Below are 56,097 nucleotides of genomic sequence, written 5' to 3' on the forward strand. Positions count from 1 at the left end.
CGTGGCTATCGCCTGTTCGACGCCAACAGCTACTCCCTGAGCCTGCCGGCACCGGTGCTGCACGCCGAAATGCCGCTGGACGACGCATTTGCTGCCGTCATGTGGCATCTGTTGGGCAGCAGCCAGCGCCTGGCCGAGCAATACCGTTTCAACGGCCACTGGCGTCTGCTGCAGGACTGGGTGGAAAACCTCGGCGAACTGCGGGCCCTGCTCGGCAGCCTCGGCCAGGCCGCACCGCGTCAGTCCACCAGCGAATTGCGCGCCGCACTGGACGCCTTGCTGGAAGACTGGCGTCCGCTGGTCCAGGCCGGTGACGACGATGAAGACATCCGCAAGGCCGCGCCGGAGCAGTTCGCCGAAGAACTGGAAGACGTGCGCTGGGGTTTGTTCTCCCTGACCACTTCCCGCTGGCTGCTGGCCCGCACCTGGGCCGCGGATCGCAACGTGCGTGGTAATCGCCAGGGCGCTGCACAGCTGGCCAACTGGCTGCCGCGCCTGCTGGCCGATGACGCCGTTGCCCTGCAACTGCCGCGCTACCAGCAACAGCCGGAAGACCTGGCCGAGCAACTGCCGCGTATCGAACGCATCCTGGCCTGGCTGCACCACGCACGCCAGGTGCTGGATATCGCCGAGCTGGACCGTTTGTATGGCGAGCTGAACAAGCTGGCGCACCTGGCCAACCAGCCGATCACCGATGAGTCGCTGGATGCGCGGATGCATCAGGCGATTGCGGTGTATCAGAATCGCGCCTGGAAAACCCTGCTGCGCCTGTAAAACCCTTGTGGCGAGGGAGCTTGCTCTCTCGCCACTAAAGTCAGGCCATGGCAACTATCAGCGCAACACCGGCAAACTCGTGGTGGACTTGATCTCCGACAAGGCCACTATCGAGTTGACCTCCTGAATCCCCGGCACCATCGACAGCTTCTCAAAGAAAAACCGCTCATACGCCTCGATGTCCGACGTGACGATCCGCAGTAAAAAGTCCACCGCCCCCATCAGCACATAACATTCCAGCACTTGCGGAAAACCGCGAATCGCCTCGGTGAATTCAGTGAAGTTGGAACGGCCGTGGGCGTTGAGTTTCACCTCGGCAAAAATCTGCGTATTAAGGCCGATTTTCTTGCGATCCAGCAGGGTGACCTGGCCGCGAATCACACCCTCCTCTTTCAGCCGCTGAATCCGGCGCCAGCACGGCGACTGCGACAGGCCGACCTGTTCGGCGATCTGCGCGCTGGAGAGCGAAGCGTCTTCCTGCAACAGCGCGAGAATGCGCCGGTCGTACACGTCCAGTTCAGCGTGCATAAAAATACCCATTAATCATGATTTAAAGAATTACATGATTCTCTTATAAGCCAATACAGGCTGTTTTAGATAAGAAATCTCCCGCGACGAATGCAAAAATTTCTCCAGTCGAATCCGGAGAATCATCATGCACGTCGTCGAAGCCTCCCACCCCGCCCAACGCGTTGACGCCTGGGCCGTCAGCAATGCCCACTGCCAGGCGCACTATCAAATCCTCGCCGAGGCTGAACCCGACGTGTTGTGCCGGGTGCTCAACTATTTTGCCCTGCAGTTCCTGGTGCCACGTCAGGTGAGCGTGCAGCGTGAAGACGACCTGCTGGCGATCGATATCGTGATGGATGGCCTGAGCTGGCACCGGGCCCAGGTGATCGGCGAAAAACTTCGTAACCTGATCAGTGTGTGCTCGCTGGAGCTGCGCCCGGCAGATGCTGCGCGGCCTCTGGCGGTCCAGGCGGCCGCTCAGTAAAAGCCTGCAATAAACCCCGGAGGCCGAGGCGCAAAGGGTGACTAGCCTGAGGACTACGCCTAATCGTTGCCCAGGAACGTCACCATGTCCGTTGCGCCAAATCCGCAGGATCGCTGGCTGGAAATCCATCAGTTGTTGCCTGCCCTGATCGACCAGGGCCTGGTGCCCGCCGACCTGGCCCTACCGGCGAACAGTGGTCTGCATCCCCTGGAATGCATTGCCCGCCAGGGGCCGTCTCTGGAAATGCTGACCGAATGGCTCGCCCGCCACTGCGGCCAGCCCTACCTGCGTATCGATCCGTTGAAAATCGACGTCGCGGCGGTGGTGCCGCTGATGTCCTATGCCTTTGCCCAGCGCCACAAGATCCTGGCCGTTGCGGTCGACGCCCACAGCGTTACCGTCGCCAGCGCCCAGCCTTTCGTGAGCAGTTGGGAAGCCGGCCTGGCTCAGGTGTTGAAGCGCTCCATCAAGCGGGTGCTGGCCAATCCCCAGGAGATCCAGCGCTGCACCGTGGAGTTTTACCGACTGGCGAAATCGGTCAGCGGCGCCATTGATCAAAAAACCTCCGGCGCGCCGAATATCGAACAACTGCTCCATCTCGGCGCCAACGACCAGGAGCCCGACGCCAACGACGCGCACATCGTCAACATCGTCGACTGGCTGTTGCAGTACGCCTTTGGCCAGCGGGCCAGTGATATCCATCTCGAACCCGGACGCGATCAGGGGAGCGTGCGTTTTCGCATCGACGGGCTGCTGCATGATGTCTATCAATTCCCATCCCAGGTGACGATGGCGGTGGTCAGCCGCCTGAAAAGCCTGGGCCGGATGAACGTGGCGGAAAAACGCAAACCCCAGGACGGCCGGGTGAAGACCAAAAGCCCCACGGGCGGGGAAGTGGAGGTGCGCCTGTCGACCTTGCCCATAGCCTTCGGCGAAAAGCTGGTGATGCGAATTTTTGACCCGCAGGTGCTGCACAAGGATTTCCAGCAACTGGGACTTTCCAGCGACGACCTGCAACGCTGGCAATCCATGACCGGCCAGGCCAACGGCATCATCCTGGTCACCGGCCCTACCGGTTCCGGCAAGACCAGCACGCTGTACACCACGCTCAAGCAATTGGCCACTCGCGAGGTCAACCTGTGCACCGTCGAAGACCCGATCGAGATGGTGGAGCCGGCCTTCAACCAGATGCAGGTGCAGCACAACATCGACCTGACCTTCGCCAGCGGCATCCGCGCCCTGATGCGCCAGGACCCTGACATCATCATGATCGGCGAGATTCGCGACCTGGAAACCGCAGAAATGGCGATCCAGGCCGCCCTGACCGGGCATCTGGTGCTGTCGACGCTGCACACCAACGATGCGCCCGGCGCCATAAGCCGCTTGCTGGAACTGGGCATTCCCCATTACCTGATCAATGCCACGCTGCTGGGGGTGATGGCCCAGCGCCTGGTCAGGCTGTTGTGCCCGCACTGCAAGCGGCAAGCCGGGCAGGTCCATCAGGCAGTGGGTTGCGGCGAGTGCCGGGAAAGTGGCTATCGGGGTCGAGCCGGGGTCTACGAGATCATGCTGATGAACGATCGCCTCAAGGCCCTGGTCAGCCCGGGCACCGACCTCCAGGCCCTGCGTCTGGCGGCCCTTGAACAGGGAATGTGCAGCTTGCGGTCCGCCGGTATGCGCAAGGTAATGGCAGGACTGACAACACTTGAAGAGGTACTGCGAGTGACGCCTGGGGATTCAGAAACAAATCCTTTGATCGATGGCGCGGTAATCCGTCCTTATCCGTGACAACACCGTTACAATCGGAAAAACCTCGCTTCACCGTCACCAGACAAGGAATCGTTATGCAGATCGGAACCGTACTGCTTCTTTTTGTAGGCTTGGCCGTCGCCATCCTTTTCATGGGTTTCAAGGTGGTCCCGCAGGGTTACCAGTGGACAGTCGAGCGCTTCGGCCGCTACACCAACACCCTCAAGCCCGGCCTGAACATCATCATTCCGGTCATGGACCGCATCGGTCGCAAGATCAACGTGATGGAAAGCGTGCTGGATATCCCACCCCAGGAAGTCATCACCGCTGACAACGCCACGGTGCAGATCGACGCCGTGTGCTTCTTCCAGGTGGTCAATACCGCCCAGGCTGCCTACGAGGTGAACAACCTCGAACACGCCATCCGCAACCTGTTGCAAACCAACATCCGTACCGTGCTCGGCTCCATGGAGCTGGATGCGATGCTCAGCCAGCGTGACGGCATCAACGAAAAACTGCTGCGCACCGTCGACGAAGCCACCGCACCGTGGGGCATCAAGATCACCCGGATCGAGATCAAGGACATCAGCCCGCCTGCCGACCTGATGGCCGCCATGTCCGGCCAGATGAAGGCCGAGCGGATCAAGCGTGCGCAGATCCTCGAGGCCGAAGGCCTGCGAGCCTCCGCGATCCTGACCGCCGAAGGCAAGAAGCAGGCGCAGATCCTGGAGGCCGAAGGTGGTCGTCAGGCCGCCTTCCTGGAATCCGAAGCCCGCGAACGTCAGGCCGAGGCCGAAGCCCGCGCCACTCAAGTGGTATCGGAAGCCATCGCCACCGGTAACGTGCAGGCCATCAACTACTTCGTCGCCCAGAAATACATCGACGCACTGGGCAAGCTGGCCTCGGCCAACAACAGCAAGGTGATCCTGATGCCGCTGGAAGCCAGCCAGGTGATTGGCGCAGTCGGCGGCATCGGCGAAATCGTCAAGGCAACCTTCGACAACAAGAAAGCCTGAGGCACGCACCATGTGGGAATTCCTGCAGCACCTGTCGTTTTGGGACTGGCTGGCACTGGGCACGGTGCTGTTGATCCTTGAAGTGTTCGGTGCCGGTGGTTATCTGCTGTGGATGGGCATCGCCGCGGCAGCCGTGGGCGTGATCAAGTTCCTGGTGCCGAGCCTGGGGCTGGAGTGGCAACTGCTGCTGTTCGCCGTGCTGTCGATCCTCACGGCGGTGTACTGGTGGCGACGCCAGCGCAGCAGCGCCAAGGTCAGCGACCAGCCGGGGCTGAACATGCGCGGCTCCGAGTTGATCGGTCGCACCTTTGTGGTGCATCAGGCCATCGTCGAGGGCCGTGGCAAGATCAAGGTGGGTGACGGTGTGTGGATGGCATCCGGGCCGGACGCGCCGGCTGGGGCACACGTACGTGTCATTGGTCAGGAAGGCGTGATTTTGCAGGTTGAAACTGTTTAGTCATCCATGGAACTCGACTGGGCTATCTACAATCAAACTGTTCAGATAACCCAGTCGGAGTCACCCATCATGCGTCTAAAATATGCTGTCGCAACCCTCGCTGTGCTTTCCCTTCCTGTCGGTTCAGCCATGGCCGACAGCTTCTGGCGTAATGTCATCTCATCGGGTGCCACGACCGGCTCGACGTACCTGACCTTCAAGGACCACAAAATGGTAGTCGCCGCCCAGGACGACGCCGGTAGCTTCGTCGCCAGTGACGGCAACATCCGTGGCCCATACCTGGAAGCTGCGATGCAGAAAGTCCGCGCCGATAACCCTGGCCTCAAGGCCACGGATATGGACCTGGCGAACGCAATCCTGGCAAAAAACGCCATTGCTTCCGAGTAATACCGCCGCATAAAAAATGCCGCTCCTCGAGAGCGGCATTTTTTTGCCCTGATTTCCTACGCCAGACGCTGGCGATTCCGCATCTGAACAGGAAAAGTCCTGTCGAGTTGCAGGCGCGCCCGGCAACAAGCTATCGATTCCCTTCAGACTGAGTGAATCGATGACCATGCAAAAACTCTCCTACGCCCTGCTGCTCGCCGCGGTTGCCACGCCTTATGCCCAGGCAGAAAGCTGGTACGGGTCGGCAAAGCTCAACAGCGCCCGGCAGAATCTCTCAAGCTCACTGCTGACCAGCCCACGTGTAACCCACCGGGTAGAAGCCCCCGACAGCAGCAAGACTTTCACCGGCTCATTCGCCGTGGGCTATGCCTTTGCCGATGGCTGGCGCCTGGAGGGGGAATACACGATGCCCAGCCACTCGACCTTCAAATCCCATTGGGCACCGTTCAATGCCAACGTCAACAGCCTGCGCACCGACAGCCAGCGCCTGATGCTCAACGGTTATAAAAACATCCCGATCAATGAATGGCTGTCGTTCTACGGTATGGCGGGAGTCGGCGTCGCCCAGGTTGACGCCGAGGGTTACCAGACCAACGACACCCGCCGTTTCGCCAGCAATCGCCAATACAACTTCGCCTACAGCGTTGGCCTGGGGCTGGATGCCAAGGTCAGCGAAACCCTGACCCTGGGTACCGGCTGGCGTTACGTGGACATGGGCGGGATCGAGACCGGCTACAACACGTTCGCCAATCGGATCAACGCCCGGGACGAACAGCTCAAAGGCAAGCTCAAAGAGCAGAACGTGTTTCTTGAGGCACGCGTTGCCTTCTGACACCGATGCTGAAATGCCGCTCCCGAGGCGGCATTTTTTGTTTCAGGCGGGACGATTCATTCACAGACGACAGGCTATATTCAGTCGAGCCGTGCAACCATGCCCGGCATTGATATGCTTTTTCTCATCGCCTTCTGAAACGGATGCCTTCAACGTCATGAGCCAACTGCCCTTTCTGCCGTTCTCCAAGCCCACCATTGATGAAGCCACCATCTCGGCGGTAGGCGACGTACTGCGCTCCGGCTGGATCACCAGCGGGCCGAAAGTGCAGGCGTTCGAGGCGCAGTTGTCGGAATATTTTGGGGGGCGCCCGGTGCGTACCTTCAACTCGGGCACCTGCACCATGGAGATTGCCTTGCGCATCGCCGGTATCGGGCCTGGTGACGAAGTCATCACCACCCCGATTTCGTGGGTAGCCACGGCCAACGTGATTCTGGAAGTCGGTGCCACACCGGTGTTCGCCGACATCGACCCGGTGACCCGCAATATCGACCTGGCCAAGGTGGAAGCCGCGATCACACCGCGCACCAAGGCAATCATCCCGGTATACCTGGCGGGCCTGCCGTTGGACATGCCATTGCTCTACGCGCTGGCCAACAAGTACAACCTGCGCATCGTCGAAGATGCAGCCCAGGCCCTGGGTTCCAGCTGGGATGGCCAACGCATTGGCGCTACCGGCGATTTCGTATCGTTCAGCTTCCAGGCGAACAAGAACATCACCTCGTCCGAAGGCGGCTGCCTGGTATTGAACAACGCTGAAGAAGCACGCCTGGCGGAAAAATATCGCCTGCAGGGCGTGACCCGCACCGGCTTCGATGGCCTCGACGTGGATGTGTTGGGCGGCAAGTTCAACATGACCGACATCGCAGCAGCCATCGGCCTGGGCCAGTTTGCCCATATCGAGAAGATCACTGCCCACCGCCAGGAACTGGCGCGTCACTATTTCGAATGCTTCGGCAGTGATTTTGAAGCGCAGTACGGTGCGCAATTGCCACCGGCAGACTTCGAAAACAGCAACTGGCACCTGTTCCAGCTGGTACTGCCGGAGCGCCAGGACGGCCTGCCCGCACGCGCCACGTTCATGGAGCAGATGCAGGCCCATGGCGTCGGCATTGGCTATCACTACCCACCGATCCACCTGCTGAGCTTGTACAAGGCGCAGGGATTCAAGGAAGGCATGTTCCCGGTAGCGGAAAAAGTGGGGCGTTTGATTGTGTCGTTGCCGATGTTCACGGCGATGACGAAGGCGGATGTAGAGCGTTCGGTAGCGGCGGTAAAAGCAGTATTGAAACGCGGATAAAACCTTTGCGGGAGCCGGTTGCCGGCTCCCGCAGCGGGATCACTCGCCGATGGCAGCCTTGTAACCGGCAGCGTCCAGCAGCTTGTCCAGCTCAGCCGGGTTGCTTGGCTTGAGCTTGAAGATCCAGGCGCCGTAAGGGTCGGAGTTCAACAGTTCTGGCTCGCCGCTCAAGGCGTCGTTCACCGCGATCACTTCGCCAGCAATTGGCGAGTAGATATCCGAAGCGGCCTTAACGGATTCAACTACACCCGCCTGCTGAGTCGCCTCAAATACGTTGCCGACTTCGGTCAACTCAACGAACACTACATCCCCCAATGCTTCCTGGGCATGGTCCGAGATCCCGACGGTCACGGTGCCGTCAGCTTCCAGACGGGCCCATTCGTGACTTTCGGCAAAACGCAGGTCGGCAGGGATATCGCTCATAGTCTGTGTCCTCAAGGAAAAATGTCAGCGGCCATTGGCCCGCCGGAAAAGTTAGATCAATGTTTTGCCATGGCGCACGAACGTCGGTTTGACCACCCGAACCGGGTACCACTTGCCGCGGATTTCCACCTCGGCCCGGTCAGCAGTCGCCGACGGCACACGCGCCAGGGCAATGGATTTGCTTAGCGTAGGAGAGAAACTACCACTGGTGATCTCTCCTTCGCCAACATTGGCGATACGAACCACCTGGTGAGCGCGTAAAACCCCGCGCTCTTCCAGCACCAGGCCGACCAGCTTGGACTTCACACCCGCAGCCTTTTCGGCTTCCAGGGCGGCGCGGCCGATGAAATCCCGCTCGGCCGGCTCCCAGGCGATGCTCCAGGCCATGTTGGCTGCCAGGGGCGAAACGTCCTGATGAATATCCTGACCGTAGAGGTTCATGCCGGCCTCGAGGCGCAGCGTGTCGCGGGCGCCGAGGCCGATGGGCGAAATGCCTGCGCCTACCAGGTCGTTGAAGAACGCCGGGGCCTGATCGGCCGGCAGGACAATTTCAAGACCGTCTTCGCCGGTGTAACCGGTGCGCGCGATAAACCAGTCGCCGTCAGCCAGGCCTTCAAAGGGCTTGAGCTGATGGATCAGGGTGGCGCGGGACTGGGTCACCAGTTCAGCGATCTTTTGCCGGGCATGGGGGCCTTGAATGGCGAGCATGGCCAATTCGGGCCGCTCGCGGAGCTGGGCCTGATAGCTGCCGAGCCGAGCCTGCATCCAGGCCATGTCCTGGTCACGGGTGGCGGCGTTGACCACCAGCCGGTAACCGCCCTCGGTACGGTAGACGATCATGTCGTCCACCACGCCGCCCTGCTCGTTGAGCATGGCGCTGTATAACGCGCGGCCGCAGCCGTGCAATCGGTCAACATCATTGGCCAGCAAATGCTGGAGCCATTCCTTGGCCTGGGGGCCTGTGATATCGATCACGGTCATATGGGATACATCAAACACCCCGCAGTCGCGTCGCACCTGATGGTGCTCCTCAACCTGCGAGCCGTAGTGCAAAGGCATATCCCAACCGCCAAAATCGACCATTTTCGCGCCAAGGGCGAGATGCAGGTCATACAGAGGCGTGCGCTGTCCCATGGGTTTCTCCTTCCGGGCGTGGCGAAGGTGCGGACGGTCGCCGTTCGGGCCGCACGCCTTGAAATACAAGGCCTGTAGCCGCGTTCAGCAACCCGATCTGAAAGATCGACCGCACCGAATGCCGCGCATTGTAGCCTCAAGCCGTAGGACTGGCACCTAACCGATTCGTCGCGCCGAACGTCGGATCAACCCGATGACCGGTAGCAGCCCCACCAATACCAGGGTCAGGGCCGGCAGCGAAGCCCGCGCCCACTCCCCTTCGCTGGTCATCTCGAAAATCCGCACCGCCAGCGTGTCCCAGCCGAACGGGCGCATCAGCAGGGTCGCCGGCATTTCCTTGAGCACATCGACAAACACCAGCAGCGCCGCGCTCAGGGTGCCCGGCAGCAAAAGTGGCAGATACACTTTGCAAAACAGTCGCGGCCCGCTGACCCCAAGACTGCGGGCGGCTTCCGGCAAGGACGGACGGATTCGCGCCAGGCTGTTTTCCAGCGGCCCGTAGGCCACCGCAATGAAGCGCACCAGATACGCCAGCAGCAAGGCCGACAAACTGCCCAGTAACAGCGGTTTGCCGGCGCCCCCCAGCCAGCCGGAGACCGGGATCACCAGTTCACGATCCAGGTAGCTGAACGCCAACATGATCGACACCGCCAGTACCGAGCCGGGCAGCGCGTAGCCTACGTTGGCCAGGCTGATGCCGGAGCGGATGGCCCGGGTGGGCGCCAGGCGATGGGCGAACGCCAGCACCAGGGCCACGCTGACGGTGATCAGGGCAGCCATACCGCCCAGGTACAGGGTATGGACGATCAAACCGGCGTAGCGCTCGTCCAGGTCGAAACGGCCACGCTGCCAGAACCAGGCCACCAGTTGCAGCATCGGGATCACGAACGCGCAGGCGAACACCAATCCGCACCAACCGCTGGCCAACGCCGCCTTGAACCCGCGCAGATGGTAAAGCGCCTTGCCGCGAGGTCGCTCGTTGCTCGGCCGGCTGGCGCCCCGGGCACGGCGTTCGCCGTACAGCACCAGCATCACCACCAACAGCAACAGACTGGCCAGTTGCGCGGCACTGGAGAGGCTGAAAAAGCCGTACCAGGTCTTGTAGATGGCGGTGGTAAAGGTGTCGAAGTTGAACACCGAGACGGCACCGAAATCCGCCAGGGTTTCCATCAACGCGAGGGCCACGCCCGCACCGATGGCGGGACGCGCCATGGGCAGGGCCACCCGCCAGAACGCTTGCCACGGCGACTGCCCCAAGACACGCGCCGCTTCCATCAGGCCTTTGCCCTGGGCGAGGAACGCGGTGCGTGCCAGCAGATAAACATAGGGGTAGAACACCAGCACCAGCACGATGATCACACCGCTGGTCGAGCGCACACGCGGCAGGCGCAAGCCTGTACCAAACCATTCGCGCAGCAGGGTTTGCACCGGGCCGGAGAAGTCCAGCAGGCCGACGAAGACGAAGGCGAGCACATAGGCGGGAATCGCGAAGGGCAGCATCAACGCCCAGTCCAGCCAGCGCCGGCCGGGAAACTCGCAGAGGCTGGTCAGCCAGGCCAGGCTGACGCCCAGCAGCGTAACGCCCACACCGACGCCCAGCACCAGGGTCAAGGTGTTGCCCAGCAGACGTGGCATCTGGGTTTCCCACAGGTGGGACCAGATTTGATGGTCGATGGTCTGCCACGACAGCAACAGCACGCTCAACGGCAGCAGCACCAGGGCGGCGACGGTGAAGACCGGCAGGTACCAGCGGCGTTGGGCGGGATGGGCCAAAGGTTAATTCTCAGAGAATGAATAGCTTGAAGCCAGCGCTAACCAATGTGGGAGCGGGCTTGTGTGGGAGCGGGCTTGCTCGCGAAAGCGGCGTGTCAGTCAACGCCTATGTGACTGATACACCGTCTTCGCGAGCAAGCCCGCTCCCACACAAACCCGCCCCCACATTTAGATCGGCGGCGCCTTGCAAATTGTATCTAGTTCCAGCCAGCGCGATCCATCAAGCGAATAGCCTCAGCCTGGCGCTTGCCCGCCACTTCCACCGGCAATGTATCAGCCACAAACTTGCCCCAGGTCGCGACTTCCGCCGACGGCGGCACGGCCGGGTTGGCCGGGAATTCCTGGTTCACATCCGCAAAGATCTTCTGCGCTTCCGGCGTGGTCATCCACTCCACCAGCGCCTTGGCTGCTTCCGGGTGCGGCGCGTGCTTGGTCAGGCCGATGCCCGACAGATTGACGTGCACCCCACGGTCGCCCTGGTTCGGCCAGAACAGCTTCACCGCCAGGTCCGGCTTCTGCTTGTGCAGGCGGCCGTAGTAGTAGGTGTTCACGATGCCCACGTCACACTGCCCGGCGTTGATCGCTTCCAGCACGGCAATGTCATCGGAGAACACGTCGGTGGACAGGTTGTTGACCCAGCCCTTGACGATTTCCTCGGTCTTGGCCGCGCCGTGGGTTTCGATCAGGGTGGCGGTCAGCGACTGGTTGTAGACCTTCTTCGCGGTGCGCAGGCACAGGCGGCCTTCCCACTGTTTGTCGGCCAGGGCTTCGTAGGTGGTCAGGTCGCCCGGTTTCACGCGATCGGTGGAGTAGGCGATGGTCCGCGCTCGCAGGCTCAGGCCGGTCCAGGCATGGGCCGAAGAACGGTATTGAAGGGGAATATTCTTGTCGATCACCGCAGAGGTGAACGGCTGCAGGATGCCCATCTGCTCGGCCTGCCAGAGGTTGCCGGCGTCGACGGTGAGCAGCAGGTCGGCGGTGGCGTTTTCACCTTCGGCCTTGATGCGCTGCATCAGCGGCGCTTCCTTGTCGGTGATGAACTTCACCTGCACGCCGGTCTTCCTGGTGTAGGCGTCGAACACCGGCTTGATCAGTTCGTCGATGCGCGAGGAGTAGACCACGACCTCATCGGCCGCCTGCACGGTGGTGCTGCCGATAAGAGTGAGTGCCAGGGCAGTCAGGAGGCGCTTGGGTGCCAACATGGGTGCGGTCTCTCATTTGCAAAAAGAGCGCAAATGATAAGGACTCACATTTGGTAACGCTCAACGGAGCCGTTACCAGATGTTGCACAGCACCCTCAGGCCTTGGCCAGCTCCGGCAAATCCCCGGTCAAACCCAATGCCTGACGCACAAACAACGCCTTGGCCTCCGGCATCTGCTCAACCACCTTCAGCCCTGCATTACGCAGCCAGCGCAACGGCAGTTGATCGGCCTGGAACAACCGCTCAAAGCCTTCCATCGCCGCCATCAGCGCCAGGTTGTGCGGCATGCGCCGACGCTCGTAACGGCTGAGCACCTTCACATCCGCCAGGCGCTCGCCGCGCTCGTTGGCCGCCAGCAGCACCTCGGCGAGCACCGCCGCATCGAGGAAGCCCAGGTTCACGCCCTGCCCCGCCAGCGGATGAATGACGTGGGCCGCGTCGCCAATCAATGCCAGGCCTTCGGCCACGTAACGTTTGGCGTGGCGCTGACGCAACGGCACGCACAGCCGTGGATCGGCGCTTATCACGCTGCCCAGGCGGCCTTCGAAGGCATTTTCCAGTTCACGGCAGAAGCTTTCATCGTCCAGCGCCATCAAGCGCTCGGACTCACTCGGGGTGGTCGACCAGACGATCGAACACCAGTCTTCCTGCCCGTCCCGCACCAGCGGCAGGAATGCCAGCGGGCCATTGTCGGTAAAACGCTGCCAGGCCGTCTTTTGATGCACCTGGCTGCTGCGCACACTGGTGACGATGGCGTTGTGCAAATAATCCCACTCACGGGTAGCGGTGCCGGTCAGGCGACGTACTGCCGAGTTGGCACCGTCCGCCGCGACCACCAGTGGCGCGCGCAAGGTGCGGCCATCGGCCAGGGTCAGCAGCCAGTCATCGCCGGAGCGGCGCATCTGTTCCAGGCGCGCATTGGCCAGCAGGCCGAGGTCGCAGTCGTGCAGGCGGTCGAGCAAGGCGTCCTGGACCACACGGTTTTCGACGATATGCCCCAGCACCTCGGCATGCACGCTGGCCGCCGAGAAGTGGATCTGCCCGGTGCCGCTGCCGTCCCACACCTGCATCTCGCCGTACGGGCTGGCACGTCGCTCGACAATGCCTCCCCACACGCCAAGGCGCTCGAGGATGCGCTGGCTGGCGGCCGACAAGGCGCTCACCCGCGGTTCGAACGCAGCATGAGGGTCGAACGGCTTGACACTCAGCGGGCTGCCGTCGAGCAGCAGCACCTGCAGGCCACTGCCCTGCAACGCCAGCGCCAGGGCGCTTCCGACCATTCCGGCCCCGACAATCAGCACATCTGCGCGCATGTCCATGCTTTAAGCCTGTCTCGATTGCAGCTTGCGCCGCACGTAAAGGGTTTTGTCGACCCGCGCCACCAGGGTGCCGGAGCCGTCATGAATCTGTACCTTGAGCTGCGGTAAATACTTGTCGCCGCTGGCGGTGTGCTGGCGAATCTCGTCCAGCAACGCTTGGTCGATGGAAAATTCGGCGAACACCGGGCCTTTGCCCGGCGAGATAAAGTCGATAGCGGCAGCCTTGTCCCAGACAATGTAGTCGCGGCCCAGGTTCTCCATCAGCATCAGCATGTAGAACGGGTCGACCATCGAATACAGGCTGCCGCCAAACTGCGTGCCGACGTAGTTGCGGTTGTACCAGCCCAGGCCCATGCGCACCTTGACCTCGCGGAAATCGCTGCCGATGTGCAACACCCGAACTCCGGCCCCGAGGTACGGCGGGTACAGGGTCATGATCCAGCGCAACAGCCGCGCCTTGCCCAGGCGTCGGGTCAGCCACTCACGCATCGGGACGGGTGCCCAGGCCCATGGCCTGGCGCGCGAACCAGCGCTTGGCCGGCGGCAGCAAGTCGAGGCCCAGCAAGCCCATGTTGCGGCCCAGCGCGACCAACGGTTGCGCACTGCCAAACAGGCGGGTGACTTGATCGGAGAAGCCGACGGTGAGCTTCTGGTCCATGCGCTGACGCTCGCGGTACGCCTGCAGTGTCGCCAGGTCGCCCGGAATCGCCGGCCCGGCCAGCAGCGCCTCGGCCAACGCGTAGGCATCCCGCAGGGACAGGTTGAAGCCCTGACCGGCAATCGGGTGCAGGCTGTGGGCGGCATTGCCAAGTACGGCCAGATGAGAGCGCACTTGTTCTTCCGCTTCCACGAGCGTCAGCGGGTACAGGTGGCGCGCACCGACTTGCTTGAGGGTGCCCAGGCGGTAGCCGAACACGCCCTGCAGTTCACTCAGGAAGCTGCGTTCGTCCAGCTCGGCCAGGCGCTTGGCGTCCATGCCGACGCGGGTCCAGACCAGCGCGCAGCGGTTGTCCGGCAACGGCAGCAAGGCCATCGGGCCTTCGTCGGTGAACCGCTCGAACGCCTCGCCGTTGTGGGCCTCGCTTGGGGTGATGTTGGCGATCAGCGCGCTCTGGTTGTACGGCCGCTTTTTAACGCCGATGCCCAGTTGCTCGCGCAAACCTGAGCGACCGCCATCGGCCAGCACCGCGAGGTCGCACTCCAGCACGGTTTCGTCATTGAGGGTCAGGCGGTAGCCATCGGCAAGCGGCTCCATGCGCGTAACTTCCGCCGGGCAACGCCAACTGACCACGTCCTTGTCCAGCCCTTGCCACAGGCATTGGCCCAGCCAGGCGTTTTCCACCACGTAGCCAAGCGCCGGCACACCCTCTTCCATGGCCGACAGGCGCGCGGTAGAGAAGCGGCCACGGTCCGACACATGAATCTGTTTGATCGGCTCGGCGCGGCGAGAGATTTCCTGCCACACGCCCAACCGTTGATAGATCTGCCGCGCGCCAAAGGACAGCGCTGAAGAACGCGCGTCATAGCTCGGCTGGTAGCTGTCGCCGGGGGCAAACGGCTCGATCAGCACGATCTTCCAGCCCCGGGCCTTGGCCCCGGCCTGCAAGGCCAATGCGAGGCTGGCACCCACCAGGCCGCCGCCGATAATCGCCAGGTTGACCCGGCTCATCGGGCGCTCGCCATCAATGCTTCGATCTCGGCGACGGACTTGGGCACGCCACCGGTCAGAATTTCACAGCCTTGCTTGGTCACCACCACGTCGTCCTCGATGCGTACGCCAATGCCACGCCATTTCTTCGCCACGTTCTGGTTGTCCGGCGAGATGTAAATCCCCGGCTCCACGGTCAGTGCCATGCCAACTTCCAGCACCCGCCACTCGCCGCCGACCTTGTATTCGCCCACATCGTGCACATCCATCCCCAGCCAGTGGCCGGCGCGGTGCATGTAGAAGGCTTTATAGGCTTCACTGGCGATCAGTTCGTCGACATCACCCTGCAACAATCCCAGCTTCACCAGCCCGGCAGTGATCACTTGCACCGTCGCCTCGTGGGCCTGGTTCCAATGCTTGTTCGGGGCGATTTCGGCAAAGGCGGCTTCCTGGGAAGCCAGCACGATTTCATAAATCGCCTTCTGCTCGGCGGAAAACTTGCCGCTCACCGGCCAGGTGCGGGTGATGTCGCTGGCGTAGCAGTCGATCTCGCAGCCGGCGTCGATCAGCACCAGGTCGCCGTCCTTGAGCACCGCGTCATTCTGCTGGTAATGCAGGATGCAGCTGTTGCGCCCCGAGGCGACGATGGAACCATAGGCCGGCATCTTCGCCCCGCCCTTGCGAAACTCGTAGTCGAGCTCCGCTTCCAGGCTGAACTCATGCAACCCGGCGCGGCTGGCCTGCATCGCCCGTACATGGGCCGCGCAGGAAATCCGTGCCGCCTCGCGCATCACCTTCACTTCTGCCGCCGATTTATACAGGCGCATGTCGTGAAGCAGATGATCCAGGGCAACAAATTCGTTCGGTGGCTGGGCGCCGAGGTGCGCTTTAGAGCGGATCACGTTGATCCACTCCATCAGGTGCCGGTCGAATTCGGCATTGCTGCCCATGGCCGAATACACCCGGTCACGGCCTTCGATCAGGCCGGGCAGGATGTCGTCGATATCGGTAATCGGGAAGGCGTCATCGGCGCCAAAATCGCGAATCGCGCCTTCGGTGCCGGCCCGCAGGCCGTCCCACAGTTCGCGCTCGGCATTGCGTTCGCGGCAGAACAGCACGTACTCGCCGTGTTGGCGGCCAGGCATCAGCACGATCACCGCTTCCGGTTCCGGGAAGCCGCTCAGGTACTGGAAGTCGCTGTCCTGGCGGTAGACGTGCTCGACGTCACGGTTGCGGATGGCTACCGCGGCCGCCGGCAGGATGGCGATGCTGTTGGGTTCCATCTGCGCCATGAGCGCCTTGCGGCGCCGGGTGTATTCCGCTTTGGGGATATGGATCATGGGCAGATGGGCTTCCTTTCTTAGTGCAGCGACGGCTTGGGTGCAGCGGGCTCAGCCGATTTACGGGTCTCGGTGAACAGCAGCAGCGGCGCGACGCGCAGGTATTCCATGACTTCCATGTAGTCGCTTTCGCCGTCTTCGGACTCTTCCAGGGCGTCTTGCACCTGAGAGATGGCGGCCAGGTCCTGCAGCACTTCCTGGGCATCGGTGCTCAGGTCGAGGCCGCCGGCGTTCACGCCGAAACCGTGGAGGAAGCCTTGGCACCATTGGCCCAACGCGGCGGCGCGCTCGGTGAGCGGCGCGTCATCGGTAGGCAGCAGCAAGACGACGGTGACGTCATCACCGGTCAGCTCGCCTTTAACCATCTCTTGCAGGCCGATGAGCGCATTGCGCACGTTTTCGGTAGGCTCGGTTTCCAGCAGCTCGGCGACGTCGGCCAGCCAGTTGTCGGCATCAAAGCCGACACCGGTGCAGCTGCGGCCCAGCAGCACGCCGTGCAGTTCGGCAGGCGAGCAAGGATGACCGCTGGAACTCAGCAGTTTGGAAAAAGCATCGTACGGGGAGTTCTGAATGGGCATGGTGAGCTAGGCGCCAGACGGCGCAATGTCTAGAATGAAGCGCTGTATCCTAGCATCGGCAGACGTACCAAGACTATCGAGGGCGTCAGATCGTTTATCCAGCAGTTGCCATTCATCAGACAAAATCCAGTGGAACCCAATGGAAGACACCGACCTGCAAGCGCTGATGGCCAGACTCGAGCTGCTAATTAACCGGGTCGAGCAACTTAAGAGCCAAAACGGACTCCTATTAGCTCAGGAAAAGACCTGGCGCGAGGAACGCGCTCACCTCATTGAAAAAAACGAAATCGCCCGGCGTAAGGTCGAATCGATGATTTCGCGCCTGAAGGCCCTGGAGCAAGACTCATGAGTTCAAGCAATAGCGTCACCGTGCAGATTCTCGACAAAGAATATTCGATCATCTGCCCCCAGGAAGAACGCAGCAACCTGGTGAGCGCTGCCCGCTACCTGGACGGCAAGATGCGCGAAATCCGCAGCAGCGGCAAAGTCATCGGCGCCGATCGCATCGCCGTGATGGCCGCACTGAACATTACCCACGATCTGCTGCATAAGCAGGAACGGCCTGACGTGCAGGCCAGCGGCTCGACGCGCGAGCAGGTGCGCGACCTGCTGGAGCGGGTCGATCTGGTACTTTCTACCGATCCAGAGCCACCCAAGGGCTGATTGCGGCGTCGGTTTCGGGTATACTCGCCCCACTCCCTGGCGTGCTTGCCAGTCGGCGATGTCCCTGAGCCGATTCGCACTACCCTGGAAGTTACACGTTGGGCTGGTGTGCATGTCCGCTAGACGGAAAGCCTTAAAGCCTACTGTTTCTTCCACCTTGAACTTTCGGGTTCAAGGGCTAAGTCGACAGCGGTTCTGTCGGGGAGCCTGATTCCCAAATCCAATGCCAGTCCCAGGACTGGCATTGTTTTATGAGCCGAAAACCATGACCGAACCTGCGCCGCTTTCACGCCCGCAACTTCGACGCATGCTGCGCAAAGCCCGCCGCGCCCTGACGCCAAGCGAGCAACGCCAGGCCGCCCTGGGCCTGTATCGGCAACTGGCACAGCACCCGCTGTTTCGCCGGGCCAAACACCTATCCTTATATCTACCGACGGACGGTGAAATCGATCCGCGCCTGCTGCTGCGCGCTGCACAGCGCCGGGGCAAGGCGACGTACCTGCCGGTGCTCAGTGCATGGCCGCGAACCAAGATGGTATTCCAGCGAGTGCGCCCCGGCGAAAAGCTGAGGCCCAACCGTTTTCACATCCTCGAGCCCCAGGTAAATGCCGGCCGGCAACGCAAGGTCTGGGCGCTGGACCTGGTGCTGCTGCCACTGGTTGGCTTTGATGATGTGGGCGGACGGTTGGGCATGGGCGGCGGGTTTTATGACCGCAGCCTGGCCTACATGGCCCGCCGGAAATCCTGGCGCAAGCCGACGCTGTTGGGCCTGGCCCATGAATGCCAGAAGGTCGAACGATTGGCACAGGCAAGCTGGGATGTACCGCTTGAGGGCACAGTCACCGATAAGGATTGGTATATAGCAGAGACGCTACTGGAATCAGCAGCGCCTTGAAGACGGGTCAGCGTTTGAACGGTTGCGGCTGTTGCTGTGCGAGTTCAATCGGTGCGTCAGTCTTGTTCGACCACAAGCTCTGCGCATAGCCGGTGGTCACAACGCCCAGGCCGAACAAAATAACCAAAATCCATAGTAAATCCGGTTTGCGTTTCATCGATTGCCCCCCTTCAGGCATCTTGCACACGATGACAGCAACGTTCCATTAGTAGTCCGTGCCAGCTGCGTCAAGCTCAAAACCCCGGCATTCTGCGTTAACGTGAACCAACACGCAAACCTTGACGCCAACCGACTGTCGGTTTGTCATAAAATTGCAGGACAACTTTCCCAATCGACTTTTGAGGAGCGAAAACATGGCCTATTGGCTGATGAAATCCGAGCCCGATGAACTGTCCATCAAGGGCCTGGAAAAGCTCGGCGAGGCCCGGTGGGACGGGGTGCGCAACTACCAGGCGCGGAACTTCCTGCGGGCGATGGCGGTGGGTGACCAGTTCTTCTTCTACCACTCCAGCTGCCCGGAACCGGGGATTGCCGGCATCGGTAAAATCGTCGAGGCAGCCTACCCGGACCCGACCGCGCTGGAGCCCGACAGTCATTATTTCGACGCCAAGGCCAGCCCTGAAAAAAACCCGTGGAGCGCGATCAATGTTGCCCACGTCGAGACCTTTGCGAAGGTCCTGGGGCTGGGCTACCTGAAACAGCAAACCGCCCTCGCCGAGTTGCCCCTGGTGCAAAAAGGCAGCCGCCTTTCGGTGATGCCGGTCACCGCCGAGCAATGGTCCGCCGTACTCGGCCTGCGCTGAAACAGCAGAACCCTGCGGTCACGCCCATGGCGCATGCATCTGCGCGCCAACCGGGTTAGGCTGGCGCTTCATTTGACCCGCATCAAGGGCCTCCGGGCAGGATCGGTCAAACTAGGACGCTAACGCCGCAGGATGCACCCATGTCGACGAACCACCGTACCTCCCATCTTTTCGCCATTCCATTGATTGTCTTGCTGCTGGCCGCCGGCGGCTTCGGCTATTGGCAATCCACCCAGGACCGCCTGCCCGAAGGCTTGAGCATGGGCAATGGCCGGCTGGAATCGACTGAAGTGCAGATCGCCGCCAAGATCCCCGGGCGCCTCGCCGAAGTGCGGGTGGACGAAGGCGACAAGGTGCTCAAGGGCCAACTGCTGGCGCGCATGGACACCCGCACCCTGGAAGCCCAGCGCGCCCAGGCCGAAGCCGAAGTGCTGCGGGCCAGGGAGAATTTCGCTGCTGCCGAAGCCAATGTGCAACTGCGCCGGAGCGAACAGCTGCTGGCCAGCCAGGAACTCAAGCGCACCCAGGAGCTGTACAAGCGCGGCTTCGCCAGCGGCCAGTTGATCGACCAGCAGCAGGCCCGGCAAAACACCGGCAACGCTGCCGTGGTCGCCGCCCAGGCCCAGGTCAATTCGGTAAAGGCCGCCATCGGCGCCGCCCAGGCCCAGGTCGCCCAGCTCACCAGCGAAATCGAAGACAGCAGCCTGCGGGCGCCTATCGACGGCATCATCCAGCTGCGCCTGGCCGAACCCGGCGAAGTGCTCGGCGCGGGTGGCCGCGTGTTACTGCTGATCGACCCCAACGACCAATACATGAACCTGTATCTGCCCGCTTCGGTAACCGGCGCCCTGACCGTCGGCAGTGAGGCGCGGATCGTCCTCGACGCCCTGCCGAAGCAACCGCTGCCGGCGAAAATCAGCTTCGTCGCCGCCAAGTCGCAGTTCACCCCCAAGGAAGTGGAAACCCGCGACGAACGCCAGAAGCTGGTGTTCCGGGTCAAGCTGCGCCTGACCCAACCAAGCGCCGTGCCCCAAGCCAAACCGGGCATGCCCGGCGCCGGCTATGTGCGCACCGCTGACCTGGACTGGCCGGCCAACCTGCAATGAACGGCCTGGCGCTGCACGCCACGGGGATCAACCATCGCTACGGCAAGCAACAGGCGCTGATCGACATCGCCTTCAGCCTGCCCGCCGGCACACGCTGCGGGTTGATCGGCCCGGACGGCGCCGGCAAGTCGAGCCTGCTGGGCTTGATCGCCGGGGTCAAAAAGCTTCAACAAGGCGAACTGCAAGTACTCGGCGGCTCCATCGAAGACCGCCGCCACCGCAACAGCCTGTACCCGCGTATCGCCTTCATGCCTCAAGGCCTGGGCGGCAACCTTTACCCCGAGCTGTCCATCAGCGAAAACATCCGGTTCTTTGCCACGCTGTTCGGCCTGTCAAAAGCCGATTGCGACCAGCGCATGCACAACCTGCTGCTGGCCACCGACCTCGCACGCTTCGCCGAGCGACCTGCCGGCAAGCTCTCCGGCGGCATGAAGCAGAAACTCGGCCTGTGCTGTGCACTGATCCACGACCCGGACCTGTTGATCCTCGACGAACCCACCACCGGCGTCGACCCGCTGTCCCGTCGACGCTTCTGGGAACTGGTGGAAACCGTACGCAGCGAACGCCCGCAGCTCACACTGCTAGTGGCCACCGCCTACATGGAAGAAGCCGAGCAGTTTGAACACTGCCTGATGCTCGACCGCGGCAAGCTGATCGCCGACGGCCTGAGCAGCGAACTCGCCGCCGCGACGCCCAGCGGCAAACTGGACGAAGCCTTCACCCATTTCCAGGGCGACAGTGCCCATAACAACGAACCGCTGGTGATTCCGCCCCGGCAAAGCGATAACACCGACATCGCCATCGAAGCCCACGACCTGACCCTGCGATTCGGCGACTTCACGGCAGTCAACAAGGTCAGCTTCGCCATTGGCCGGGGCGAGATCTTTGGTTTCCTCGGCTCCAACGGCTGCGGCAAGACCACCACCATGAAAGTCCTCACCGGGTTGATGCCCGCCACCGAGGGCACCGCCACGCTGCTGGGCAACCCGGTAAACGCCAAGGACCTGGCCACCCGCAAGCGCGTGGGTTTCATGTCGCAAAGCTTCTCGCTGTACGGCGAACTCAGCGTGCGCCAGAACCTGGTGCTGCATGCGCAGTTGTTCGACCTGCCCAAGGCCGAGAGCGGCCAGCGCATCGACGAGTTGATCAAGCGTTTTGACCTGGGCGACGTTGCCGAGCAGCCGTCCGGCGAGTTGCCGCTGGGCCTGCGCCAGCGCTTGTCCCTGGCGGTGGCGGTGCTGCACCGCCCGGAAGTGCTGATCCTCGATGAGCCGACCTCGGGCGTCGACCCGGCCGCGCGGGATGACTTCTGGCGGCTGCTGATCGAACTGTCCCGGGAACAGGGCGTGACGATCTTCCTGTCCACCCACTTCATGAACGAAGCCCAGCGCTGCGACCGCATCTCGCTGATGCACGCGGGCAGGGTGCTGGCCTGCGACACGCCGGACGCGCTGCAACAGCAGTTCCACGGCGAAACCCTGGAAGCAGCGTTCGTCACCTGCCTGGAACAGGCCCAAGGCGCGCCCGAAGCGGCCACCGCGCCCTCCGAAACCGTCAGCGAACCCATGGCCCCACCCGTCAGCAAACGCGGGTTCAGCGTCGCCCGCCTGTTGGCCGTCGCCAGCCGCGAAGGCAAGGAACTGCTGCGGGACAAAGTGCGCATGGCCTTCGCCCTGTTGGGGGCGATTTTCATGATGGTGATCTTCGGCTACGGCATTTCCCTGGACGTGGAAAAGCTCGCCTTCGCCGTCTACGACCAGGATCAGACGCCGCAAAGCCGCGCCTATCTGGAGGCCTTTCGCAGTTCGCGCTATTTCGCCGAACAGTCGCCGATCACTGACTCCAACGAACTGCACAAACGCCTGCAGCGCTCGGAGATCAAACTGGCGCTGGAGATTCCGCCAGGGTTCGGCCGCGATCTCTACGCCGGCCGCCAACCCGCCGTGGCCGCCTGGCTCGATGGCGGCATGCCGTTCCGTGCGGAAACCAGCCGCAATTATGTCGAGGCCGTGCACCAGGCCAACCTCCAACAACTGGCCGAACTGAACAGCACACCATTGAATCAGCAAGCCGCCGCCAAACTGGAAACCCGCTTTCGCTACAACCAGGACGTGGTCAGCGTGAACGCTATCGGCCCCGGCGTGATGGCGCTGATCCTCGCGTTTATCCCAGCGATGCTCACGGCCCTGGGGATCGTGCGCGAGAAGGAACTGGGCTCCATCACCAACTTCTACGCCACACCCCTGACCCGCCTGGAATTCCTGTTGGGCAAGCAGGCGCCGTACCTGGCCGTGAGCCTGATCAACCTGGGCCTGCTGGTGGCGATGAACCGCTGGCTGTTCGGCGTGCCGTTCAAGGGCAGCGGCGTGACCCTGGCTTTCGGCGGCCTGCTGTATGTGCTGGCCACCACCAGCATGGGCCTGCTGATTTCCGCGTTCACCCGCACCCAGATCGCAGCGATCCTCGGCACCATGATCATCACCAGCCTGCCGACCATCCAGTTCTCCGGGCTGATCGTGCCGCGCTCGTCCCTGGAAGGCGCCGCCGCGTTGATGGGCATGTTGTTTCCGGCGGGCTACTTCCTCGACATTGCGGTGGGCACCTTTACCAAGGCCCTGGACCTGCGTCAGCTATGGCCACAGTGCCTGGCGCTGTTCGGGTTTTTCCTGGGGTTCACCGGGCTTAGCCTGATCATGCTCAAGAAGCAGGAGGCCTGAGATGCACAAGTTCGCCCATATCCTGCGCCTCGGCATCAAGGAACTGACCAGCCTGCGCCACGACAGCGTGTTGCTGCTGTTCCTGTTCTACGCCTTTACCGTCGCCATCTATATGCCCGCCGCCGGCTCGGTGATCGGTGTGCACAACGCCAGCGTGGCCTTTGTGGATGAAGACCACAGCGCGCTTTCCCGGCAACTGGCCGAAGCACTGCAACCGCCGGAATTCCAGGCGGCGGTGCCGTTGCCGTACGACCAACTGGACAAGGTGATGGACAGCGGCCAGTACACCTTCGTGATCAACGTACCGGCGAATTTCCAGGCCGACCTGTTGGCCGGGCGCCAGCCGGGGGTGCAGGTCAACGTCGATGCCACGGCCATGAGCCAGGCATTCATGGGTGCCGGGTATATCGGGCGGATTTTCCAGCGGGAATTGCTGACCTATGGCAACCAGGCCGATGCCGCCCAAAAGGCGCCGGCGCTGCTGACCACCCGGGCGCTGTTCAATACCAACCTGGAAGGCGGCTGGTTTCTGGCGGTGATCCAGATCGTCAACAACATCACCATCCTCGCCATCGTGCTGACCGGCACCGCGCTGCTGCGTGAGCGCGAACACGGCACCCTCGACCATTTGCTGGTGCTGCCGCTGACTGCGCTGGAAATCATGCTGGCGAAAATCTGGAGCAACATGCTGGTGGTGGTGCTGTGCACCTGGCTGTCGCTGGAAGTGGTGGTGAAAGGCTTGCTCGGCGTGCCGCTGGCCGGGTCGCTGACTTTGTTTTTGCTGGTGACGGCGCTGTACCTGTTTGCCAGTACTGCCCTCGGCATCTTCCTCGCCACCCTCGCCCGCTCGACGCCGCAGTTTGGCCTGCTGGCGATCCCGGTGATTATCCCGATGCTGCTGTTGTCCGGCGGCAGCACGCCGCTGGACAGCATGCCGCAGTGGTTGCAATGGGTGATGCAGGGCTCGCCGTCGACGCACTTTGTGAGCCTGAGTGCGGCGATTCTGTTCCGGGATGCGGGTGTGAATGTGGTGTGGCCGGACTTGCTGGCGCTGGCGGGGATCGGGTTGCTGTTCTTTGCGGTGGCGTTGGCGCGGTTCAGGAAGAGCCTGGCTTCCTGAGGTGCCTGTCAGGGCCTCTTCGCGAGCAAGCCCGCTCCCACACTTGACCGAGTTCTAACATGAGAATGCGGTTAAATGTGGGAGCGGGCTTGCTCGCGAAGGGCGCGAAGCGACCGGCTTACTGGATGATCAGGTTGTTGAACAACAGATCCTCAACCTGCGGCTTGCCGGTTTCGTCGTTCATCACTTGCTGGGTCTGCTTCAGGGCTTCCTGGCGCAGTTTTTCCTTCCCATCAACGCTGCTCATGGTGTCGTTGGTCTGCTGGGTAAACAACGCCACCAACTGGTTGCGAATCAGCGCATCGTTGGCTTTCACGGCAGCGGCTGCCTCGGGACCGGTGACCCGCAGGGCGATATCCGCCTTGAACACCCGCAGCTTCGCGGTGCCATCCAGGCCGTAGTTACCGACAAACGGCGGGCTCAGGCTGATATAGCTGACCTTCGGCGCTTCGCCTTCTTTGGCTTCTTCGGCCTGGGCGGCCATCGGCAGTGTCAGGGCCAGCATCAACAGGATCCACGCTTTCACAGTTCATTCCTCAATTCGGTTGCCCAGTAGCATAACGCTAGCAGCCCTGAGCACAAGCTTATGGCGACTTATCAGGCCGGGGCATGCTCGTTGACCCGTCGCCCTGCCCACCTACACTTATCGGCCAACACGCCAAAAGGAATAGTCCGATGAAAGCTGTGCTGTGCAAAGCCTTCGGCCCCGCCGAAAACCTGGTGCTGGAAGACGTCGAAAGCCCGGCGATCAAGAAGAACGAAATCCTGTTGGACGTGCATGCGGCCGGGGTCAATTTCCCGGACACCCTGATCATCGAGGGCAAGTACCAGTTCAAGCCGCCCTTCCCATTTTCGCCGGGCGGTGAAGCGGCAGGCGTGATCAGCCAAGTCGGTGAGAACGTCAGCCACCTGAAGGTCGGTGACCGGGTGATGGCCCTGACCGGCTGGGGCAGCTTCGCCGAGCAGGTCGCGGTGCCGGGCTACAACGTGCTGCCGATCCCGCCGAGCATGGACTTCAACACCGCCGCCGCCTTCAGCATGACCTACGGCACGTCGATGCACGCCCTGAAGCAACGGGCCAACCTGCAACCCGGGGAAACCCTGCTGGTGCTCGGTGCCTCCGGCGGCGTCGGCCTGGCTGCGGTGGAAATCGGCAAGGCCATGGGCGCCCGGGTGATCGCCGCGGCCAGCAGCGCCGACAAGCTGGCAGTGGCCAAGGCTGCCGGTGCCGATGAGTTGATCAACTACAGCGAAGCCAGCCTCAAGGACGAGATCAAACGCCTTACCGGCGGCAACGGCGTGGATGTGATCTACGATCCGGTGGGCGGCGACCTGTTTGACCAGGCCATTCGCGGCATCGCCTGGAATGGCCGGCTGCTGGTGGTGGGCTTTGCCAGCGGGCGCATTCCCGAGCTGCCGGTGAACCTGGCGCTGCTCAAGGGTGCAGCGGTGGTCGGGGTGTTCTGGGGGTCGTTCGCCCAGCGCCAGCCGCAGGACAATGCCGCCAACTTCCAGCAACTGTTCGGCTGGTTCGCCGAGGGCAAGTTGAAGCCGCTGGTGTCCCAGGTGTACCCGCTGGAGCAGGCGGCGCAGGCGATCAACGACCTCGGCCAGCGCAAGGCTGTGGGCAAGGTCGTGGTGCAGCTACGCTGACTATTGTTTCATTTTGTCCGCGGAGTGCCTGGGCCCATGATCGGCCGAGGCACTCACTCACTGGCAGGAATGAATAATGGTCACACCGCTGCGCGCGCTGTTTCTGGGGTTGTTGATGATGGTGTCGGCTCACGCCTTTGCCCATAAAGAGGGCAAGGATGTACGCGGGCTGAACAACGTGACGGTGCTGATCGTGCGCCATGCGGAAAAACCCGATGAAGGTCCGTTGCTGAGCCCCAAGGGCGAACAACGGGCGGCGGCCTACGCCAGCTATTTCGACCCGCTGCTGTTGAACGGCATCTCCGTGGTGCCCCAGCGGCTGATCGCCACCAGCGACAGCAAGGAAAGCTCCCGCCCGCGCCTGACCCTGACACCCCTGGCCCAGCGCCTGCAGCTCCCGCTTGAAACACCCTACTCAGACGATCAAGTCGGCAAGCTGGTGAAGTCCCTGCGCAAGTCCAACCAGGCGCAGACCGTGTTGATCGCCTGGCATCACGGGCATATCGACAAGTTGATCGAGGCCTTCGGCGGTGACGGCGCGGCGCTGACCGGCATGAAGAAATGGCCGGAAAATGTGTATGACTGGCTGATCGTGTTGCGCTTCGACGACCAGGGTCAACTGGTGGAATCCCGCAGCCAGAAGATCCAGGAACACCTGCTTCCAGGTGATATCGCAGCCGCCAACGGCAACTGAACCGAATCAATGCCTGTGGTAAGGGAGCTTGCTCCCTCACCACAGCTTCTTGGCATCCCCTCCTGAAAACGCCCCTCACTTGCCTCTAAGCGACATGTTCGTAAAAGAACATGCAATTGCACTCAATTCCTATGCCCGCAGATAAGAGGCGGTGCTATTTTCGGTAACGAAACTGTAACATTCGCATCCGCAGTCAAAACAAGAAATCTGGAGCTCTTGAATGTTTGCTTTCTTCCGTCCTGCCGCACATCAGGCGCCCCTGCCTGAAGAAAAAATAGACAGCACGTACCGACGCCTGCGCTGGCAGATCTTCGCCGGTATTTTCTTCGGTTACGCCGGGTACTACCTGCTGCGCAAGAACTTCTCCCTGGCCATGCCGTACCTGATCGACGAGGGTTACACCCGTGGCCAGCTGGGCCTGGCAATGTCGGCGATCGCAATTGCCTACGGCCTGTCCAAGTTCCTCATGGGCCTGGTGTCCGACCGCTCCAACCCGCGCTACTTCCTGCCCTTCGGCCTGTTGGTGTCCGCCGGGGTGATGTTCATTTTCGGTTTCGCACCTTGGGCTACCTCCAGCGTGACCATGATGTTCATTCTGCTGTTCATCAACGGCTGGGCCCAGGGCATGGGCTGGCCGCCAAGTGGGCGGACCATGGTGCACTGGTGGTCGCAGAAAGAACGTGGCGGTGTGGTTTCCGTATGGAACGTGGCGCATAACGTCGGCGGCGGCTTGATCGGCCCGCTGTTCCTGCTGGGCATGGCCTGGTTCAACGACTGGCACGCGGCGTTCTACGTCCCGGCCACCGTGGCCCTGCTGGTGGCGGCATTTGCCTTCATCACCATGCGCGACACCCCGCAATCGGTGGGCCTGCCGCCCATCGAGCAATACAAGAACGACTACCCGGAAGGCTACGACGCCAGCCACGAGGACGAATTCAGCGCCAAGGAAATCTTCGTCAAGTACGTGCTGCGCAACAAAATGCTCTGGTACATCGCCTTCGCCAACGTCTTCGTCTACCTGCTGCGCTACGGCGTGCTGGACTGGGCACCGACGTACCTCAAGGAAGCCAAGCACTTCGACGTGGATAAAACCTCGTGGGCGTACTTCTTCTACGAGTGGGCGGGCATTCCGGGCACGCTGCTGTGCGGCTGGATGTCGGACAAGATCTTCCGTGGCAACCGTGGCCTGACCGGCATTGTGTTCATGGGCCTGGTCACCGTGGCGACCCTGGTTTACTGGCTCAACCCGCCGGGCAACCCGATGATCGACATGATCGCGCTGTTCTCCATCGGCTTCCTGATCTACGGTCCGGTGATGCTGATCGGCCTGCAGGCGCTGGAACTGGCACCGAAGAAAGCCGCCGGTACCGCAGCGGGCTTTACGGGCTTGTTCGGTTACCTGGGTGGTTCAGTGGCAGCGAGTGCGGCCATGGGCTACACCGTTGACCATTTCGGCTGGGACGGTGGTTTCGTATTGCTGATCGGCGCGTGCCTGCTGGCCATCGCGTTCCTGATCCCCACCTTGTGGCACACCAATAGCGTCAGTGCCGCACGTTAATCGTCGGAACAGCCTTTGGAACACCGCTTGAGCCGCGCCTCCAGATTCTTGTCTGGCATGGCGTGGCTACGCAGGGCGTTGACGGTCTGCTCGACATAATCGCGCGTAGTGCCGTAACGCCCGCAAGCGCTTTGCAACACGTGATTCAGCACGATGTCGGGCAAATTGCCGGCATAACTGGGCAGGTGCCGTTCCAGGACAAATCCCAATGCCTGCACCTGGCTGCCATCTTCCAGACGACAGCTGAGCCAGTGCGGCCGGTACGAGGGATACGGCATCTCGCGCTGCCACAGGGCATACAGCGAGGCCTCCAGTTGATCTTCCGGCAAGCGGTAGGCAAACCCGCTGCACGAGCCGCCGCGATCCAGGCCAAACACCAACCCCGGTATTTCCGGCGTGCCCCGGTGCTCATGAGACCACAGGTACAAGCCCCGGTGATAACCGTGGACCCGCGCCCGCATCCGCTGTGTCGACGAACATTCAGGCCGCCAGATCAGCGAACCGTAAGCGAATAGCCAGACCGGCCCACCCTTGTGCAGCGCCATGGTGGCTTGCATCGAGCTCATCAACTGTTCGTGAGTGAGTTGCGGCCCCAGATCGAGCCGCGGAGGGTAAGCCAATTGCAAAAGATCAGATTCAATGGCGGTCATGGCAGATCGCTTAGGTCTCCTTTGTTGTTACGAGAAGCTGTTACCAGTTGTAAGCAACTTTACCGTAATAGAACGCGCCGCTGTAACCGTACGGCGAAAAAGTGCTATAGGCCAGATTGCCACCACTGCTGGCGTAGGCATTGAGTTTTTCCGGGTATTTGTCGGTGACGTTGTCGCCGCCAACGGTGAAGGTCCAGTTTTTCAGCTTGTAGTCGGCTGACAGATCCAACAGCCAGGCGGCCTTGAAGCGCTGGTCGTTGGTCGGGTCGGCCTGGTAGCTGGTGAATGAACCATAGCGCACCAAATTACTGTGCAGCGCCCAGTTGCCGAAACTCAGGTCGTTGCCCAGGCTCAGCTTGTGCTGTGGCGTGGTATCGCCCAGCAGGCCGATGCGCTCGCGACGGTCCACCCGAACCAGGCTCGCGCCCAGGCTATCCAGTACGGACGGGTTGGCTTTTACGTCGGTGACCTTGGTGTGGTTGTAGTTGTAGCCCACGGTGCTGTTCCAGCGCACACCGTTGTCCAGTTGGTAGCGATAGTTGGCCACCAGGTCGACGCCATTGGTGGTGGTGTCGGTGGCGTTGGTGAAGTAGCGCACCGTGGTGTAGTTGATGTTGCCGACGCCATTGGCCTGCAGATACGCGAGCGCAGCCGGGTTCTTGCTCAGGTCCAGGTTGGAGGACAGGCTGATGCGGTCGCTGATGTCGATACGGTAGACATCGGCGGTCACGGTCAGGTTGTCGGTCGGCTCCAGCACCAGGCCGAGACTGTAGTTGCGGGACTTCTCGGCTTTCAGGTCTTCAGCGCCGAGCAGGCGCGCCACCTGGCTGTTGGCCGGGAAGGTGCCGGCTTCCTGGATGGTGTTGCCGATCAGTTGCGACGAGGTGTAGGCGAAGTTTTGCTGTGCCAGGGACGGCGCACGGAAACCGTTGGATACACTGCCGCGCAAGGCCACTTGCGGGGTGAAGTCGTAGCGCGCCGAGAGCGAGCCGCTGACGTTGGAGCCAAAATCACTGTAGTCCTCGTGACGCACGGCGGCGGAGGCACTGAGTTTTTCGGTGAAGTTGGTTTCCAGGTCCAGGTACTGCGCCCAGTTGTGGCGCGTGCTGGTGCCGGCGTCGGAATCACGGAAGCCGCCCAGGCCCGAGCTGCCGGTCTGGTAGTAGGACGCCGGGTCGCCCGCCTTGATCTGGTAACCCTGGTCCAGGTATTCGCCGCCAAACGCCACCGACACTGGATACGGCAACCAGCCCAGGCTGAATTCCCGCGACAGGTCCAGGCTGAGTTGCTTCTGGTCATTGACCAACGTGCCGTTGTCGAACTTGCGCGGCGTGGCCAGGCCCAGCGAGGTGTTGATGGTTTCGGTACCGATCTGGTACTGGTTCTTGCCGTAGTTGACCGACACATCGTAGTGCCAGTCATAGGCCAACAAGCCGCGCAGGCCGACCGCCAGGGACGTGTCTTCCACGTCACCGCGAATCAACGGCAGGTAACCATTGGGGTTGAGCGCAGGAATGTTGTTGCTCGCGTTACTGGCCCGGTAGAACGCCGCCGTCTCGCCGCGGGTCTTGCTGTAGCCGCCAAACGCATAGAACTCGGCCGCATCGCTGAAGGAATATTCCGAGTTGAGAAACAGCTTGCCCTGGTCGGTGGCCGGCTCGCCCTGGCGGAACACCCGCTGGCCGTAGGTCGTCGAACCAACGCTGCCCGGACGCAGGTCCTTGCCGGCGCGGTTGGTGTAATCGTTGTCGGCGCCTTCGGCAGAGATGTTGATAAACCCGTTATCGCCCAGCGCCACACCGGTGTTGCCGCTGAGGTTGCGCTGGATACCGTCGCCCTTCTTGTACTCACCAAACTTGCTGGTGATCGAGCCGCCGTGGTCGTCATGCTTGAGGATCACGTTGATCACCCCGGCAATCGCATCGGAGCCGTAGCGGGCCGATGCGCCGTCACGCAGCACCTCGATATGGTCGACCGCCGACAACGGGATCGCATTCAAATCCGCCGGCGCCGAGCCACGCCCAACCGCACCGCCGAGATTGACGAAGGCACTGGTGTGGCGGCGCTTGCCGTTGACCAGCACCAACACCTGGTCCGGTGACAGGCCACGCAGCTGCGCCGGGCGCACCAGTTCGGCACCGTCTACCAGGCTCGGGCGTGGAAAGTTGATGGAAGGAATCAATCGGGCCAACACCGCGCCCAACTCATCAGAGCCGGTGCTGCGCAAGGTGTCGCCGGAAATCACATCGATAGGTGACAGCGAGGCACTGGCGGTGCGCTCTTGGGCGCGGGTGCCGGTGACAATGACTGTATCGAGTTTGGGTACATCGGCAGTGGCCGTTTCGGCGGATGCCACTGGACTGAATCCCACAGCGGTCAGCAAATTAGCCGACAAAATCGCCGTGTACAGCAGGTGCTGCTTGTTGCTCCCCATACCGCTCCCCTTGGAATCAAAAGCCAGAACGTCAATGCTCTGAGCTCGTACGATCGATCCGTGTGGCGGACGGTGGCGGTCATTTATTGGTTATTGGCAGAAAGTCGGTAGTCCGTTGGCATATAGCTTAATGATATTTATGTAACAAATTAAATACCTTTAAAGAATAAGCGAATGCATAAGCCCAGGCCGCTCCGCTCATCAGGATTGGCTGCCTCAATCCCTGTAGTTTCAGCGCAGGTTCAGCCTGGGGGCACGCTGAGCCTTCAAAATAGGCGCCTGTCACGACCCACCTGGCCGCCAACCGAATCGACTACCGAGGTCACTCCATGAAATACCGACTGCCCAGCCTGTTGTTCCTGGCACAGGCCACCACCGCCCTGGCGGCGGAAGTGCCGACCCAGGACGAAAAAGGCTTCTGGTATGCCCAGACGAGCGTCTACACCCGGCATTTTGCGCCGGACAAGGACCACAACAACAACCAGGACCTGATCGGCCTGGAGCGCAATGAAGCGTCAGGCCTGGTGTATGGCGGGGCGACGTTTCGCAACTCGTTCAGCCAGCGTTCGTACTACGCCTATGCCGGCAAACGCTACGACATGCCCGATTACCCGGTGTACGTGAAGCTGACAGGGGGTTTGATTCAGGGCTATCGCGGCAAGTACCGCGACAAGATTCCGCTGAATGGACTGGGGGTAGCGCCGGTGATCATCCCCTCGGTGGGCACCCACTACGGGCCGGTCGCCGCCGAGCTGGTGTTGCTCGGGTTCAATGCGGCGATGGTGACCACGGGCGTTCGTTTCTGATCGAGCCGCTGAAGGGCTTCTGTGGCGAGGGAGCTTGCTCCCTCGCCACACGTTACGGGCGGGGTGCGTAGGCAAATACGTCAGCACGCATCTGGTGTGCATCCATGCCGGCCTCGACAAGCGCATCCAGGGTGCCGTAGATCATCGCCGGTGAACCACTGGCGTAGACATGCACGGCCTTGAGGTCGCTGATGTCTTCGCACACCGCTTCATGCAACAGCCCGCAGCGCCCTTCCCAGCCACACAGGTCGCTGACCACTTTGTGCAGGAACAGGTTGGGCAGTTGCAGCCACTGGTCCCAGTGCTCGATGTCGTAGAAGTCTTCCGGTCGACGTACACCCCAATACAGATGCACCGGGTGCTTGAAGCCACTGGCGCGACAGTGTTCGATCAGGCTATGCATCTGGGCCATGCCGGTGCCGGCGGCAATCAGCACCAGCGGCCCGTCGGGCAGTTCCGCCAGGTGGGTGTCGCCAAACGGCATTTCGATGCGGGCCATCTGGTTGCGCTGCAACTGCTCCAGCAGGCTGCGGGCGCTGTCTTCCCGGGCCAGCACGTGCAATTCCAGCTCGCGCCCGGCGTGGGGCGCCGAGGCCAGGGAGAACGCCGACTTCTCGCCGTTTTCCCGCTCGATCATCAGGTATTGCCCGGCGTGGTAGCGCACCGCCTTGCCGGCTGGTGCCCGCAGGCGTACGCGCCATACGTCACCGCCCACCTCGACGCATTCACTCAGTTGGCAAGACAGTTTGCGCACCGGCAATTCTCCCGGCGCCAGCACGCCATCCCACAACACAATGCAATCTTCCAGCGGTTCGGCAATGCAGGTATAGAACTCGCCATGGTCACGCACCTCACCGGCTTGCTGCACCCGGCCTTCCACCAGCAGCGCCGCGCACACGTGGCACACGCCATTGCGGCAGGCCTGGGGGCAATCGTAGCCCAGGCGGCGCGCACCCTCGAGGATCCGCTCGCCGGGCGTCAGTTCAAGTACCGCACCGGAAGGCTGCAGGGTTACACGCATCAATCTATTCCTAATTCTTTCCAGAGCGCATCGACACGGGCAGTGACCGCTTCGTCCTTGACGATCACGCGGCCCCATTCGCGGGTGGTTTCACCCGGCCATTTATGGGTGGCGTCCAGGCCCATTTTCGAGCCGAGGCCCGATACCGGGGAAGCAAAGTCGAGGTAGTCGATCGGCGTGTTGTCGATCATCACCGTGTCGCGCTTGGGGTCCATACGCGTGGTGATGGCCCAGATCACGTCGTTCCAGTCCCGGGCGTTGATGTCGTCGTCGGTGACAATAACGAACTTGGTGTACATGAACTGTCGCAAAAACGACCACACACCCAGCATTACCCGCTTGGCGTGGCCGGGGTACGACTTCTTCATCGTCACGATGGCCATGCGATACGAGCAGCCTTCGGGCGGCAGGTAGAAGTCAGTGATTTCCGGAAACTGCTTTTGCAGGATCGGCACAAACACTTCGTTCAACGCCACGCCGAGGATCGCCGGCTCATCCGGCGGGCGGCCGGTGTAGGTGCTGTGGTAGATCGGCTTGATCCGGTGGGTGATGCGCTCGACGGTGAACACCGGGAAGCTGTCGACTTCGTTGTAGTAGCCGGTGTGGTCGCCGTAGGGGCCTTCATCGGCCATCTCGCCCGGGTGAATCACGCCTTCGAGGATGATTTCGGCGGTGGCCGGCACTTGCAGGTCGTTACCGCGGCATTTCACCAGCTCAGTGCGATTGCCACGCAACAGGCCGGCGAAAGCGTACTCGGACAGGCTGTCGGGCACCGGCGTGACGGCGCCGAGGATGGTCGCCGGGTCGGCGCCCAGGGCCACGGAAACAGGGAATGGCTGGCCGGGGTGCTTTTCGCACCACTCACGGAAATCCAGGGCGCCGCCACGGTGGCTCAGCCAGCGCATGATGACCTTGTTGCGGCCGATCACTTGCTGACGGTAGATGCCGAGGTTCTGGCGGTCCTTGTTCGGGCCCTTGGTGACGGTCAGGCCCCAGGTGATCAGCGGGCCGACGTCGCCAGGCCAGCAGGTCTGCACGGGGAGCATGCCGAGGTCGACATCCTCGCCTTCGATCACCACTTCCTGGCAGACCGCGTCTTTCACGACCTTGGGGGCCATGGCGATGATCTTGCGGAAGATGGGCAGCTTCGACCAGGCGTCCTTGAGCCCCTTGGGTGGCTCGGGTTCCTTGAGGAAGGCCAGCAGCTTGCCGATCTCGCGCAGTTCGCTGACCGACTCCGCGCCCATGCCAAACGCCACGCGGTCGGGGGTGCCGAACAGGTTGCCGAGCACCGGTATATCAAAGCCCACCGGGTTTTCGAACAGCAGCGCCGGGCCCTTGTTGCGCAAGGTGCGGTCGCAAATCTCAGTCATCTCCAGGACCGGGGAAATCGGCACCTGGATACGTTTCAACTCTCCGCGCTGCTCAAGTTGCTGCACGAAATCCCGAAGATCCTTGAATTTCATTAACCATGCCACCCGTAAAATAGGCGTACATCCTACCTGCTCTTACGGTCGCTGGCAGCTTATTGAGCAGCATTGCCGACGACACAGACTCAAAGAGCCGATGCCTGGGTTTCATCGCGCAAGGCTTTGAACAAGGGTTCAAGAAACGCCTCGACATACCGCGAACCAACCGCCGAGAGGTGATTGTCGTCGGTGTACAGCGACTGACCGTCCAGTTCCACCCGGCACCAGTCATTCGCACTGCATAACTTGGGCGCCGGATCCATTACCTTTACCCCGGGATCAGCCGCCGCCATGCGCTCGAATACGCTGCTGATATAGGCCTGGCGCTGGAGGTGCTCATCCAGGGGCATGCCTTCTTTGTCGGTGGGCCGGCCGAGCATCGCCAGGCGACTCAGGCGGTAAGGCGGACTGAATTCCTGCAGGGGGACTTCCTTGACCAGCCACACCCGATGGCCGCTGGCGCGCAATTGCTGCACAAGGGCGCCCAGACTTTCAGCGAAGCGCCGCTCGGCGAAGGCGCGGTCATAGGTTCCGGTCGCCGGGTCCAGCAACGAAGCCTCGGTATCACCATCGCGCTGCCCATAGACATACAGGCTCCAGCGCGCCACCAGCACCACGTCGCTAAAGGTTTCCTTGCCGAGCAGTTGCGTGACCTGCTGGTTAAAGGTCAAGCAGCCCGGAACGCTTTCCTTGCGATTAAACGGCAGGCAACCGGCATAACCCGCCTGTGTGACGCTGACACCGTACTTGCTGGCGCCGTCTCGCAACGCCGGAACCAGCGCCGTGGCATGGCTATCGCCCCAGACCAGCGCGCGCGTCGGCGCGGACTGAGGCCCGAAATGACAAAATCCATGGTGGCGATTTTTCCCACCATCCACCAGGCAGGCCATAAGGTCCGGGCTCCACTCGCGCGCCTGGGCAAATTGCAGCGCCTCGGGCGACAGGCGCCAAGGCAAGCCCTTCGTCATGACCAGGCCTTTGCCGAGCAGTCCCAACCCAAGCAGCGCGATACCCGCCGCCACCAGGATTTGCTTGCGCCCTGCCAACAGCCGACGTTCACGGAACGGCGCCTCGACAAACCGCCAGGACGCATAACCCAGCACCAGGCTCAACACAAACAGTGCACCAAGCTCCCACGGGCCCAGCCCGTCGACACTGGCGTACTTGCCAAACACGTACACCGGCCAGTGCCACAGGTACCAGGAGTAGGAGATCAGGCCAATCCCCACCAGCAAGCGGCTACCCAGCAGCTTGCTGGTCAGGGTAGTTTGCTGGCCGTTGGCCCAAATCAGGCAGACCACGCCCACCACCGGCAACAGCGCTGCGGCGCCGGGAAACGGCGTGCTCGGGTCATACGCGAAGACCGCCAGCAGGATCAGGCCGAGGCCGGCAAGGCTGACGGCCTGCGCCAACGCCGGGCTGGCGCGGTACTCGCGTACCGGCATTACCGCCAGCATTGCGCCCGCCAACAGCTCCCAGGCACGCATCTGCAGCAGGAAAAAGGCTCTTTCCGGAGCGTGGGCCACCGCCCATGTACTCATGCCGAATGACACCAGCAACAACACGAACAGCGCCGTGCGCCAATATTTGAGCCGGCTCGACAGCAGTGTCAGCAGGAGTGGGAAGAGGATGTAGAACTGTTCTTCAACCGACAATGACCAGGTATGCAGCAACGGTTTGATATCGGAGGCCACATCAAAGTAACCGTCCTGACGCATGAAAAACAGGTTGGAGATAAACACCACCTGGTTATGTATCGAGCGCCCCAACTCGCTGTAATCCTTGGGCGCCAGCAGGAACCAGCCCACCACCAGCGCGCCGAGCATCATCACGAACAGTGCCGGCAGGATACGCCGCGCTCGCCTGGCCCAGAAGCTGACAAAACTGAAACGGCCGGCCTCACGCTCGCGCCAGATGATCGAGGTGATCAAGTAGCCGGAGATCACGAAAAACACGTCGACGCCGACAAAGCCGCCGGTAAAGCCCGGTACACCAAAATGAAACAGCACAACAGCGAGCACAGCTATGGCACGCAGGCCGTCAATGTCCCTGCGATAAGCGAGAATGGTCATAAAATCTTGTAATTTGCCTGATCGGATGGACAGCGAGTGTAGTCACACACGCGAGTTTGTTTCTAAACAGACACACACTAAAGCCAAACCTCCTTTTCCAGAAACAAAAAAAATGGCGCCCCATGGGGCGCCATCCTTTTTGACCGAAGCGTCGTGTTACTTGCGCTTCATCGACAGGAAGAACTCGTCGTTGGTCTTGGTGGTTTTCAGCTTGTCGATCAGGAACTCGATGGCCGCAACTTCGTCCATCGGGTGCAGCAGCTTGCGCAGGATCCACATGCGCTGCAGTTCGTCATCGGCGGTCAGCAACTCTTCGCGGCGCGTGCCGGAACGGTTGATGTTGATGGCCGGGAACACACGCTTCTCGGCGATACGACGGTCCAAAGGCAGTTCCATGTTGCCGGTACCTTTAAACTCTTCGTAGATCACTTCATCCATCTTCGAACCGGTTTCAACCAGTGCGGTGGCGATGATGGTCAGCGAGCCGCCTTCTTCGATGTTCCGCGCAGCGCCGAAGAAACGTTTCGGTTTCTCCAGGGCGTGGGCATCGACACCACCGGTGAGCACCTTGCCGGAGCTTGGGATCACGGTGTTGTAGGCACGGGCCAGACGGGTGATGGAGTCGAGCAGGATCACCACGTCTTTCTTGTGTTCGACCAGGCGCTTGGCCTTCTCGATCACCATTTCGGCAACCTGCACGTGGCGGGTTGGCGGCTCATCGAACGTCGAGGCAACCACTTCGCCGCGCACGGTGCGCTGCATTTCGGTTACTTCTTCCGGACGCTCATCGATCAGCAACACGATCAGGTGAACTTCAGGGTTATTACGGGCGATGTTCGCTGCGATGTTCTGCAGCATGATGGTCTTGCCGGCTTTCGGCGGGGCCACGATCAGGCCGCGCTGGCCTTTGCCGATCGGGGCACACAGGTCGATGACACGACCGGTCAAGTCTTCGGTGGAACCGTTGCCGGCTTCCATCTTCATGCGCACGGTCGGGAACAGCGGCGTCAGGTTCTCGAAGAGAATCTTGTTTTTCGCGTTCTCGGGACGATCGTAGTTGATCGTGTCGACCTTGAGCAGGGCGAAATAACGCTCGCCTTCCTTTGGAGGGCGGATCTTGCCAACGATGGTGTCACCGGTGCGCAAGTTGAAGCGACGGATCTGGCTCGGCGAGACGTAGATATCGTCTGGGCCGGCGAGATAGGAAGCGTCTGCAGAGCGGAGGAAGCCGAAGCCGTCCTGGAGAATCTCCAGCACGCCATCACCGGAGATTTCCTCGCCGCTTTTCGCGTGCTTTTTCAGCAGGGAGAAAATCACGTCCTGCTTGCGCGAACGGGCCATATTTTCTATGCCCATCTGTTCGGCCAATTCGAGCAGTTCGGTAATCGGCTTTTGCTTGAGTTCAGTCAGATTCATATAGGAATGACGTAATCATTTATGGAGGGGGGGAAATTAAGCTTTTGGCTTAATGAGGCCGCGCCGCAGAGAAGGCGACAGGATCGCGTACTAATCGAAAAGGAGAGCGTCGGCGACGGCTTGCAGGGGGCAGTGGAGAAACCAGTGCGGGGCCGAATGTACCACCTGAGTTTCAGAGCGTCTAGCCCTGTTTCACGAAAAAGCCCCGCAAATTGCGGGGCTTTTTGAGGACGCTTAGATATTGGCGTCGAGGAAAGCTTGCAGCTGGGACTTCGACAGCGCGCCGACCTTGGTGGCCTCGACGTTGCCGTTCTTGAACAGCATCAGGGTCGGGATACCACGCACGCCGTGCTTGGCCGGAGTTTCCTGGTTGTCGTCGATGTTCAGCTTGGCAATGGTCAACTTGCCTTCGTAAGTGGTGGCAATGTCGTCCAGGACCGGAGCGATCATTTTGCAAGGACCGCACCACTCAGCCCAGTAGTCAACCAGCACCGGGCCCTGGGCCTTCAGTACTTCGGCCTCGAAGGTCGCGTCGGTGACGTGCTTGATAAGATCGTTGCTCATGGATGTCTCCGGGTTGTAAGCAAAAAAAACGTTGCCCATCATAGCCGCCCTTCCCGCGTTCAGGAAGCTGCAGCTGATTGACTCTTCCTATGATGGCGCATGAGTTTGGGTATAGCCCAACTCATGGGGTTACGGGAGTGATGAAGGCAATCCCTGTACGCAACGCCGCGTTACGCACATGTTCCTGCATGCTTTTCTGCGCCGCCCCGCTGGCGCGTCGGGCCAGGGCACGGAGGACCTTGCGGTGCTCCTGCCAGGTCTCCATGGCCCGCTCCGGCCGGATGAACGGTAGTTTCTGGCTCTCCAGGAACACCTCGGCACTGGCGCTGAGGATGCTCACCATCGCCTGATTGCCGCTGGCCAGCAGGATGCGCCGGTGGAATTCGAAGTCCAGCCGGGCGGCTGCCTCGAAATCACCGGCCTTCAGCTCCTTGCGCATCGCCTCGACGTTATCTTCCAGGATGTCCAACTCCCCGGTGGTCAGCGTCACCGCCGCCAGCCCCGCCGCAAAACCTTCCAGGGCGTAGCGCAGTTGAAAGATATCCAGCGGCGTCGCCTGTGCCGTAAACGGCCAGGCCAACCCCGGCAGCTCTTCGGCCGCTTGCACGAACACGCCTTTGCCCGGCTGCACACTTACCACGCCCAAGGCACTGAGGGACGACAAGGCTTCACGCAAAGAGGCCCGGCTCACGCCCAATTGCAGCGCCAGGTCGCGCTGGGAGGGCAACGCATCACCCGGCCCGAAGCCCTCGTCAGCGATCAATTTGCGGATGGCCTGTAGCGCCACTTCCGGTACGGCTTGGGCGATGGAATTCATAAGAAACTCAGGTTTCCAGTCAACTGAGCGGCTAGTTGTAAAGCTATTCGCAGCGCCCGGCAAGCCACGCCCCAAAGGGGCTCGCGCGGTTTTGACGGCGCTCGAAAAGGGTGCAGAAAACCCAGTAACTGTTCAGACCAGTAAGACCGCCAAGACTCAACAGCCACCGGCTCTGGCGCGAAATACGGCGGTGCTGGCATGGGCTGTGCACTGGCAAAAACCGGAAAATCCTTTCGTCCTTTTCGGAGAGTCGCCATGACCAAGCGTTGCAGCGCCCTGCTCACTGCCCTGTTTGCCAGCCTGATGCTGAGCCAGGCGCCCGCCCAGGCCAACGGTCTGGACGATATCGTCGCCCGTGGCACCCTCAAGGTGGCCGTGCCCCAGGATTTCCCGCCGTTCGGCTCGGTCGGCCCGGACATGAAGCCCCGCGGCCTGGACATCGACACCGCAAAGCTTTTGGCCGACCAGCTCAAGGTCAAGCTTGAACTGACCCCGGTCAACAGCACCAACCGCATCCCGTTCCTCACCACCGGCAAGGTCGACCTGGTGATTTCCAGCCTGGGCAAGAACGCCGAGCGCGAGAAGGTCATCGACTTCTCCAAGGCCTACGCGCCCTTCTACCTCGCCGTATTCGGCCCTCCCGATGCGCCGATCAGCACCGTTGACGACCTCAAGGGCAAAACCATCAGCGTGACCCGTGGCGCCATCGAAGACATCGAGCTGACCGCCGTGGCGCCTAAAGAGGCGACGATCAAGCGCTTTGAAGACAACAACTCGACCATCGCCGCCTACCTCGCCGGCCAGGTGGACCTGATCGCCAGCGGCAACGTGGTGATGGTGGCCATCAGCGAACGCAACCCCAAGCGCGTGCCGGCACTGAAAGTGAAGCTCAAGGACTCGCCGGTGTACGTGGGCGTGAACAAGAACGAGCCGGCGCTGCTGGACAAGGTGAACCAGATCCTGGTCGCGGCCAAGGCCGACGGCAGCCTGGAAAAGAATGCATTGCAGTGGCTCAAAGAGCCGCTGCCGGCTGATCTCTGAGCGCGGTAACTAGGGTTAGCCTATGGCCTATCAATTCGACTTTGTGCCGGTCCTGGCCAATACCGATCTGCTGCTGCGCGGCGCGCTGTTCACACTTGAACTGACCGCCATCGGCGCCGTGCTGGGTGTGGCGCTGGGAATCGTCGGCGCTGTGGTGCGGGCGTGGAAGATCCAGCCGTTCAGTTGGATCTTCGGCGTGTACGTCGAGTTGATCCGCAACACGCCGTTCCTGGTGCAGTTGTTTTTCATCTTCTTCGGCCTGCCGTCCCTCGGCCTGAAAATCACCGAATGGCAGGCGGCAGTGCTGGCGATGGTGATCAACCTGGGGGCGTACTCCACCGAGATCATCCGCGCCGGGATCCAGGCGATCCCCCGCGGGCAACTGGAAGCGGCGGCCGCGCTGGCGATGACACGTTTCGAGGCGTTCCGCCATGTGGTGTTGCTGCCCGCGCTGGGCAAGGTCTGGCCGGCCCTGAGCAGCCAGATCATCATCGTGATGCTCGGCTCGGCGGTCTGCTCGCAGATCGCCACCGAGGAACTGAGCTTTGCCGCCAATTTTATCCAGTCGCGCAACTTCCGCGCCTTTGAAACCTATGCGCTGACAACCCTGGTCTACCTGTGCATGGCGTTGATGATCCGCCAATTGCTGAACTGGATCGGCCGGCGCTATGTCATGAGGAACGCCCGATGAGTGATTTTTCGTTCTGGGACATCGTGCGCAACCTGCTCATCGGTTTGCAGTGGACCTTGCTGCTGTCGCTGGTGGCGTTCATCGGCGGCGGCGTGATCGGTTTGCTGGTGATGACTATGCGCATCAGCACCAAGGCTTTCCCGCGCAATGTCGCCCGCACCTATATCGAGCTGTTCCAGGGCACGCCGCTGTTGATGCAACTGTTCCTGGTGTTCTTCGGCATCGCCTTGCTCGGCGTGGACATTTCGCCCTGGCTGGCGGCGGCGATTGCCTTGACCCTGTTCACCAGCGCCTACCTGGCCGAAATCTGGCGTGGCTGCGTCGACTCCATCGCCCACGGCCAATGGGAGGCGTCCGCGAGCCTGGCCCTGAACCCGCTGGAGCAATTGCGCTACGTGATCCTGCCCCAGGCCCTGCGCATTGCCGTGGCGCCAACCGTGGGTTTCTCGGTGCAAGTGGTCAAGGGCACCGCCGTGACCTCGATCATCGGCTTCACCGAGCTGACCAAGACCGGCGGCATGCTCGCCAACGCTACCTTCGAACCCTTCATGGTCTATGGCCTGGTGGCGCTGGGTTACTTCCTGCTCTGCTACCCCTTGTCCCTCAGTGCGCGCTACCTGGAAAGGAGACTGCATGCCTCTGCTTAGAATTTCCGCCCTGCATAAATATTACGGCGATCACCACGTACTCAAGGGCATTGACCTGAGTGTCGAAGAAGGCCAGGTGGTGGCGATCATCGGTCGCAGCGGCTCGGGCAAATCCACCCTGCTGCGCACCCTCAATGGCCTGGAGTCGATCAACGACGGCGTGATTGAAGTCGACGGCGAATACCTCGACGCCGCCCGCGCCGACCTGCGCACCCTGCGGCAGAAAGTCGGCATGGTGTTCCAGCAGTTCAACCTGTTCCCACACCTGACGGTGGGCGAAAACGTCATGCTTGCGCCGCAAGTGGTGCAGAAAGTGCCGAAAGCCAAGGCCGCACAATTGGCGCGACAGATGCTCGAGCGCGTTGGGCTGGGGGAGAAGTTCGACGCGTTCCCCGATCGTTTGTCCGGCGGCCAGCAGCAGCGGGTAGCAATCGCCCGGGCTCTGGCGATGTCGCCCAAAGTGCTGCTGTGCGATGAAATCACCTCGGCCCTGGACCCGGAGCTGGTCAACGAAGTGCTCAGCGTAGTGCGCCAACTGGCCAAGGATGGCATGACACTGATCATGGTCACCCATGAGATGCGTTTTGCCCGGGAAGTGGGTGACAAGCTGGTGTTCATGCACCAGGGCAAGGTGCATGAAGTGGGCGACCCGAAAATCCTGTTTGCCAATCCGCAGACCGCCGAGCTGGCCAACTTCATCGGTTCGGTGGAGCGCACGGACTGAGGCATCAGGCCCCGGGCGCCCACTCAAAACCGCCCTGCCCCTCAAATGTCGTTTCATCCCTGACGGCCAGCAAAGCCGCAGGCAGGAAGGTCTCGACGTTGACCAGGGCGGTGAAGCGGCGCCCATGCACCGGCATACCCGCTACGTGTGCAACAAGCCTATGGCCCGGCAGCAATCGTCCGGTCGCCGGCTCTTCAGACAGGTGCGGCATTACCAGCTCAACGGATTTTCCATCGACTTGAGCGGACTGCAGGCTCAGGGTGAAATGCCCCTGGCGCCCAAACCGAAAGCCCTCCAGGCCTGCGGGTACGCCCGTAAAGCGCAGCGCCATGGATACCGGCACCTCACAGGCCATGCTCAGGCGAAGCGTGCGCTTGCCCAGCGCGATCTGTGGGTGGCCCCGCTCGGCTTGGCGAACCAGACCGTAATCAACCCGGGGCTGGCTCAAGGACACCTGGCAGTTATCTGCCCGCGCCTCATTGGCCAACACCACGACAAACAGCAGCAGGTAAAGGATAAGCCCATGACGCAGGCGTACACCGTCAAAAGGCCCCACCGGCTCAGAGGGTACGGCAGAGCGCCGAACCTGTTTCATAGAATTTGTCGTCATTGGATTCTGGCTCAAGGTTCAGTTGCAACAAGCAGGTGCTTGAATCTGGCAAGGAGATGTTCAGCGCTCGCGACTCATCCAGGCTGTTAAGGAAGACCATGCCCTCGCCCACGACGCTGGTCAGGAAAGCATTGTTGCTGTCGAAAACCGAGGCTCCCTGGGGCAAGGGTTGGCCCTGCGCGTCACGGACCTCAAGCAATACACGGCGCACTTTCACTACTTCGAAATCGATCGTGTTGAAAGAACCGCGTCCGGCCGCAAGGACCTTGGTGCCGTTTTTCAGATCGATGCGCTTGGGCAGGGATTGGGTTTGCACCTCGACATTGCTGCTGCGGTAGGCAGGCAGGCTGGCGATCACCGCCTGCCCGCGGTAGTCAGTCCAGACCGGCCCCTGCGGCGTCGAAACCTTGGCTGCCCCGACATTACCCACCGAGACAATTCCAAAGGTGTCCTGGACGGCATAGGGCGAGAACGTCATGCCTCTGTCGTGGGCCACCACGCCGCCCTGCAATTGGCCGTTATACCCGGTGCTCAATGAATCATGTCGCACACCCAACCCTATCTGGGTGTAACGCGGCATGGCATTCACGCGGGCGTGAACAGCCTGTGTACGGCTCGCCTGTTCACGCGCAACCCCCACTTCATAGTTCACATAGTCGTTGACCCGATCGCTGAAGGCGGTCCCAAGATCGAACCTGTCGCCCCGCCGACTGGCATACGAGGTGACGCGGCGATCCCCACCGAACGGCACGGTGACCTGCAACCGAAGCGAAAGCCCCTTATCCGACACATCGCTGCGCTCGTCTCGAACGGTGTTCTTGACCTTGCGCGGTCGAGAGCCGCCCACCCGGGAATCCGCAATCAAAGCCACCTGGGTGCCATTGAACTGCTGGTTCCATGAGGCAAAGACGTGTTCGGCGGAGCGATCATCAAATTGCGAGCTGCGGGAATAACTGACGGAAAAGCCTCCCAGGGACGGGTCGACCCAACTCAAACCTACCGTGTATTGGTCCTTGAAGCGGGCATCCCGCTGGTCACGCCGCGTCGGCTGCCCCACTTCCAGTACTTCGCGATAATCCCGCGTCTGGGTAGTGGCACTCGACGTCATTTCAATGCCGGCGAACAGCGGACTTCCCACGGTGACGGAGCTGCGAGCCCCGGTAACTTCGTCCCGGCCATCGCGAGACAGGTTCTGGCGCACGCCAACCGAAAGGTGCTGGAAAAAAACACTGCTCCACACGCCACCCGCCGCCTGGTATTCGTCGGTACTCAACAGGCCGAATCCCAGTGACGAGTTGCGCCCCAATCCCCAGGTCCCACTGCCCATCGCCACGACCGGAGGCTCCCCGGCACCCGGATTTGCCCCGCGCACCTTGCCCAGGGAGAAGTAATAACCGGGCTCTATCGGTACCGCCCCCGCAAAGGACGCGGCAGGGACGGTGAACCCATGCCTGCCACCGCGAGTGCCAATGACACTGACCTCAAGATCGCTGGTGCCATTGAGTATGGGTAATCCGGTCAACGTGAACGGGCCTTCCGGTACCAGTGTGGTATGGATCAACACCCCGGCCTGGCGCACCTCGACCCGGGATGGGCTCTGGGCCAAACCTTCGACCACCACGCTGCTGCCACCCGGGCTGCGCGATTGGCCATCCGGCGAGAGCTGGAAACCCGACAGCTGTAACCCACCGAACACCGGGTTGTTGCTGGAAATCTGCCCGACCTGGAAGGTCGACTTCAGGGGCGCGAAATCGCGTTGGGCGTAGGCATTCACATGCTCGCTGCTGCGCTTGCCGTTATCGGAGACAAAGAATTGGCGGCTTCGGACGATCCAGTTGCCGATATTGAATCCCGCCTCGGTGTAGGCCGAAACCGAGCGGGAAGAGCCGCTGTTGAAGCGCTCTTCGAATCCCTGCACATCGTAATTGAACAAGGCTGCCGTGCCGCCCTGGGAGAAACTGCCGACATCCCATTCGGCCTCGCGCATTGACTGAGTAGGCACCACCAGCGATACCTCATCGCTGCCGGGGCGCAACTTGACGATGGTCGCGGGGTAAGCACCGAGAAAGTCATGACACGCCTGATCGGGCGCGATACCTGGCCGAATAATCGCGGCTGGCAACCGCAACCCGGCCTTGTCCAGCAGGACCGGGGTAAAACACAACTGCCCCTGGTAGTCGAAGCGTGCCTCCACCAGGCCCAATGAGGTGCCGTTGACCTGCAGCCCCACCACGTGCACGCCCTCGCGGAATCGCGCAGCACTGCGAAAATAATGGGCAACCTTCGGGTCGATCCCGTTCGCCGACAAGACCGCCAGATCAAAACCCGATCCGAGCTCCAGCGCGTAGGCGGGAAGGCTCCACAGCGTTGCCAGGCCGATACAAGTCCGGGAAACCGAGGTTCGAATGGGTCGTACAGAGAGGCTCCAATCGTTTGCATGGGTAGCATTTCTCATAGACCGCTCAACCCGCCTCGACAACAACGGAGGCTTCGTAGGCGGTTGCCGAATACCCGTAGACCGTCGCGGGTTGAATCTCGACACCGCTGACCTGGGCCACCGCCTCTTCGATGCGGGTCGATAACACTTCGCCAGGCAGGATATAGGTGCGCGGCAATATCGCCGGGTGCCTCGACGGCAGCAGGTGTACCTCCAGCCCCATCCGGACCACGTAGGCACTGTCGTTATGAACCGTCAGCCGATTTCCCCGCAGCTTCCACTTCAGCAACTTCCATGGCTCCTGATGCCGCGGCAAGCCCTGGGGGTGCAGGATCAGCGGTAAGTCCTGTCGAATGGTCACTCCAATAGTCGAGCGCCCTTCGGCGCGGGCCTGCGGAATACCTTCAAAGGTGACGCGCTTCAATCGCTGAGTCTTGAGCGGCTGCTTCAAGGTACTGATAAACCGCACAAGTTGTGTTTCGCCCGGTTCGACACGGGCGATAGGAGGCGTAACGATCAAGAGTGTCTCCGGATCTTCCGGGACGTTTTGAATGACTGTGTGAAGTAAAGCAGGGCCAGCGTCCGTATTTTTTACGTTGATCGTCGCTTCACCGTTCTCTTCATAAAGAATAACAACGGATGTTTCCGGTTCCATTCCATCCGCTCTTACACTGCCAGAAACTAAAAAATAAAGATTCGCACACCAGAACAGAGCATTAACTGTATTTAAAAGACGACTCATCGAACTCTACCCGCAACCAGATAACGCACCGTTGACAATTACGAAATACCTATACGCATATAAAGAGCCAGCACGAAGCCACGGTGCGCGACCGCCTGCTAAATGCTGGCCATGTTTATAGAGTTAGATTCGAGTTACTACCAAAGTAGCAGCTCCATTCAATTGAATATCCCTGCTGAGATCCAGTGCATCGCCGCGATTGATCACAGCCTTGACTACGAGAGTGCCGGTAACGGAAGAGACCGCGGCTGGAGTTGTGTTGTTATTACGGCTCCAGGAGTGCTGGTAAGGAGATTTTTCGACCTTGCCGTCACTGGTGCTCCAGGCACCGCCGGAGCTTGTCCTTCTAAGCGGGTACAGCGTAGCGCCGACAGTGGTCAAGGTGGCGAGCCTGATCGAATAGCCACCGGTATTCCTGGTTCCGACCGCGCCAAGACCAAAGTTGTGGTTGTCGGTGAAGCCGGTTCCCAGGATCCCCCTTACGACACTGTTTGTTTGTGAGTCAGTAACGGACAGTGCCATCTGAGCAGCCGCCGCACCACAGTTGACGTTTAACGGCAGCGACTTTTCCGGCAGAGGATAGAAAGAGGTCAGCGGAATGCTCGACGCATTGATCGTACCGTAATCAACGGTGCCGCCTGTGGCGCCGAGGTTTACCGTGCATGCAGCTGGTTTAATGGTTCCGGTGACTCTCAGGTTCCCGGCACCACTTGTATTTGCTTGAGTACCCATGCTTACCGCCAGGCCAACGACCACTATTGCCAAACCAAATGTTCTGTTCATGTTCATCCTGTCACTGAAGTTCTCAGGTGCATGTGGTTCGCCGGGCTATTCCATGCCCAACTGCTATCAACCTTGATAGGCAAACTACAAATAGTTAACACCACGGCTTAATTGCCGAGTGACAGTCTCTCTCGTAAACACCCGAAGAAAGAATGAGACGACGCCTGAACTAGTGTCAGAGCGGTAAAAAAACAATGTCCCCTTAGATCATCCTTGCAGTAGTCCTGACTTAATTATCGACTGGAACAAATAACCCAGCCATGTAGGCATATTCAGGAAGCCTATTAAAGCTGGAGATTTCCGTTACTCCACTTGCCCTACGGAACAATCGCCAGGCGCATCAAGAATCGCCCTACATATCCTGCAGATTTTCCTCCAAGACACCGATGAGCGAATTCCGGAAGCACTACGCGTTGGCGTCAGCGGTTGATCGTGGCACGATGGCGAGGTTATCGACCGAGACCCCTTAACCATGCCGCAATCCCAAGCCAAGAATCTGTCCCTGATCGCCGCCATCGACCTGGGCTCCAACAGCTTTCACATGGTCGTGGCCAAGGCCCAGAACGGCGAAATCCGCATCCTTGAGCGGCTCGGCGAGAAAGTGCAGCTGGCTGCCGGGATCGACGACGAGCGTCAGCTCAATGAAGAATCCATGCAGCGCGGGCTCGATTGCCTGAAGCGCTTTGCCCAACTGATCAACGGCATGCCCCCGGGCGCCGTGCGGATCGTCGGCACCAACGCCCTGCGGGAAGCCCGCAACCGGGGCGAGTTCATCCGTCGCGCCGAGGAGATCCTCGGGCACCCGGTAGAGGTCATCTCCGGCCGCGAGGAAGCGCGCCTGATCTACCTCGGCGTGTCCCACACCCTGGCCGACACTCCGGGCAAGCGCCTGGTGGCCGACATCGGCGGTGGCAGTACCGAATTCATTATTGGCCAGCGCTTCGAGCCGCTGCTGCGCGAAAGCCTGCAAATGGGCTGCGTCAGCTACACCCAGCGCTATTTCAAGGACGGCAAGATCACCCCGGCCCGCTACGCCCAGGCTTATACGGCGGCGCGGCTGGAGATCATGAGCATCGAGCACGCCCTGCACCGCCTGACCTGGGATGAGGCCATCGGTTCGTCCGGCACCATCCGCGCCATCGGCCTGGCCCTCAAGGCCGGCGGCCATGGCACTGGCGAGGTCAACGCCGAAGGCCTGGCCTGGCTCAAGCGCAAGCTGTTCAAGCTGGGGGATGCCGAGAAGATCGACTTCGAAGGCATCAAGCCTGATCGCCGCACCATTTTCCCGGCGGGCCTGGCGATTCTCGAAGCGATTTTCGACGCCCTCGAACTGCAACGCATGGACCACTGCGATGGCGCCCTGCGTGAAGGGGTGCTCTACGACCTGCTGGGCCGTCATCATCATGAAGACGTCCGTGAGCGCACCCTCAGCTCGTTGATGGAGCGTTACCACGTCGACCTGGAACAGGCGGCGCGGGTTGAACGCAAGGCGCTGCATGCTTTCGACCAGGTCGCAGCGGACTGGGACCTGGAAGACGGCGTGTGGCGTGAACTGCTGGGCTGGGCGGCCAAGGTCCATGAAGTGGGGCTGGACATCGCCCACTACCATTACCACAAGCACGGCGCCTACCTGATCGAGCACTCGGACCTGGCGGGTTTCTCCCGTGAAGACCAGCAGATGCTCGCGCTGCTGGTACGCGGCCACCGCCGCAACATCCCCCGGGACAAGTTTGCCGAGTTCGGTGCCGAGGGCATCAAGCTGATTCGCCTGTGCGCGCTGCTGCGGTTTGCGATCCTGTTCCACCACATCCGTGGTACCCAGGAAATGCCGCAAGTGGTCCTGCGGGCCAATGCCGACAGCCTGGACGTGGTATTCCCGAAGAACTGGCTGGATGAAAACCAGCTGACCCAGGCGGATTTCGCCCAGGAAGCCGAGTGGCTGACGCGGGTTGGGTTCACGCTGAACGTGCGCTGATATGAGTGAGTGACGCGGAGCGTCACAGGATGTATTCCCACGCAGAGCGTGGGAACAATCCAACGCCACAAAACAAATGTGGGAGCGGGCTTGCTCGCGAAAGCGGTGGATCAGTCGATGAATCTGTTGACTGAAACTCCGCCTTCGCGAGCAAGCCCGCTCCCACATTTTTGACCGCGTCGGTTTTTAGTTCACCGTCAGAATCGGGCTGCCCAGCTTCTCCAGCAATGTCGCCTGGGCGCTGCGCGGGTTCTGGTTGCCGGTCGGGGTGTTGCGCACGTAGCGCCCGTCCGACTGCAGGCTCCAGCTGTGGGTGTTATCGGTGAGATAACTTTCCAGCTCCTTCTTGACCCGCATGATCAGTTTCTTGCCTTCCACCGGGAAGCAGGTCTCCACGCGTTTGTCGAGGTTGCGCTCCATCCAGTCGGCACTGGAGAGGAACATCTGCTCCTCGCCGCCATTGAGGAAGTAGAACACCCGCGTGTGCTCCAGGAAGCGCCCGATGATCGAACGCACGTGGATGTTATGGGAGACCCCGGCGATGCCCGGCCGCAGGCAGCACATGCCACGCACCACCAAATCGATACGCACACCCGACTGGCTGGCCTTGTACAGCGCGCGGATGATCTTCGGATCGGTCAGCGAGTTGAACTTGGCGATGATGTGCGCCGGCTTGCCTTCGAGGGCGAACTGGGTCTCGCGGGCAATCATGTCGAGCATGCCCTTCTTCAGGGTGAACGGCGCGTGCAGCAGTTTCTTCATGCGCAGGGTCTTGCCCATGCCGATCAACTGGCTGAACAGCTTGCCGACGTCTTCACACAAGGCATCGTCGGAGGTCAGGAGGCTGTAGTCGGTGTAGAGCTTGGCGTTGCCGGCGTGGTAGTTGCCGGTGCCCAAGTGGGCGTAGCGCACGATCTCACCGGCTTCGCGGCGCAGGATCAGCATCATCTTGGCGTGGGTCTTGAAGCCGACCACGCCGTAGATCACCACCGCACCGGCCGCCTGCAGGCGGCTGGCCAGTTGCAGGTTGGACTCTTCGTCGAACCGCGCCCGCAGTTCAATCACCGCCGTCACTTCCTTGCCGTTACGCGCGGCGTCTACCAGCGCATCGACGATTTCGGAGTTGGCGCCGGAGCGGTACAGGGTTTGGCGCACAGCCAGCACGTGCGGGTCCTTGGCGGCCTGACGCAGCAGGTCGACCACCGGGGTGAAGGACTCGAATGGGTGCAGCAGCAGAATGTCCTGCTTGCTCACCACACTGAAGATGTTTTCGCTGTTTTGCAGCAGTTTCGGGATCTGCGGGGTGAACGGCGTGTATTGCAGCTCCGGGTGGCTGTCCAGGCCAGTAATGCTGAACAGGCGCGTCAGGTTCACCGGGCCATTGACCTGGTACAGCTCGGTCTCGCTCAGGTTGAACTGCTTGAGCAGGTAGTCGGACAGGTGTTTCGGGCAGGTGTCCGCCACTTCCAGGCGCACCGCATCACCGTAGCGACGGGAGAACAGCTCGCCGCGCAGGGCGCGGGCCAAGTCTTCGACGTCTTCGGAGTCCAGCGCCAAGTCGGCGTTACGGGTCAGGCGGAACTGGTAGCAGCCCTTGACCTTCATGCCCTGGAACAGGTCATCGGCGTGGGCGTGGATCATCGACGAAAGGAATACATAGTTATCGCCAGCGCCCCCCACCTCTTCCGGTACCTTGATGATCCGTGGCAACAGGCGCGGTGCCGGAATGATCGCAAGGCCCGAGTCGCGACCGAAGGCATCGATACCTTCCAGCTCGACGATGAAGTTCAGGCTCTTGTTCACCAGCAGCGGGAACGGGTGCGTCGGGTCGAGGCCGATGGGGGTGATGATCGGCGAGATTTCGTCGCGGAAGTAGCGGCGCACCCAGGTCTTGATCTTGGTGGTCCAGTGCCGGCGCCGGATGAAGCGCACGTGATGCTTTTCCAGTTCCGGCAGCAGGATGTCATTGAGGATCGCGTATTGGCGGTCCACGTGGCCGTGTACCAGCTCGCTGATGCGGGCCAGGGCCTGATGCGGTTGCAGGCCGTCGGCACCGGCTTGTTCACGGGCGAACGTGATCTGCTTCTTCAGGCCGGCGACACGGATCTCGAAGAACTCGTCCAGGTTGCTGGAGAAGATCAGCAGGAATTTCAGCCGCTCCAGCAACGGATAGGACTCATCCAGTGCCTGTTCCAGCACGCGGATGTTGAATTGCAGTTGTGACAGCTCGCGATGGATGTACAGGCTGCTGTCATCCAGGTTGGTAACCGCAACCACCGGTACCGGCGCGGCAGCGGGCGCTTCGGCCACCACGGCAGGCGGGGCCGGCTCCAGCTCCGGCGGGGTCTCGGTAGCTTGTTCGACCACCGGGTGAGCGTCTTTTACGGCAACTTCTGTGAGTCCTTCGGTATTCATCGAGTGTTCCTGTGAGGGCTAGTGTTGCTCTCTAAGCAATTGGGCGGCGCGGGCGGCGAAGTAAGTCAGGATGCCATCAGCACCCGCGCGTTTAAAGGCAGTCAGGGATTCAAGGATCACCCCTTCACTCAACCAACCATTCTGGATCGCGGCCATGTGCATGGCGTATTCACCGCTGACCTGATAGACAAAGGTCGGCACCTTGAATTCCTCTTTGACCCGATAAAGGATGTCGAGGTACGGCATCCCGGGCTTGACCATCACCATGTCGGCGCCTTCGGCCAGGTCCGCGGCCACTTCGTGCAGGGCTTCGTGGCTGTTGGCCGGGTCCATCTGGTACGAGGCCTTGTTGGCCTTGCCCAGGTTCAGCGCCGAGCCCACCGCATCGCGGAACGGGCCGTAATAGGCGCTGGCGTACTTGGCCGAGTAGGCCATGATGCGCACGTTGACGTGTCCGGCCAGTTCCAGGGCTTCGCGAATCGCCTGGATGCGACCGTCCATCATGTCCGAGGGGGCCACCACCTGGGCGCCCGCTGCGGCGTGGGACAAGGCCTGTTTTACCAGCGCATCAACGGTGATGTCGTTCTGAACATAGCCTTCTTCGTCGAGAATGCCATCCTGCCCGTGGGTGGTGAACGGGTCCAGCGCCACATCGGTAATCACCCCCAGCTCCGGAAAGCGTTCGCGCAAGGCGCGGGTGGCGCGCTGGGCGATGCCGTCGGGGTTCCAGGCTTCGGCGGCGTCCAGTGACTTCAGCCCAGACGGCGTGACCGGGAACAGCGCCAGCGCCGGAATCCCCAGTTCAACCCAGTTCGCGGCCTCTTCGAGCAGCAAATCAATGGTCAAGCGCTCCACGCCCGGCATCGACGCCACCGCTTCCCGACGATTTTCACCGTCCAGCACAAACACCGGCAGGATCAGATCATTCACCGTCAGCACGTTTTCACGCACCAGGCGCCGGGAAAAATCATCACGACGGTTGCGACGCAGACGAGTGGCGGGAAACAGGCGGTTGGCGGGGGTAAAGCTCACGGCAGACTCCTGAGCCCGGCTTGACGGGCGAGCGTGACAGTTATAAGCGGCCATTATGACGAAGGAATTACAGTTGTGGTTAGCTCATGCGCCGTAAGGCAACCGGCGTGCGACCTGTAGTCGCATTCGTCGTTTATGTAGGAATTGTTCACTTCGTGACACATCTCGATACTTTCATGAATGTTCACGAAGGCGTAGGCTGCGCGTTCATTTCGCCAGCACCCAGACCATGCTTCAACAATTTCTGCATGACTTCGGCTACTTTGCGCTGTTCCTAGGCACCTTCTTCGAAGGCGAAACCATCCTGGTTCTCGCAGGCTTCCTGGCGTTCCGTGGATACATGGATATCAACCTGGTGGTGGTCGTTGCCTTTTTCGGCAGCTACGCCGGCGACCAGTTGTGGTACTTCCTGGGACGCAAGCACGGCCGCAAACTGTTGGCGCGCAAGCCGCGCTGGCAACTGCTGGGCGACAAGGCCCTGGAGCATATTCGCAAGCACCCGGACATCTGGGTGCTGAGCTTCCGGTTTGTCTACGGTTTGCGCACGGTGATGCCGGTGGCCATTGGTTTGTCGGGCTACCCGCCGGGTCGCTACCTGTTGCTCAACGGGATTGGCGCCGCCGTGTGGGCCGCTGCGCTGGGCGCTGCGGCTTACCATTTCGGCGCGGTACTGGAAGGCATGCTGGGCAGCGTCAAGAAGTACGAGCTGTGGGTGCTGGGCGCACTGCTGGTGCTGGGCCTGGGCTTGTGGATCCGCCGGCGCGTCAAGAACGCCCGCCTGACCCGCGAAGCCTGTGCCGCCGAGAAGGTTCGCCTGGCGGCCGGCGAACCTGAAAAAGCCGAAAAGCCTACGACGCCAGTCGAGTAAGCCGGTCTCTGCAACAGTAGAGGCCGATGCCGCTGAGCAAGCTGTAACTGACCAGGCCCAGCCAGCCCAACGCGCTGGCCGGCCACAGCCCCACCAGCGGCGCCAGCCACACCAAAGGCACATTCAGTGCCAGGCGCACCAGCTCAGCCTTCAACGCCCACGGGCGATTCTCCAGCGCCACCCCCAGGGTAAACAACCCCAATGCCATCGCGCTCCAGCCCAACACCAGGGCAGCGGTCGGCAAGCCCTCGCCGAAATTCATCAGGTAGCTGCCAAAACCCACGTACGCGGCAAACTGCAGCGCGATGTAAATCTGTTGGCGCCCATCCAGCGGCACCTCGAACTTGCGGAACTGGCTCAAGTCCGGCTTGGCCATCGGGTACTTTGCCGCCACATCCGCCGGGCGCCAACCGGTGCGCATGAACCAGATCCGCAGCTTGTCCCACCCACTTTCGGTGCGCCGTGCATCACTCCACAGCTGCGCATAAAACTGCAGGTTGGCCCACAGCGGGTTCCAACTGGCCAAGGGCGTGGTCACGCCAAAGATTACCGGCTCGTTATCGTCTTCTTCCTGGAAGGAGCCAAACAGGCGGTCCCAAATAATGAACACCCCGCCGTAGTTGCGATCCATGTAGAGAGCGTTCTGTGCATGGTGGGCCCGATGATTGGATGGCGTGACGAAGAACCACTCGTACCAGCCGAGCTTCGGCACATGCCGCGTATGCACCCAGAATTGATACAACAGGTTGAGGGACGCCACGCTGATAAACACCACCAGCGGCACGCCCAACACGGCCAGCGGCAGGTAAAAGATCCAGCTCAGCAGGAAGCCGGTGCTGGTCTGGCGCAAGGCGGTGCTGAGGTTGTAGTCCTCGCTCTGGTGGTGCACGGAATGCGCGGCCCAGAGGATGTTGCGCTCATGGCCCATGCGATGCAGCCAGTAGTAGCAGAAGTCATAGAACACAAAGGCGAACACCCAGGTCCAGACGCTCTGGGCCGACAGCTCGATGATCGCCAGGTGCTTGAGGGCGAAGGCATAGGTGAGGATGCCCACCCCTTTGGTCAGCAGCCCCGTGGTGGTGGACAGCACGCCGGTGCTGAGGCTGTTGATGGCGTCGGCCACCCGGTAGTTGCGTTGGCCGCGCCGGTAGTCGGCCAGCAGCTCGACCACGATCAAGGCAATGAAAAACGGTACCGCGTAAGGGACGAAGTCCATGGGCAAGTCCGGTCAATTATTGTTACATCTAGAGTAGGTGTAGCGGCTGGATATCCCATTGGCAATGAGTGACAAATGAGTAGACATTTAACGCCATGAATCAGGAGAAATGCCCATGAGCAAAAAGATTGCAGTGATCCTTTCCGGCTGTGGCGTGTACGACGGGGCTGAGGTTCATGAAAGCGTGATCACCCTGCTGCGCCTGGACCAGCGCGGCGCCGAGGTGCAGTGTTTTGCGCCGAACATTGCCCAGTTGCATGTGATCAACCACCTGACGGGGGAGGAGATGCCCGAGTCGCGCAATGTGCTGGTGGAGTCGGCGCGCATTGCCCGTGGCGAGGTGAAGGACATTCGTGAGGCCAACGCCGAGGATTTCGACGCACTGATCGTGCCCGGGGGGTTTGGCGCGGCGAAGAACCTGTCGAACTTTGCCGTGGAAGGCGCCGGGTGCAGCGTCAACCCGCAGGTGCTGGAACTGGCCGAGGCGTTTGCCGAAGCGGGCAAGCCCGTCGGGCTGATCTGCATCTCGCCAGCGCTGGCAGCGAAGATCTATGGCCCAGGCGTGACCTGCACCATCGGCAATGACGCCGACACCGCAGCCGCCATGGACAAGATGGGCGCCACCCACCAGGAATGCGCGGTCGACGACATCGTCGAAGACAAGGCGCGCAAGCTGGTGAGTACCCCGGCCTACATGCTGGGAAAACGCATCAGCGAAGTGGCGTCAGGCATCAACAAGCTGGTGGACCGGGTGCTGGAACTCACCCACGAGAACGATTAGGCCTTCATCAGCCGGGTCAGAATCCGATCCAGCGAATTGGCAAACGCCTGCTTGTCCTTGTCCCCATGGGGCGGCGGGCCACCGCCCATCTGCCCCTGCTCCCGCAGATCGGTGAACAGGTTACGCACCGCCAGCCGCTCGCTCATGTTCTGCGGGCTGAACTCCTTGCCTCGTGGGTCGAGCGCAGCCACGCCATTCTTCACCAAGCGGTCGGCCAACGGCACATCGCTGCAGATCACCAGGTCACCGGGCACGGCGTGCTCCACCAGGTAGTCATCGGCCGCGTCCGGGCCGCTGGGCACCACGATCAACTTCACGCACGAGAAGCTCGGCTTGATCTGGCTCTGCCCGGCCACCAGCACCACTTCGAACTGGCGCTTGAGGGCGAACTTCACCACCTGATCCTTGGCCGCCCGGGGGCAGGCGTCTGCATCGATCCACACGCGCATGGTTAAGCCACCACCCGGCGCTTTTCAGCGAGCCGGCTGCGACCGTACAGAACCACAATCGCCAGGATCGCCACGGCCTGGGCGCTCAGGGAATAGGCATCGGCGTGAATGCCCAGCCAGTCGAAGTCAAAGAACGCCACCGGCCGGGTGCCGAAGATCCCGGCTTCCTGCAACGCCTTGACGCCATGCCCGGCGAATACCACCGACAGCGCGCACAGCAACGCCGCGTTTATACCGAAGAACAGCGCCAGCGGCAGTTTCGCCGAGCCCCGCAGAATCACCCAGGCCAGGCCCACCAACAG

General features: G+C 61.4%; 55 protein-coding genes and 1 other RNA gene (2 of these 56 only partly in view). 27 read left to right on the forward strand and 29 right to left on the reverse strand.

All coding sequences use genetic code 11. From position 1 onward, the window contains the following. A protein-coding gene (locus tag HX818_RS13600; protein ID WP_003213918.1) for an inorganic triphosphatase crosses the window boundary here: on the forward strand, positions 1 to 774 show its 3' portion. 594 nt of this gene lie to the left of the window's left edge; only the last 774 of its 1,368 coding nucleotides appear in the window; its start codon lies off the left edge, out of view; it ends in the stop codon at positions 772 to 774. A 57-nt stretch (positions 775 to 831) separates the two neighbouring features. Here the strand turns inward: HX818_RS13600 and HX818_RS13605 are convergent, their stop codons facing one another. After that, entirely contained in the window at positions 832 to 1,302 is a 471-nt protein-coding gene (locus HX818_RS13605) for an Lrp/AsnC family transcriptional regulator (protein ID WP_003213920.1), read from the reverse strand. 127 nt (positions 1,303 to 1,429) lie between these two features. Between HX818_RS13605 and HX818_RS13610 the strand changes: the two genes are divergently transcribed. From HX818_RS13610 to HX818_RS13640, 7 genes are all read left to right on the forward strand, one after another. Then, a complete protein-coding gene (locus HX818_RS13610; RefSeq protein ID WP_102604088.1) occupies positions 1,430 to 1,768 on the forward strand; it encodes a hypothetical protein in 339 nt (112 codons plus the stop codon). An 84-nt stretch (positions 1,769 to 1,852) separates the two neighbouring features. After that, positions 1,853 to 3,556, forward strand: a complete 1,704-nt coding sequence (locus HX818_RS13615) for a GspE/PulE family protein (RefSeq protein ID WP_177020272.1) — start codon at positions 1,853 to 1,855, stop codon at positions 3,554 to 3,556. Between the two features lie 56 nt (positions 3,557 to 3,612). After that, entirely contained in the window at positions 3,613 to 4,533 is a 921-nt protein-coding gene (locus HX818_RS13620; RefSeq protein ID WP_003213925.1) for an SPFH domain-containing protein, read from the forward strand. 10 nt (positions 4,534 to 4,543) lie between these two features. Continuing rightward, entirely contained in the window at positions 4,544 to 4,990 is a 447-nt protein-coding gene (locus HX818_RS13625; protein ID WP_008438897.1) for an NfeD family protein, read from the forward strand. Positions 4,991 to 5,059: 69 nt separating this feature from the next. Then, a complete protein-coding gene (locus tag HX818_RS13630) occupies positions 5,060 to 5,377 on the forward strand; it encodes a DUF2388 domain-containing protein (RefSeq protein WP_008438896.1) in 318 nt (105 codons plus the stop codon). A gap of 160 nt (positions 5,378 to 5,537) precedes the next feature. Then, a complete protein-coding gene (locus HX818_RS13635) occupies positions 5,538 to 6,209 on the forward strand; it encodes an outer membrane protein (protein ID WP_008438895.1) in 672 nt (223 codons plus the stop codon). 157 nt (positions 6,210 to 6,366) lie between these two features. Next, positions 6,367 to 7,509: a DegT/DnrJ/EryC1/StrS aminotransferase family protein gene (locus HX818_RS13640; protein ID WP_003213934.1), complete on the forward strand. Its 1,143-nt coding sequence runs from the start codon at positions 6,367 to 6,369 to the stop codon at positions 7,507 to 7,509. A 39-nt stretch (positions 7,510 to 7,548) separates the two neighbouring features. Here HX818_RS13640 and gcvH read toward each other — a convergent pair whose 3' ends face one another. The 9 genes from gcvH to HX818_RS13685 form a co-directional block, all read right to left on the reverse strand. Continuing rightward, a complete protein-coding gene (gene gcvH, locus HX818_RS13645; RefSeq protein ID WP_017476603.1) occupies positions 7,549 to 7,932 on the reverse strand; it encodes a glycine cleavage system protein GcvH in 384 nt (127 codons plus the stop codon). Positions 7,933 to 7,983: 51 nt separating this feature from the next. Continuing rightward, a complete protein-coding gene (gene gcvT, locus HX818_RS13650) occupies positions 7,984 to 9,066 on the reverse strand; it encodes a glycine cleavage system aminomethyltransferase GcvT (RefSeq protein ID WP_003213938.1) in 1,083 nt (360 codons plus the stop codon). Between the two features lie 156 nt (positions 9,067 to 9,222). Continuing rightward, positions 9,223 to 10,839 (reverse strand): iron ABC transporter permease, encoded by a 1,617-nt coding sequence (locus tag HX818_RS13655; RefSeq protein WP_003213940.1) that lies wholly within the window; start codon positions 10,837 to 10,839, stop codon positions 9,223 to 9,225. Between the two features lie 197 nt (positions 10,840 to 11,036). Further along, positions 11,037 to 12,041: an extracellular solute-binding protein gene (locus HX818_RS13660; protein WP_003213942.1), complete on the reverse strand. Its 1,005-nt coding sequence runs from the start codon at positions 12,039 to 12,041 to the stop codon at positions 11,037 to 11,039. Between the two features lie 95 nt (positions 12,042 to 12,136). Further along, positions 12,137 to 13,354: a 2-octaprenyl-3-methyl-6-methoxy-1,4-benzoquinol hydroxylase gene (locus HX818_RS13665; protein WP_177020368.1), complete on the reverse strand. Its 1,218-nt coding sequence runs from the start codon at positions 13,352 to 13,354 to the stop codon at positions 12,137 to 12,139. Positions 13,355 to 13,363: 9 nt separating this feature from the next. Then, positions 13,364 to 13,849, reverse strand: a complete 486-nt coding sequence (locus tag HX818_RS13670; protein WP_003213946.1) for a DUF4442 domain-containing protein — start codon at positions 13,847 to 13,849, stop codon at positions 13,364 to 13,366. After that, positions 13,842 to 15,029: a 2-octaprenyl-6-methoxyphenyl hydroxylase gene (ubiH, locus tag HX818_RS13675; protein ID WP_177020273.1), complete on the reverse strand. Its 1,188-nt coding sequence runs from the start codon at positions 15,027 to 15,029 to the stop codon at positions 13,842 to 13,844. Before ubiH ends, HX818_RS13670 begins: the two co-directional genes overlap by 8 nt. Further along, complete coding sequence (pepP, locus tag HX818_RS13680) at positions 15,026 to 16,348, reverse strand: Xaa-Pro aminopeptidase (RefSeq protein ID WP_102370134.1); 1,323 nt, start codon at positions 16,346 to 16,348, stop codon at positions 15,026 to 15,028. Before pepP ends, ubiH begins: the two co-directional genes overlap by 4 nt. 20 nt (positions 16,349 to 16,368) lie before the next feature. Beyond that, entirely contained in the window at positions 16,369 to 16,926 is a 558-nt protein-coding gene (locus tag HX818_RS13685; protein ID WP_003213952.1) for a YecA family protein, read from the reverse strand. Between the two features lie 139 nt (positions 16,927 to 17,065). On the opposite strand from HX818_RS13685, the gene HX818_RS13690 reads away from it, so the two are divergent. The 4 genes from HX818_RS13690 (at position 17,066) to HX818_RS13705 (ending at position 18,484) form a co-directional block, all read left to right on the forward strand. Then, positions 17,066 to 17,275: a TIGR02449 family protein gene (locus HX818_RS13690; protein WP_003213954.1), complete on the forward strand. Its 210-nt coding sequence runs from the start codon at positions 17,066 to 17,068 to the stop codon at positions 17,273 to 17,275. Beyond that, positions 17,272 to 17,589 (forward strand): cell division protein ZapA, encoded by a 318-nt coding sequence (locus tag HX818_RS13695; protein ID WP_003213956.1) that lies wholly within the window; start codon positions 17,272 to 17,274, stop codon positions 17,587 to 17,589. Before HX818_RS13690 ends, HX818_RS13695 begins: the two co-directional genes overlap by 4 nt. Positions 17,590 to 17,619: 30 nt before the next feature. After that, positions 17,620 to 17,798, forward strand: a non-coding RNA gene (ssrS, locus tag HX818_RS13700) — 6S RNA. Positions 17,799 to 17,854: 56 nt separating this feature from the next. Beyond that, a complete protein-coding gene (locus HX818_RS13705; protein ID WP_177020274.1) occupies positions 17,855 to 18,484 on the forward strand; it encodes a 5-formyltetrahydrofolate cyclo-ligase in 630 nt (209 codons plus the stop codon). Positions 18,485 to 18,491: 7 nt separating this feature from the next. On the opposite strand, the gene HX818_RS13710 is transcribed toward HX818_RS13705, so the two are convergent. After that, positions 18,492 to 18,641: a hypothetical protein gene (locus HX818_RS13710; RefSeq protein ID WP_003213959.1), complete on the reverse strand. Its 150-nt coding sequence runs from the start codon at positions 18,639 to 18,641 to the stop codon at positions 18,492 to 18,494. A gap of 196 nt (positions 18,642 to 18,837) precedes the next feature. Between HX818_RS13710 and HX818_RS13715 the strand changes: the two genes are divergently transcribed. The 4 genes from HX818_RS13715 (at position 18,838) to HX818_RS13730 (ending at position 24,230) form a co-directional block, all read left to right on the forward strand. Continuing rightward, a complete protein-coding gene (locus HX818_RS13715) occupies positions 18,838 to 19,287 on the forward strand; it encodes an EVE domain-containing protein (RefSeq protein ID WP_177020275.1) in 450 nt (149 codons plus the stop codon). Positions 19,288 to 19,427: 140 nt separating this feature from the next. Further along, positions 19,428 to 20,393, forward strand: a complete 966-nt coding sequence (locus HX818_RS13720) for an HlyD family secretion protein (protein WP_003213963.1) — start codon at positions 19,428 to 19,430, stop codon at positions 20,391 to 20,393. Further along, a complete protein-coding gene (gene rbbA / locus HX818_RS13725) occupies positions 20,390 to 23,110 on the forward strand; it encodes a ribosome-associated ATPase/putative transporter RbbA (RefSeq protein WP_177020276.1) in 2,721 nt (906 codons plus the stop codon). The genes HX818_RS13720 and rbbA overlap by 4 nt, the downstream gene beginning before the upstream one ends. A gap of 1 nt (position 23,111) precedes the next feature. Continuing rightward, positions 23,112 to 24,230, forward strand: a complete 1,119-nt coding sequence (locus HX818_RS13730; RefSeq protein ID WP_003213965.1) for an ABC transporter permease — start codon at positions 23,112 to 23,114, stop codon at positions 24,228 to 24,230. A gap of 118 nt (positions 24,231 to 24,348) precedes the next feature. On the opposite strand, the gene HX818_RS13735 is transcribed toward HX818_RS13730, so the two are convergent. Beyond that, the gene (locus HX818_RS13735) at positions 24,349 to 24,756 is read right to left on the reverse strand and encodes a flagellar basal body-associated protein FliL (protein WP_008438883.1); all 408 of its coding nucleotides are present in this window, start codon (positions 24,754 to 24,756) and stop codon (positions 24,349 to 24,351) included. Between the two features lie 149 nt (positions 24,757 to 24,905). Between HX818_RS13735 and HX818_RS13740 the strand changes: the two genes are divergently transcribed. The 3 genes from HX818_RS13740 to glpT all read left to right on the forward strand — a co-directional run bounded on the left by HX818_RS13740 (position 24,906) and on the right by glpT (position 28,135). Further along, on the forward strand, positions 24,906 to 25,883 hold the full coding sequence (locus HX818_RS13740; protein WP_003213968.1) for an NADPH:quinone oxidoreductase family protein: 978 nt from the start codon (positions 24,906 to 24,908) through the stop codon (positions 25,881 to 25,883). A 76-nt stretch (positions 25,884 to 25,959) separates the two neighbouring features. Then, positions 25,960 to 26,577 (forward strand): flagellar basal body-associated protein FliL, encoded by a 618-nt coding sequence (locus tag HX818_RS13745; RefSeq protein ID WP_008438881.1) that lies wholly within the window; start codon positions 25,960 to 25,962, stop codon positions 26,575 to 26,577. Positions 26,578 to 26,797: 220 nt separating this feature from the next. Next, positions 26,798 to 28,135: a glycerol-3-phosphate transporter gene (gene glpT, locus HX818_RS13750; RefSeq protein WP_003213972.1), complete on the forward strand. Its 1,338-nt coding sequence runs from the start codon at positions 26,798 to 26,800 to the stop codon at positions 28,133 to 28,135. Here glpT and HX818_RS13755 read toward each other — a convergent pair. Beyond that, positions 28,132 to 28,785 carry a gamma-glutamylcyclotransferase gene (locus HX818_RS13755; RefSeq protein ID WP_003213974.1) on the reverse strand — a complete coding sequence of 218 codons (654 nt, stop codon included), beginning with the start codon at positions 28,783 to 28,785 and terminating at the stop codon, positions 28,132 to 28,134. The two genes, glpT and HX818_RS13755, sit on opposite strands and share 4 nt — an antisense overlap. A 40-nt stretch (positions 28,786 to 28,825) precedes the next feature. After that, entirely contained in the window at positions 28,826 to 31,219 is a 2,394-nt protein-coding gene (locus tag HX818_RS13760) for a TonB-dependent siderophore receptor (protein WP_003213976.1), read from the reverse strand. A 329-nt stretch (positions 31,220 to 31,548) separates the two neighbouring features. Here HX818_RS13760 and HX818_RS13765 point away from each other — a divergent pair, with 329 nt between their 5' ends. Next, positions 31,549 to 32,025: a sn-glycerol-3-phosphate transporter gene (locus HX818_RS13765; RefSeq protein WP_177020277.1), complete on the forward strand. Its 477-nt coding sequence runs from the start codon at positions 31,549 to 31,551 to the stop codon at positions 32,023 to 32,025. A 52-nt stretch (positions 32,026 to 32,077) separates the two neighbouring features. Here HX818_RS13765 and HX818_RS13770 read toward each other — a convergent pair whose 3' ends face one another. The 6 genes from HX818_RS13770 to HX818_RS13795 all read right to left on the reverse strand — a co-directional run bounded on the left by HX818_RS13770 (position 32,078) and on the right by HX818_RS13795 (position 39,384). After that, positions 32,078 to 33,046, reverse strand: a complete 969-nt coding sequence (locus tag HX818_RS13770; protein ID WP_003213981.1) for a CDP-6-deoxy-delta-3,4-glucoseen reductase — start codon at positions 33,044 to 33,046, stop codon at positions 32,078 to 32,080. Then, positions 33,046 to 34,512: a 4-hydroxy-3-polyprenylbenzoate decarboxylase gene (gene ubiD, locus HX818_RS13775; RefSeq protein WP_008438879.1), complete on the reverse strand. Its 1,467-nt coding sequence runs from the start codon at positions 34,510 to 34,512 to the stop codon at positions 33,046 to 33,048. The genes HX818_RS13770 and ubiD overlap by 1 nt, the downstream gene beginning before the upstream one ends. An 89-nt stretch (positions 34,513 to 34,601) precedes the next feature. After that, the gene (locus tag HX818_RS13780) at positions 34,602 to 36,587 is read right to left on the reverse strand and encodes an acyltransferase family protein (protein WP_177020278.1); all 1,986 of its coding nucleotides are present in this window, start codon (positions 36,585 to 36,587) and stop codon (positions 34,602 to 34,604) included. A gap of 156 nt (positions 36,588 to 36,743) precedes the next feature. Beyond that, on the reverse strand, positions 36,744 to 38,003 hold the full coding sequence (rho, locus tag HX818_RS13785; RefSeq protein WP_008438874.1) for a transcription termination factor Rho: 1,260 nt from the start codon (positions 38,001 to 38,003) through the stop codon (positions 36,744 to 36,746). A 234-nt stretch (positions 38,004 to 38,237) separates the two neighbouring features. Continuing rightward, positions 38,238 to 38,567 (reverse strand): thioredoxin TrxA, encoded by a 330-nt coding sequence (gene trxA / locus HX818_RS13790; RefSeq protein ID WP_003213989.1) that lies wholly within the window; start codon positions 38,565 to 38,567, stop codon positions 38,238 to 38,240. 121 nt (positions 38,568 to 38,688) lie between these two features. Continuing rightward, complete coding sequence (locus tag HX818_RS13795; RefSeq protein WP_003213991.1) at positions 38,689 to 39,384, reverse strand: FadR/GntR family transcriptional regulator; 696 nt, start codon at positions 39,382 to 39,384, stop codon at positions 38,689 to 38,691. Positions 39,385 to 39,639: 255 nt separating this feature from the next. Between HX818_RS13795 and HX818_RS13800 the strand changes: the two genes are divergently transcribed. Genes HX818_RS13800 through HX818_RS13815 form a run of 4 tightly spaced genes read left to right on the forward strand, consistent with a single transcriptional unit; the run spans position 39,640 to position 42,487 of the window. Next, positions 39,640 to 40,425 (forward strand): transporter substrate-binding domain-containing protein, encoded by a 786-nt coding sequence (locus tag HX818_RS13800; protein ID WP_003213993.1) that lies wholly within the window; start codon positions 39,640 to 39,642, stop codon positions 40,423 to 40,425. Positions 40,426 to 40,447: 22 nt separating this feature from the next. Further along, entirely contained in the window at positions 40,448 to 41,116 is a 669-nt protein-coding gene (locus tag HX818_RS13805) for an amino acid ABC transporter permease (RefSeq protein ID WP_003213995.1), read from the forward strand. Beyond that, a complete protein-coding gene (locus tag HX818_RS13810; RefSeq protein ID WP_177020279.1) occupies positions 41,113 to 41,763 on the forward strand; it encodes an amino acid ABC transporter permease in 651 nt (216 codons plus the stop codon). Before HX818_RS13805 ends, HX818_RS13810 begins: the two co-directional genes overlap by 4 nt. Beyond that, positions 41,750 to 42,487 carry an amino acid ABC transporter ATP-binding protein gene (locus HX818_RS13815; RefSeq protein ID WP_003213999.1) on the forward strand — a complete coding sequence of 246 codons (738 nt, stop codon included), beginning with the start codon at positions 41,750 to 41,752 and terminating at the stop codon, positions 42,485 to 42,487. The genes HX818_RS13810 and HX818_RS13815 overlap by 14 nt, the downstream gene beginning before the upstream one ends. A gap of 4 nt (positions 42,488 to 42,491) precedes the next feature. Here the strand turns inward: HX818_RS13815 and HX818_RS13820 are convergent, their stop codons facing one another. The 4 genes from HX818_RS13820 to HX818_RS13835 all read right to left on the reverse strand — a co-directional run bounded on the left by HX818_RS13820 (position 42,492) and on the right by HX818_RS13835 (position 47,059). Then, complete coding sequence (locus tag HX818_RS13820; protein WP_177020280.1) at positions 42,492 to 43,082, reverse strand: hypothetical protein; 591 nt, start codon at positions 43,080 to 43,082, stop codon at positions 42,492 to 42,494. Further along, on the reverse strand, positions 43,048 to 45,552 hold the full coding sequence (locus HX818_RS13825) for a fimbria/pilus outer membrane usher protein (protein WP_256346327.1): 2,505 nt from the start codon (positions 45,550 to 45,552) through the stop codon (positions 43,048 to 43,050). Before HX818_RS13825 ends, HX818_RS13820 begins: the two co-directional genes overlap by 35 nt. Before the next feature lie 7 nt (positions 45,553 to 45,559). Further along, positions 45,560 to 46,276: a fimbria/pilus chaperone family protein gene (locus tag HX818_RS13830; protein ID WP_207241471.1), complete on the reverse strand. Its 717-nt coding sequence runs from the start codon at positions 46,274 to 46,276 to the stop codon at positions 45,560 to 45,562. Positions 46,277 to 46,399: 123 nt separating this feature from the next. Then, positions 46,400 to 47,059, reverse strand: coding sequence for a DUF1120 domain-containing protein (locus HX818_RS13835; RefSeq protein WP_008438866.1), 660 nt, complete (start codon positions 47,057 to 47,059; stop codon positions 46,400 to 46,402). 472 nt (positions 47,060 to 47,531) lie between these two features. Here HX818_RS13835 and ppx point away from each other — a divergent pair, with 472 nt between their 5' ends. Then, a complete protein-coding gene (gene ppx / locus HX818_RS13840) occupies positions 47,532 to 49,034 on the forward strand; it encodes an exopolyphosphatase (protein ID WP_003214007.1) in 1,503 nt (500 codons plus the stop codon). Between the two features lie 186 nt (positions 49,035 to 49,220). Here the strand turns inward: ppx and ppk1 are convergent, their stop codons facing one another. Next, positions 49,221 to 51,449 carry a polyphosphate kinase 1 gene (gene ppk1 / locus HX818_RS13845; protein ID WP_003214009.1) on the reverse strand — a complete coding sequence of 743 codons (2,229 nt, stop codon included), beginning with the start codon at positions 51,447 to 51,449 and terminating at the stop codon, positions 49,221 to 49,223. Positions 51,450 to 51,467: 18 nt separating this feature from the next. Continuing rightward, entirely contained in the window at positions 51,468 to 52,481 is a 1,014-nt protein-coding gene (gene hemB / locus HX818_RS13850; RefSeq protein ID WP_087693295.1) for a porphobilinogen synthase, read from the reverse strand. A 229-nt stretch (positions 52,482 to 52,710) separates the two neighbouring features. Here hemB and HX818_RS13855 point away from each other — a divergent pair, with 229 nt between their 5' ends. Continuing rightward, on the forward strand, positions 52,711 to 53,349 hold the full coding sequence (locus tag HX818_RS13855; protein ID WP_003214015.1) for a DedA family protein: 639 nt from the start codon (positions 52,711 to 52,713) through the stop codon (positions 53,347 to 53,349). On the opposite strand, the gene HX818_RS13860 is transcribed toward HX818_RS13855, so the two are convergent. Next, a complete protein-coding gene (locus tag HX818_RS13860; RefSeq protein WP_003214017.1) occupies positions 53,330 to 54,565 on the reverse strand; it encodes a sterol desaturase family protein in 1,236 nt (411 codons plus the stop codon). The two genes, HX818_RS13855 and HX818_RS13860, sit on opposite strands and share 20 nt — an antisense overlap. A gap of 115 nt (positions 54,566 to 54,680) precedes the next feature. On the opposite strand from HX818_RS13860, the gene elbB reads away from it, so the two are divergent. After that, the gene (gene elbB, locus HX818_RS13865; protein WP_003214018.1) at positions 54,681 to 55,346 is read left to right on the forward strand and encodes an isoprenoid biosynthesis glyoxalase ElbB; all 666 of its coding nucleotides are present in this window, start codon (positions 54,681 to 54,683) and stop codon (positions 55,344 to 55,346) included. Here elbB and HX818_RS13870 read toward each other — a convergent pair. Beyond that, positions 55,343 to 55,795: a YaiI/YqxD family protein gene (locus HX818_RS13870; protein ID WP_003214020.1), complete on the reverse strand. Its 453-nt coding sequence runs from the start codon at positions 55,793 to 55,795 to the stop codon at positions 55,343 to 55,345. The genes elbB and HX818_RS13870 overlap by 4 nt on opposite strands. A gap of 2 nt (positions 55,796 to 55,797) precedes the next feature. Continuing rightward, positions 55,798 to 56,097 carry the 3' portion of an FTR1 family protein gene (locus HX818_RS13875; protein WP_177020282.1) on the reverse strand. 1,596 nt of this gene lie beyond the right edge of the window, so the window shows 300 of its 1,896 coding nt (coding positions 1,597-1,896); the start codon falls outside the window, past its right edge — the gene reads right to left on this strand; it ends in the stop codon at positions 55,798 to 55,800.

It is taken from the genome of Pseudomonas sp. F9001 (assembly GCF_013385435.1).
GTDB lineage: Bacteria > Pseudomonadota > Gammaproteobacteria > Pseudomonadales > Pseudomonadaceae > Aquipseudomonas.

Coding starts and splice junctions, on each gene's coding strand:
- glpT (WP_003213972.1), top strand. CDS start 26,798: ATGTTTGCTTTCTTCCGTCCTGCCGCACATCAGGCGCCCCTGCCTGAA.
- HX818_RS13795 (WP_003213991.1), bottom strand. CDS start 39,384: ATGAATTCCATCGCCCAAGCCGTACCGGAAGTGGCGCTACAGGCCATC.
- pepP (WP_102370134.1), bottom strand. CDS start 16,348: ATGATCCATATCCCCAAAGCGGAATACACCCGGCGCCGCAAGGCGCTC.
- HX818_RS13610 (WP_102604088.1), top strand. CDS start 1,430: ATGCACGTCGTCGAAGCCTCCCACCCCGCCCAACGCGTTGACGCCTGG.
- HX818_RS13660 (WP_003213942.1), bottom strand. CDS start 12,041: ATGTTGGCACCCAAGCGCCTCCTGACTGCCCTGGCACTCACTCTTATC.
- HX818_RS13830 (WP_207241471.1), bottom strand. CDS start 46,276: ATGAGTCGTCTTTTAAATACAGTTAATGCTCTGTTCTGGTGTGCGAAT.
- rho (WP_008438874.1), bottom strand. CDS start 38,003: ATGAATCTGACTGAACTCAAGCAAAAGCCGATTACCGAACTGCTCGAA.
- gcvH (WP_017476603.1), bottom strand. CDS start 7,932: ATGAGCGATATCCCTGCCGACCTGCGTTTTGCCGAAAGTCACGAATGG.
- HX818_RS13800 (WP_003213993.1), top strand. CDS start 39,640: ATGACCAAGCGTTGCAGCGCCCTGCTCACTGCCCTGTTTGCCAGCCTG.
- HX818_RS13805 (WP_003213995.1), top strand. CDS start 40,448: ATGGCCTATCAATTCGACTTTGTGCCGGTCCTGGCCAATACCGATCTG.
- HX818_RS13635 (WP_008438895.1), top strand. CDS start 5,538: ATGACCATGCAAAAACTCTCCTACGCCCTGCTGCTCGCCGCGGTTGCC.
- ppx (WP_003214007.1), top strand. CDS start 47,532: ATGCCGCAATCCCAAGCCAAGAATCTGTCCCTGATCGCCGCCATCGAC.
- HX818_RS13720 (WP_003213963.1), top strand. CDS start 19,428: ATGTCGACGAACCACCGTACCTCCCATCTTTTCGCCATTCCATTGATT.
- HX818_RS13690 (WP_003213954.1), top strand. CDS start 17,066: ATGGAAGACACCGACCTGCAAGCGCTGATGGCCAGACTCGAGCTGCTA.
- HX818_RS13810 (WP_177020279.1), top strand. CDS start 41,113: ATGAGTGATTTTTCGTTCTGGGACATCGTGCGCAACCTGCTCATCGGT.
- HX818_RS13685 (WP_003213952.1), bottom strand. CDS start 16,926: ATGCCCATTCAGAACTCCCCGTACGATGCTTTTTCCAAACTGCTGAGT.
- HX818_RS13870 (WP_003214020.1), bottom strand. CDS start 55,795: ATGCGCGTGTGGATCGATGCAGACGCCTGCCCCCGGGCGGCCAAGGAT.
- ppk1 (WP_003214009.1), bottom strand. CDS start 51,449: ATGAATACCGAAGGACTCACAGAAGTTGCCGTAAAAGACGCTCACCCG.
- HX818_RS13855 (WP_003214015.1), top strand. CDS start 52,711: ATGCTTCAACAATTTCTGCATGACTTCGGCTACTTTGCGCTGTTCCTA.
- HX818_RS13710 (WP_003213959.1), bottom strand. CDS start 18,641: ATGAAACGCAAACCGGATTTACTATGGATTTTGGTTATTTTGTTCGGC.
- HX818_RS13740 (WP_003213968.1), top strand. CDS start 24,906: ATGAAAGCTGTGCTGTGCAAAGCCTTCGGCCCCGCCGAAAACCTGGTG.
- HX818_RS13615 (WP_177020272.1), top strand. CDS start 1,853: ATGTCCGTTGCGCCAAATCCGCAGGATCGCTGGCTGGAAATCCATCAG.
- HX818_RS13715 (WP_177020275.1), top strand. CDS start 18,838: ATGGCCTATTGGCTGATGAAATCCGAGCCCGATGAACTGTCCATCAAG.
- HX818_RS13620 (WP_003213925.1), top strand. CDS start 3,613: ATGCAGATCGGAACCGTACTGCTTCTTTTTGTAGGCTTGGCCGTCGCC.
- HX818_RS13825 (WP_256346327.1), bottom strand. CDS start 45,552: ATGAGAAATGCTACCCATGCAAACGATTGGAGCCTCTCTGTACGACCC.
- HX818_RS13730 (WP_003213965.1), top strand. CDS start 23,112: ATGCACAAGTTCGCCCATATCCTGCGCCTCGGCATCAAGGAACTGACC.
- HX818_RS13765 (WP_177020277.1), top strand. CDS start 31,549: ATGAAATACCGACTGCCCAGCCTGTTGTTCCTGGCACAGGCCACCACC.
- gcvT (WP_003213938.1), bottom strand. CDS start 9,066: ATGGGACAGCGCACGCCTCTGTATGACCTGCATCTCGCCCTTGGCGCG.
- rbbA (WP_177020276.1), top strand. CDS start 20,390: ATGAACGGCCTGGCGCTGCACGCCACGGGGATCAACCATCGCTACGGC.
- HX818_RS13695 (WP_003213956.1), top strand. CDS start 17,272: ATGAGTTCAAGCAATAGCGTCACCGTGCAGATTCTCGACAAAGAATAT.
- HX818_RS13605 (WP_003213920.1), bottom strand. CDS start 1,302: ATGCACGCTGAACTGGACGTGTACGACCGGCGCATTCTCGCGCTGTTG.
- HX818_RS13640 (WP_003213934.1), top strand. CDS start 6,367: ATGAGCCAACTGCCCTTTCTGCCGTTCTCCAAGCCCACCATTGATGAA.
- HX818_RS13835 (WP_008438866.1), bottom strand. CDS start 47,059: ATGAACAGAACATTTGGTTTGGCAATAGTGGTCGTTGGCCTGGCGGTA.
- HX818_RS13780 (WP_177020278.1), bottom strand. CDS start 36,587: ATGACCATTCTCGCTTATCGCAGGGACATTGACGGCCTGCGTGCCATA.
- trxA (WP_003213989.1), bottom strand. CDS start 38,567: ATGAGCAACGATCTTATCAAGCACGTCACCGACGCGACCTTCGAGGCC.
- HX818_RS13815 (WP_003213999.1), top strand. CDS start 41,750: ATGCCTCTGCTTAGAATTTCCGCCCTGCATAAATATTACGGCGATCAC.
- HX818_RS13760 (WP_003213976.1), bottom strand. CDS start 31,219: ATGGGGAGCAACAAGCAGCACCTGCTGTACACGGCGATTTTGTCGGCT.
- HX818_RS13860 (WP_003214017.1), bottom strand. CDS start 54,565: ATGGACTTCGTCCCTTACGCGGTACCGTTTTTCATTGCCTTGATCGTG.
- ubiD (WP_008438879.1), bottom strand. CDS start 34,512: ATGAAATTCAAGGATCTTCGGGATTTCGTGCAGCAACTTGAGCAGCGC.
- HX818_RS13625 (WP_008438897.1), top strand. CDS start 4,544: ATGTGGGAATTCCTGCAGCACCTGTCGTTTTGGGACTGGCTGGCACTG.
- HX818_RS13755 (WP_003213974.1), bottom strand. CDS start 28,785: ATGACCGCCATTGAATCTGATCTTTTGCAATTGGCTTACCCTCCGCGG.
- HX818_RS13745 (WP_008438881.1), top strand. CDS start 25,960: ATGGTCACACCGCTGCGCGCGCTGTTTCTGGGGTTGTTGATGATGGTG.
- ubiH (WP_177020273.1), bottom strand. CDS start 15,029: ATGAGCCGGGTCAACCTGGCGATTATCGGCGGCGGCCTGGTGGGTGCC.
- HX818_RS13665 (WP_177020368.1), bottom strand. CDS start 13,354: ATGCGCGCAGATGTGCTGATTGTCGGGGCCGGAATGGTCGGAAGCGCC.
- HX818_RS13670 (WP_003213946.1), bottom strand. CDS start 13,849: ATGCGTGAGTGGCTGACCCGACGCCTGGGCAAGGCGCGGCTGTTGCGC.
- elbB (WP_003214018.1), top strand. CDS start 54,681: ATGAGCAAAAAGATTGCAGTGATCCTTTCCGGCTGTGGCGTGTACGAC.
- HX818_RS13770 (WP_003213981.1), bottom strand. CDS start 33,046: ATGCGTGTAACCCTGCAGCCTTCCGGTGCGGTACTTGAACTGACGCCC.
- HX818_RS13820 (WP_177020280.1), bottom strand. CDS start 43,082: ATGAAACAGGTTCGGCGCTCTGCCGTACCCTCTGAGCCGGTGGGGCCT.
- HX818_RS13630 (WP_008438896.1), top strand. CDS start 5,060: ATGCGTCTAAAATATGCTGTCGCAACCCTCGCTGTGCTTTCCCTTCCT.
- HX818_RS13705 (WP_177020274.1), top strand. CDS start 17,855: ATGACCGAACCTGCGCCGCTTTCACGCCCGCAACTTCGACGCATGCTG.